The organism is Dyadobacter luticola (assembly GCF_005860805.1).
Classification (GTDB): Bacteria; Bacteroidota; Bacteroidia; order Cytophagales; family Spirosomataceae; genus Dyadobacter; species Dyadobacter luticola.
Window position 1 is genome coordinate 2,206,190 of the sequence record NZ_VCEJ01000002.1, and the last position, 57,671, is coordinate 2,263,860.

Here is a 57,671-nt window from a genome sequence, read left to right on the forward strand (position 1 = left end):
TGGAGGATTACCAGGAAAAGACTGAATATGTAAGCGATTACGATATTCTTGTAGTTACTCGGGATCGAAAATCCGCGAAGGACGGGAAAAAGTGGTGGGACTTAAACAAATTTGTAAATTTTAGTGAGGAGAATACAAGAGTCACGATCATTCAACACAGCATTGGTTTTGTAAATGATAAAATTGAAAACAATCAATACTTCTTTGTAGATATTTTAAAAGAAGGCATTATGCTTTTTGATTCTGGAAAATATAAATTATCCAAACCAAGAAACATGAGGCCGGAAGAACGACAGAAGAAAGCCCAAAATTCTTTTGACGCGTGGTTTGAATCTTCAAATCATTTTTTCGAAAGTTTCTTTTTCCAATTTGAAAAAGGCTGGTTCAAAGACTCTGCTTTTTTACTCCATCAGACAACAGAGAGATACTACGTAACAAATCTGCTTGTTTTTACTGAATACAAACCAAAAATCCATGATATCGAGGAATTAGGAAGACAGGTTGAAAAACTGCATCCTGATTTTGCAACCGCTTTTCCAAAACAAACAGAAGAAGAAAAACGGCTATTTGAACTCCTTCAAAAAGCATATATAGATTCGAGATATAATATCAATTATAAAATCGAAAAAGAAGAATTAGAATACCTTATTGAGCGCGTACAATTATTAAAAGAATTGACTCAAAGAATTTGTAAAGAACGAATCGCACAATTAACCGATTAAAACAAAAAAGAGCGACGCTAAAAAACGTCGCTCTCTCTCTCATTATCAGCGCTTTCGAATGCGCTGTACTACTATTCTTCTGCTTTAAGCTGACCTCTGATTTCTCCATCCGGATACTTTTTCGAATGGATGTTCACGTAGTACAAACCAGCTTTCAGGTCGGCTACCTGGGCTTCGGTCAAAGTGTCTTTGAATGCAAAGGGTGAGGTAAAAGTTTTGCCGAAATCGATCACGACCGCGCCGGAAGAATCGACTGGGGCTTTGTGAATGTGCCACGCCGTCGGCACAAATGCCGAATCGGTAGCAGCGGAATCTGTTGATGCAGAGTCGCTATACATAATATTGATACTCAGAACCCTGCTTTCCTGGTTCAGCGTACCATCTACCGAACCAGTAACTTTTGATGAATTAGCCGGTACCTGATTTGCGCCGGAGAGCGTCGTGCTCACTTTCAGCTCGGGCAGTACCGGTGTCGGGTCCGTCGTTTCGTCGTCATCACTACATCCTGCAACCATCGCGGCGATCACAAACACACCCACAAATGCTAATTTTCTCATAGTGCTTTGTTTTAGTAAATAATTGGTTTGACCACTTTCAGGTAAAGAACGGTTCCGCACAGGCCAAAAACCGTCAAAGCACTGGCTATGAGAAAATTGATATTTTTGCCAACAAAAGTGGGATTGGGGACTTATGTAACCCTTTGTTGAACTATGGGTCAATTTCTCACCTAAATCCTATCATTTCTGCGCCTTGCAATACTTCCAGCGGTTGTGCGACCATAACCAAAGCTCCGGTTGACGCCTGATCGTCATTTCCAGCGCATTGAAGTAGGTCTTCATTAAATGTTTTTCGTTCAAATTCAGGGATTCGGAAACCAGCGGCTCGAAGCTGAAATGATAACTATTTCTTGCCTTTTTCTGGACATCCAGATATATCACTGCACAGTTTCGGTTGGCCGCAATGCGGGCCGCGCCGGGCTGTACGAAAGTTTTCAAATTCATAAATTCCACATGATTTTTGGCGATGCTCCCGGGACGCTGATCGGCGATGGTGATGAAGATCGACGGTTTGTCAGACTGCCATTTCAAAACCGTCCGGTACCACTCGGATTTTGGGACTAATTGCACCCCATATCTCCCGCGAAATTTGCGGAGCACCCGATCGAGAAAACGATTTGACAGAGGCGAATATGCCGCCAGCACATTGCAATCGGCCATCAGGGGCAGCGAAAGCAAATATTCCCAGTTGCCATAATGCGACGCCATGAGCACAATGTCCTTCTTTTCGGCGATCAGCTGACGCAGCAGCGGCAGGTTATCGTAAGTTGTAAGTTTGCCGAGACTTGAAGTGGGCAGTTGATGGACCAAAAACGGCTCGACAATCAGATCGGCCAAATGCCGGAAGTATCTCGTAGACAGTGCTTTAATTTCACCTTCTGAAAATACCGGAAAACAATCTGCCAGGTTTTTGAGGATCAGCTGCTGCCGGTATGGCCACAGGTTTCGGAAGATCAGGTAGATGAGATCAGCCACTGACCGCCAGCCAAAAAGGGCCAGCCTGAATCGGATCGTACGCATCAGAGAATGAGCTGGATACCTGCATTGAAGCCGATATAAACACCCTGAAAATCCTTGGTACCATCATTTTTCCAGATAAATTTCTTGATGAAATTGTAATTATCCTCCCGCTCGTAGCTCACATAGTTAACGGTCGGTCCCGCGAAAACTTCGAAACGCTGACCAATTTTATAGGCTGGTAAAATGCGCAGCGAGTTTTTGAAATAGCCCCCGTCTTTGAAATCCGTCAATGTCTGGCTCACGGCTTCGAGGTTGATCCTGAACGGATCCGCCACCGGAACATGCGCGCCAAGTCCGGCTTCCAGGCCGTAGAGCGTCTTATCATTGTCTTTCAAATTGTATCCCACACCCGTAATTCCGTACAAAACGCGCCCGCCGGACCGGAAAGTGGCCATGCTGGTCAATGTTTCGTCGATCGACAAGCTGATCGATTTTTCTCCGTTTTTGATAAAATTAAAAAGCGCAATCGGATAGTCGCTGCTATCGGCAATGTTGATAAAACCGGCGAGCTGGACACCTGTTACTTTTTTGGCAATGTTGGCAAAACCGGAAATCTGGGAGTGCACATTTTTAGATTTATTCAGAAACCCGGCGAGTTGAAAACCGCGACTATCTCTGGCGGAAATGTTCGCAAATCCTGCAATTTGGGCAGCATCTGCCTTGCCTGCATAATTCATGAAACCAGCCAGTTGCGCACCTTTCGCATCATTTTTGGTAATGTTTGACAAACCCGCGATCTGCGCGCCGGAAGAATTTCCTCCAATCAAATTCACCGCCCCCGCTATCTGCGCCCCACTCGCCGACTGCCCGATCACATTGGCGACACCAGTAATTTGCGCCCCGCTCGCATTTTCCTTGATGATGCTGGCGGCGCCGGATAATGTGAAGCCAGTCTCCGCTTTCGACAACCCGGCGATGGCGTGCAACGAAAACCAGTTGGTATAGTCGGCAGCATGGGTACCATTGGAACTGATCGGGTAAAAAAGTCCGATATGGATGCGGGGAGCGCTGTTTTCCTGCGCAAAAGCAACCAGTGAAAGAATTGAAAATATAGCAGAAACAATGCTGGTGCGAAGTCTCGAAAATGGTTGATTTCTCATGATGATGTATTTGAGAGAATTAATTAAATACATACAGCTCCTCAGAAACGCAGATTGCAGGCCTTCAACCCCGCCTCGTCGCCATATGTACAGTATTGACAACGCGAAGCCGGGTTACCCTAAATTTTTTGGGGGAAAGTTTTTGGATTTGGTTTTGAGAAGTTGTTTAAATTTGAAATCACCACTTTTTCAAACCTATCATCTCACTAAAATGAGGACGAAACTGGAAATCAGACTTGATGAAGGAATTAGAAAATTGAGATTGGAGACATTTGAGAAGGGTTTTCCCTTTATGATTCATGACCAAGAAATCGCTGGCGAAGGATTTATTCTTGAATATCCAGCCGGAACAATGAAGCTCATGAAGCTTGCCGCGAACAATCAGGACATTGTTGAAATAAGATCCTTTAACTCAACCGAAATCGATCAGATACGGAAAAGGCACAATCTTTCCTTTCCCAACATACCTGAGCTTTCGTTGCATCCGGACCGAATGATGCCGATAAAAAATTTACCATTGCTAAAATCTTCCATTCCGACAATCAATATTTCATTTAGCTGATTGACAGGACACTCCTACGGAGTTTGGCATTTTTAAATGTCCATATTTGGCTATAAACAGGGAGGCCCGCTGGGCCTGTTTTCCTAACCACTTTTATCGACAAGATATCGGCTCATTTTGAGCCACCTGTTTATAGTAAGTTATATTTGGAAAGATTGCGGCTCCTTCGGAGCCTCCTAAAACCACACATGAGGCTTGTTACAAGAGCATCACAACTGCCCATACCGCCAGCTCATCCCAACCTGCCAGCCAAACCACGAACCCAACTTATCCCCAAGCCGAATGTTCGGATAATTTTCAATCGGAAACGATTTATACCCCTCCCGCTTCAAACTAGCCTGATTCTGACAAATCGAATATGACGGCCCCGCAAAAACCAAGAGCCGTTTATTCAACTTATAAGTAGCAGCGGTTTCAAGGCGGAACAGTGAGCGCATATTTTCCCAGCTTCCTTGGAAGATATTTCCGCTCGTGATTTCGGTAAAAAAGCCCCATTTTTTGAAGGGAAAAAATTCCCGGCCGATGCCTGCGCCAAACACATAGGTACTATGGCTGCCGCCTGTACTGACGCCGCCTGTGAGAATGCCGTAAAATTTGTGAGTCCCCATTTTCCAGGAAACATTGAAAGGCGCAACTTCCGAGGCAGATACCGTCAAATTAGAAGTGCTTTTCCGGATAATGTTGATCAAACCAAGGCTCACGCCCGACGAGCTGTCGGCAATATTGACGATTCCCAGCTGAATGCCATGCAGTTCTTTGGCATAATTAACGAAGCCCAGTTGCATACCCGAAAGTTTCGCCCCGACAATGTTGATCCCGCTAGAAACCTGAAAACCGTCAAAATCTTTCCGCGCCTGGTTATAACCGCCGGCAATCTGCCCGCCACCTGACGTTTCCTTCGCAAAATTGAGCGCACCGGAAACTTGCACGCCATCGAGCGGCCCGGCGCTCCGGTTCATAAAACCGCTTATCTGGACGCCCGAAGTCTTTTTTTCAACAAAACCGCTGAAACCTGACACCTGGACGCCTTTCAGCGAGTCGAGCACTTCGTTGTGCAAACCGGCAAGCTGGACGCCATTGACATGTCCGGACACAATGTTAAATATCCCCGCAACCTGCACGTACCGGACATCCTGCTTCGAAATATTAAACCCACCCGCGATTTCCAGACCATTAACCCCCGCCGTATAACCGCCTAACAGATTGAGGGAAAACCTGTTAACGACCTGCGAGCTCATCCTCCCATGCGTTCCCAAGCCTGGCGTCAGCGAAGCCTGATAGGGCAGCGAGACAAAAAATTTGCTAATGTTCCGGCTCTGCGCCCGCAATTTGGCCGAGACAAACAACCGTCCCAGCCAGGTCGATTCGCCCTCGGAGTACCTGACAATCAGCGGATCAAGATCGACGGCTTTTTGGTACAGACTGATTTTCAGGCGCGTTTCTTCCAGATTTTGAACAATTACCGTCGTATCGGCATAACCCACTTTGCTGATTGTAATGTTGACAGGAAAATTTTTATCCCTGATCCGCAGCCGGAAATGTCCATCGTCTTCCGAAAGCGTCGAGGCGAGGAGCTGGCGGGAGTAAATACTGGCAAAATCGACCGGAATATTGTTTTCCTGGTCCGTCACAAAACCGTCGATATAAAACGTCCGCTCTTTCGGCGCGGCGAGGATGATGATGTAGTCGCCTTTTTCTTTATACTGGTATTTACTCCTAAAAAGCTGGTTGAGCACCTCGGAAACCGGCTTTCCGGCGAGATTCACCTGTACAATGCTGTCGCCGGGAATGAGGTCGCTGTTATAGGAAAAGTAAAAATGGCCCTGCTCTTCCAACGTTTTCAAAACACGGGAAACCGGTTGCCCTTTCGCCGAAAGAGTAACCGGTTTGTTCAGGTGCTGCGCGAACCCGAAAAGGGGGATCACGAGGAAAATCACAGCCAGCCTTAATATTTTGAGCAGGGAAAAAGTCAAATCCATTCCGAAAGATAAGCCCTATTTCAAAATGATTTGCCCCTGTTTGTATTCAACGGTCACGGCGAGGGTTTCACTGATCACGGCCAGGATGCTTTCCAGCGAGTCCTGCTCAAATGTTGTGTTGATGGTCAGGTTTCGTTTCTGTTTATTTTCGATAACAATCTCTTTACCAAAACTTTCATTCAAAATCTCGACTAGTCGCCATAGCGGCGTATTGTCGCAGATCAGCCTGCCGGTCCGGTAATATTTGTGAAATTCCTCACTGGTTTCTTCTTTGGAAAAATCCCCCGCCGCGTGGTGAACCGTCGCTTTTTCCATCGGTTTTACTTTGATTTTCTGATGATCTTTGGCTACTTCCACCAGCCCGGTTTCCACGATCACCTCTGTTTCACGGCTGTTGTCCTTCACATTAAAAGAGGTACCTACAACCCTGACCGTCACATCGTTAACTGAAATGATAAATGGCTTTTCCTTATTTGGTGTCACTTCAAAGAAACCTTCGCCGGTTAACGTCACTTCTCTTTTGTCGCCATTAAATTGTGAAGGGTAACTTAATGTTGATTTTTTATTCAAAGTCACCACCGATCCGTCAGGTAATGTATCAACCAAAGTCTTTGTACCTGACTGAATCACAACCATTTCGCTTCCCGAATGTTTGAAATTAAATTGATAGGCAAGCCAACCGACCAGCGCAGTCAGCGCAACCATCGCGGCAATGCGTACTATTCCAAAAGATTTTTTCGGATGAAGCGGGACAACCCTGGTACCGGATTCAAAATCTTCGCGGCTTGTCTGTACCCTTTTCCGAAACCGGTCCCAGGCTGCATTCTCGTCCACATTACTTCTAATAGCCAGCTGCTTACTCTGTTTCCAGATTGTCTCAAAATCTTCAAAGTAGCGCTGGTGGTCGTCGCTGTCCGACAACCATTGATTAATCTCGATCTGTTCGGCCAAAGTGACCTCTTCGAGCAGGGATTTGACGAGCAGGTCGTCGATATGATGGTTAAATTCTGGTTTCATGGCTTTTAGCTGAGAAAAAATAACAGGAAAGAGGCGGTTAGGAAATCGACCAGTTTAAGACGTAACAGCCTGAGCGCCTTGCCCATCTGATTTTCCACGGTCTTGACGGGCAGTTGCAGCCTGTCGGCGATTTCCTGGTATTTCAGTTCTTCAAAACGGCTCATCTGAAAGATCGTCCTGCACTTTTCGGGCAGTTCTTTGAGGGCAATATCGAGCCGGTCTTCCAGTTCCGATAATTCCAGGTTGTGCGAAGTGTTGTTGCTATGTTCCATCTGGTGCACGGCGTAATTTTGATAAGCATCCCTGACTTTCAGGTGTTTAATGTAATTCAAGCTCTCATGGTAAACCGAGCGGTACAGGTATCCACTCACCGATTCCCGGATCTCAATGTGGTCTGTTTTTTCCCACAACCGGCAAAAAACGTTCTGTACCATTTCTTCCGCCATGATATCGTCCCGCAAAATGGTGCAGGCATAGGCGTGAAGCCCCTTGAAATGCGTTTTGAAAACCTTCTCAAACTCTGATTCCCTGTCCCTGCTCAAAACTGGTCCGTGATCCGCGATCGCTGCGTTCATTGTACTGGTCTGATTATGAATAAAAAAGCGCCCGACTTGGGTTGTACATTGGAATGACAACCAGTCGGGCGCTTACCCTAAGTTTTTCAGGAAAAATTCGCTGCTTATTTTTTTGGCTTTGCAGCAGTCGTGTCGGCTTTGTTTGATTTGTAACGCTTATCCGGCGTGCCGTCCTTTTTCAGGTTTTTGTTTTCCGAATACCTTTTATCCGGCGTACCATCTTTTTTCAACTTCTTGTTTTCCGAATAACGCTTGTCCGGCGTGCCGTCGGATTTCAATTTCGTAGCGGCGGTTTTGTCTTTGTCAGTCTGCGCTGGCGTGGTTTGCGCGAAAACCGGCGCGGTGAACGTCAAGAATGCCAGCAGAATCAGTGCTTTCAGGTTTTTCATTGGTTTTGAATTAAAGTGTGATCAAATTTTGAGAAATAAATTTAAACTCAATCCCGAAAAAACCCAGCCAGAAAATCGTTTTCAATAAAATTTAATGATGATTTAATGTAACTATACTTATTTCTTCACAAAGCGAAGTGTTTGCTGGCTCACTCCGTCCAGAACTTGCACCAAATACGAACCCGGTGCTAAATCCTTGATATCCAATCGGATATTTTCAGGAGTTTTATACAAATCACTCTTCAAACATTGTCCGCTGCCATTATACAGCCGCGCGACCACCTCCTTTTCTTCGCCTTCATATTTTATAGTTACAAAATCGAAAGCCGGATTGGGATACAACACATTGCCGGACTTTTCCTCTGAAAACAGGACGTACACAATCCGCGAATACGCCGAAGTTCCGTCCAGGTCCACTTGCCGGAGGCGATAATAATTCATCTTCTTTAAAGGAGCCGGATCCATGTACTGATAATGTTTGACTTCCGCCGTCGTCCCGCTGCCCCTAACCTCCCCTATTTTCTCAAAATGCAAGCCATTTTCACTTCGCTCAATCTCAAAATGACTGTTGTTCAGCATCAATGTCACCCAAATCTACCGGCGATGGGGCAAGGTAAAACAACCTTCTCTCAGACAATCCCCACAGCCCGTTTTCATATCGCGCACGGACATATAGGTTATGAAATCCGGTTGACAATGTGCCGGTAGTAAGTTCAAAATTGACATTCACTGTCTCCGCTGGACTGCTGAGCGGAATGTTCATGGCCTTACCAGTACCTGGATCTGAACCAATAAAATATTCCGCGCGATCGATGCGCGGGGCATGCACGCCAATTTCCAGTAGCACAAGTCAAATCAATAAGATTTTCTTCATCTAAACCTCTTTTCATGACTAAAATTTGAGATTGGATGGTAGAGGCCGCAAAGCTAGCCGAGGCAGTTTCTACTGGAAAAGGGAGCAAGGTGTTTGTCGACCGAATGCTTTTTTTGTCGACAAAAACCGTTAAAAAAAGACTTGTGCAGAAACCGTTACTTTTCAGAAAGCCTACGTCAAAAGATAGTATATCAAAACTATCTTTTCATGAAAGCAACTTCGATTACCGTACATGGACAAGGCGTATCTATTTTAATGTCTGAAAATGAAGAATTTATTTCACTGACTGACATTGCACGTCATAAGAATTCCTCGGCCACCGGACTGGTCATCTCACATTGGCTAAGCACAAAATTTACCGTCGACTTCATGGGACTTTGGGAGCAGATGCATAACCAAAATTTTAATCTTACTGAATTCAGCTATATTAAAAACGAAGCTGGAAGCAATGGATTCGTGCTCTCTTCAAAGCAGTGGATCGAGAAAACTAATGCGATAGGTTTGATTTCGAAGGCTGGTCGATATGGAGGTGGTACCTTTGCGCATCGAGATATTGCATTTGAATTTGCTTCCTGGATTTCAGCCTCCTTCAAACTTTACTTGATTAAGGAATTCCAAAGACTCAAAACAGAAGAAAACAACATTCAAAATCTTGACTGGAATGTACGGCGGACACTGGCGAAAGTAAATTATGCGATTCACGCAGATGCCATCAAAGATAATCTGGTCCCAAAAGAGCTAGATAAAACCATGCGCAACCGGATTTATGCCACGGAAGCCGATTTGATCAATGTTGCCTTATTTGGACTGACTGCCAAAGAGTGGCGTGATCGCAATCCTGGAAAATCCGGAAATATGCGGGATGAGGCGACGATTGAGCAACTCGTTATCTTATCTAATCTTGAAAGCATCAATGCGATGCTTATTCACCAGCAGCTGCCATCATCAGAAAGAGTGACACAACTAAATTTTATCGCAATCACTCAAATGAAATCGCTGCTCAACGGCAAGCAGGTTAAGTTTTTGTAGTATAGGTTTGAAGAGCCGAACATGCTTCGCCAGGTTTTAATGTTACCGATTTCAGTAACATTAAAACTTGTAATCTGACGCAAGCCTAATCAACGAAACTGATAGATCATTACCTTCGCATCGAAGAAATCTATCTACTCAAATGAATATCCAGCAACTGGAATATATTGTCGCCGTTGATAATTACCGGCATTTTATTCATGCGGCGGAGCATTGTAATGTCACGCAGCCTACTTTGTCGATGATGATCAGGAAGTTGGAGGAGGAATTGTCGGTGAAGATTTTTGATCGGACGAAACAGCCTATCGTACCGACAAGTATCGGTCGTGAGATTATTGACCAGGCGAAAGTGATTTTGCGAGAGGCTTCGCGGATGAATGAAATTGCCAAACATTTTAATGGTGATCTTTCCGGCGAGCTGCGGGTCGGGATTATTCCTACGATTGCGCCTTACTTACTGCCGCATTTTGTTAATCCATTCATTTCCAATTACCCGGACATTAAACTGCACGTTTCAGAAATGATCACGGAGCGCATTATTTCGGAATTGAAAATTGGAAACCTGGATGTCGGAATCATCGCATCGCTTTCAGAGGAAAACAGTTTGCAGGAAATCCCCTTGTACAAAGAGCGGTTTTATGCTTACGTTTCGGAAGATACCGGGCTCTACAACAAACAATACATTCTCCCGACCGACATTGAGCCTAACCAGCTCTGGCTCCTGGAAGAGGGACATTGTTTCCGCACGCAAATCCAGCGATTGTGCGAATTGAGCCGCAACAGCCAGTTTGGCAGCAGTTTCAGCTACCGCTCGGGCAGCATTGAAACATTGATCCGCATGGTGGAAAAAAATGGTGGTATCACCATTCTCCCCGAAATGGCCGTCATGGAATTGTCCGAAGAAAGAAAAAAACACATTCGCCACTTCAAATTCCCCGAACCCGCCCGGGAAGTCTGCCTGATCGTCAATCGGGAACAGATGAAAGCAAGGCTGATTGATGCACTGAAAGTGGGTATTACGAGTTATCTGCCGCAGGAGATTTTTGGGGCGCGGGAGGAACTTAGGATTTTGTAACTATCAAAAAGTTTTTGATGTTGGAGCGCTAACGAATGTTGCCACCCCAAATATACCCGTCAAAAATTTGAGCAGGATTTCGTCCGATTACGTAAGATCTTAGGATATCAAGATTCTTGGCGAGGGATTCGGTGTTTTTTAAATCTGCCGCGGTTGCCGTTTCTTTAACTTCAAAGCAAGCTTTTTTGTCGACGATAAAATCGATTTCCCGGCCCGTTTTTAGCTGGTAATAAGCAACTTCTCCTTTATGCATTAATTGATTAAACACCGCATTTTCAAATTTCGACCCACTGCTCAGATCGCCTGAAAGTGATGCTATACCATTGTCGAGAAAGTATACTTTTTTAGACTTTACAATCTCCCGGTCCGGGCTGTTGGAAAGGACAGGGATCGTCTTGATCAGGTAGCTTTTTTCCAGAAGATCGAGGTAATTTTCGACGGTGCCCCTGCTCAATGATGTCAAACTGGTTAATTTGGAAATATCCAGCTTTGTACCAATTCTGACAGATAGCAACCGGATGAGCTTAAACAGATTGACCGGATTACGGATATCAGAAAGGACGGCCAAATCAAAATTCATATAGGAACTCAGGATATCGCTGATTAGATCCTTTTTTTCTGAAACTGATTCAGCAAGAACCACTTCTGGAAAACCGCCGTAATTAATGTAAGAATCGTAGTAGCCTTTAAGCCGCTCGAACTCTGAGGGAACATATTTACCAATATTCTCAAAGTCAAATGATGCGGCTTTCACGCCATTAAATGACAGAAGCTCGCCAAAATGGAGGGGGAAAATTTCAAAGATTTTTTTCCTGCCCGCTAATGATTCGGAAAACTGGTTTTTCATGTAATAAGCACTAGAACCTGTTACGATAAATTTAATGTCGTACGTATCGTAGATGTATTTGAGTACGCTCGGAAGATTAGGCACTAGCTGAATTTCATCGATTGCAATCAGAACCTTCTTACTGAAATCTGTCCCCTGCTGCGTTAACGCATAAACGATCGTTTCATAGTTCTCCTCCGCGAAGAGCATTCGAATATCAATTCGCTCTAAATCAAAATAATGTTTCTGAGCAATATTGGATTGTGCAAGAAGTTGTTTGACGAGAGACGTTTTTCCCGTCCGTCTCATGCCTGTCAGCACAGTAATTTGCTTTCTGGAAAGATGGTCAAGTAAGGATGGATATATGGTCCGGGGCAAAAACATGCTTTACTATTTTATAGACAGTTGGCCATCCTTACAATACTATTTACAATCAAAAAATTGAAATTAGGAATACTATTTTATTCATACAAATATAAAATAGTAAAAAACGGAAAGAGTTGAGTTTCAAATGGAGGTTACTGCCGCACCCTTTCTAACCTCGCCTTCAAATACTTCTCCATTTCCTCCAAGCTAAACGCATTGAAAGTCATATCCCGTGTCAGCCCGCCTTTCCTGGCATTCGCAACACCATAATGCATATCCAGATACCCTTCCATCGCGTGCGCATCCGGATTGATACTCAATAAAACACCCTTTTCCATGCAGTAGGAAATCCAGCGCCAGTCGAGGTCGAGGCGCCAGGGGGAGGCGTTGATTTCGATGACGACCTGGTGTTCGGCGCAGGCGTCGATGATCACTTTGTGGTCGATTGGGTAACCTTCGCGGGAAAGAAGCAGGCGGCCGGTGGGGTGGCCCAGGATGGTGGTGTAGGGATTTTCGATGGCTTTCAGGAGGCGGGCGGTGGCTTTTTCCTGGGTCATCGTGAGGTTACTATGTACCGAGGCGACGATGTAGTCGAAGGAAGCCAAGATTTCGGTTGGGTAATCCAGCGAGCCGTCGCCGAGAATGTCGGATTCGATGCCTTTCAGGATTTTAAAGGGTTTCTCTGGATTTTCGGCAGCAAAACGTGCATTTAGTTTTGCAATTTCTTCGTGCTGTTTGAGGACTTCCTCTATCGTCAATCCCTGAGCGTAAACCGCTGTCTGCGAATGATCTGCGATGCCCAGATATTCGAAACCCAGATCCCGGCAATGCACGGCCATTTGTTCCAATGTATGCTGACCGTCGGAATAGGTGCTGTGATTGTGCAAAATTCCTTTCAGATCGTCCCAGGTAACAAGCTGGTCGGCCGTGTGCGTTTCGGCCCAGGCGAATTCTCCTGCTCCCTCGCGCATTTCAGGCACAATGTAGGGCAGGCCGGCTTTTTGATAGATTGCTTCCTCGCTTTCGGCATTTTCGTAATAAGCATTTCGCCAAATGGTGCTGCCATTTGTACCGGCATACCCCAAATGTTCGCCGTCAGCCGTTTCCAAAAACAATTCACTGACCGTACGCTCTGGACTTACGGCCACGATTTCAATCGAAACGGCCACGTCCTGCACATTGCCCCGCCACACAAATGGCGACGATTGTTTCTCATTCTGAACGAGATAGTCAATTTCACCGATCGTATTTTGCAAAAGCGCGGGCGAATCGGTGCTGACCAATATTTTAATGTTATCAACAATTTCCGCTTTCCGCCTTAGATCGCCAGCCGCATGTACCTGCTCAAAGCTCTTTTTCAGATCATTCACAATGACATTTGCCACCGCCTCGGCTTTATCCATGCGCAGCTTACCCGCTTGGTCTTTCAGAAATGCGAGGGATTCAAGAATTTTCTGTTGGGTACTTCCTCCAAAACCTTTCACTTTGGCGACGGTACCATTCAGACAGGCCAGTTCCAATTCATGCAGGTTGTCGATGCCCAGTTCTTTCCAGAGTACCCCGATCTTTTTTGGGCCTATCCCCTTGATATTGAACATTTCCATCACACCCAGCGGCGTATTGCTGATGAGTTCTTCCAGCTCCGGAAAAGTACCGGTCTGAGCAATCTGCATGATTTTGCCGGCCGTACTTTTTCCCACGCCCTGCAATTTTACCAGCTCCTGCTCGGTCATGAGCTGCAATTCGCCTTCCTTATATTTATCGAGATAAAATGCCGCGACGCCGTAACCTTTGATCTTAAAAGGATCGGCCCCGTGAAGCTCCATCAGCTTGGCGGTTAATTCAAGGATCTCGACGATTTCGGAATTGCTCATAATGGTCTCGGGTTGGAAAGAATTCTTTGCGAATTACGAGGGTTGATCCAGCATTTGCAAATCTAAATTCCGGCCGCCGCCGCTGTCCCAAGTAGTTATTTTTGCGGTTTGTCTTAACTACAATGTCCCGATCATAGTACTTTAACCATAAAAACCTGTAACCAAAACAGTCAACTCATTTCTAAACTTTGCCAGATTTTAAACATTCAATGAACATAGATCAGCTGCACGCATACCGCCAGGAAATTCAGCACCATTTAAATAACGAGCTCCTGCCATTTTGGGAAAAACGCATTGTAGACCATGAAAACGGCGGGTTACTCACCCATTTTGACAAAAACGGAAACGATTCCCGCGAGGACGAAAAATCTTTGATTGCCCAAACCAGATCGATCTACACATTCGCTTCGGCGCACCGGGCGGGCTATGGCGACGGACGTTATGCCGAAATTGCAAAACACGGCGTCGAATTTTTGCTGGGTAAAATGTGGGATGCGGAAAACGGTGGTTTTTACTGGCTGATGGACCGGAAAGGAAATGTCAAGATTGACGAAAAGATCATTTACGGCCACAGTTTCGCCATTTATTCACTTTCAGAATACACTTTGGCAACCGGCGATCCGCGGGGTCTTGAATATGCGGGAAAGGTATTTGACCTGCTTCAAAAATACGCGGCGGATACTTATTATGGCGGGTATTTCGAAATGTTCGACCGGAACTGGGAATTAAAGGGACCCGGCTCTGCGGGCGGCGACCGCAAAACATTGGACGCGCACATGCATTTGATGGAGGCATTTACCACATTATATGAAGCCAGCGGAAAACAGGTGCACCGTCGGAAACTCGTGGAGGTGATTGGGTTATTGGTCAACAAAATCATGCATCCGACCTATAAAACGGGCATTCCGCAATTCTGGGCCGACTGGTCGGTGGCGCCGCAGATCAAGTTTGACATTATCTGGGGCTGGGACCGGTTTACCGAAGATGGCGTCAAAAGCGCCGCCGAGGACAATACAAGTTATGGCCACAATGTGGAGTTCGCCTGGCTGCTCATGCACGCGCTCGACATTGCCGGCATTCCTTATTCCGAGTATGAAGAGCAGCTTCTTGCTTCCTTCAACCACGCCGTGGATTATGGCGTCGATTGGGAATTTGGGGGCGTTTTTGTGGAAGGGTCGCACGCAGGCGAGGTATATGACCGCGAAAAAGAATTCTGGCAGCAAGCCGAGGTAATTATCGGTTTTCTCGATGCTTACCGGATTTATGAAGATGAAAAATACATCAAAGCCTACGATGCCACGCACCGTTTTGTGTTCGACCACGTAATCCATAAAGAAGTGGGAGAATGGCTGCCGCTGCTCACGCGCCAGGGCGAGCCGATCTGGACGCACATGAGCCACTCATGGAAAATCAATTATCACACCGTCCGCTCCATGATCCAGGCCTTGGTCCGGCTGGACAAAATCTTGGCAAAGTAGTTGGCCTTGCAAGATTTTGGACAGTGTTTGGAATTTTTTGCACAAATCAGTTTAAAAAATGCCGCTTGCCGTACCGGGAGACGCTGGAATGGTCTTTGAGATAGCATCATTGACAAAATGTTCTTCGGAACATGATTTATCAAACTAAATAACCAAAGTCATGAGCGCGTTCTCACAACAAGTAAAAGGAAATTGGAATGAACTGAAAGGTAAGTTCAAACAACAATATGCAGATTTGACAGACGACGATCTGATGTACGAAGAAGGAAAAGAAGATGAGCTTCTTGGAAAAATTCAGAAAAGAGTAGGCAAAACCCGTGAAGAGGTAGAAGCCGAAGTAAATAGCTGGTCGAACTAAGGTTCACCAGAATATCCAAAAGAGCCCCGGAATCATTGATTTCGGGGCTTTTTTTGTAGTAGGATCGTTTCACACCGCCCTTTTCTGTTCATTATTTTTATATCAAAAATAGATTTATGAACCCAAGAGAAATACCTGTCGGAATAGTTGGTTTGGGATTAATGGGGTGCAGCATTGTGACTTGTCTGCTGATTGCGGGGCACCCGGTGGTAGCAGTGGCGCCTATCCCCGTAGATCTTGAAAAAGCCGGACCACGGATCAAGGAACATTTACTTAATGCCTGGCAAAACGGGCTGATTGATAATGAGCCGGAATTTTATCTGAAACAACTGATTATCACAGAAGATTACTCCCTGCTCGAACCGTGCAAACTGGTGAATGAGTGCACGATTGAGAATGTCGACATCAAGAATTCGGTTTATAAAAAAGTAGAGACGGTCATTTCAAAAGATGCGATTCTTTCCAGCAATACTTCGGCGATTCCCATCAGTCAGCTGCAACAATTGACATTATATCCCGAGCGGTTTATCGGCCTGCACTGGACAGAGCCGGCGCATACTACCCGTTTTTTGGAAGTGATCTGCGGAGATGCGACGGACATTTCAAAAGGGGAATATGTTTACGAGCTTTCGCATTTGTGGGGCAAGGAGCCGATTTTGGTCCGGAAAGACATTGCCGGTTTTATCACAAACAGATTAATGTATGCGATGTACCGCGAGGCGATTAGTCTGGTGAAAATGGCTATGCGACTATCGAGGATGTGGACCGCTCCTGCCGGAATAATGCGGGTTACTTCATGACTTTGGTAGGCGTATTCCGCTGGATGGATCTGACAGGCGTACCAGCGTATCATACCGTCATGAAAAATCTTTTGCCCACATTAAATAACAGTACCGAAGTCCCCGAGCTGATCGATAAAGTAGTGCGCGAAGGTGGAAAAGGCGTTTTAAACTCCCATGGATTTTATGAGTACGAGCCGGGAGAATCCGAAGTCTGGGAAGAAACATTCAAGGAATTTACTTACGACATCCGCGAATTGGCGCTAAAATATCCGCACGACATTGTGAAGCAGCGACTGCGTGAAAAACTTCTGAAAACGGAGGGGAAGTGTGAGATTTAAGTGGCCGAAAACTGGTTCTTATCATAAGACTTAGATAGTTTTGAGCCACTGCAATTTCCACGAAGCTTACCCGAAATGAACGATTTCATAGCTGCAAGATCCCAGATGGCCCTCTCGCTGGGATTTCACATTATATTTTCCTGCATCGGTATGGTGATGCCGTTTTTTATGGCGGTAGCACATTATTACTGGATCAAAACCGGGGAGCCGGTTTACAAAAACGTCACCAAAGCATGGAGCAAAGGGGTGGCGATTTTTTTTGCCACCGGCGCCGTCTCCGGTACGGTACTCTCCTTCGAGCTCGGCCTTTTATGGCCCGGATTTATGAAACATGCTGGCCCCATTTTCGGAATGCCGTTTTCTCTCGAAGGAACGGCATTTTTTATTGAAGCCATCGCCCTCGGATTTTTTCTTTACGGCTGGGATCGGTTCAACAAATGGTTTCACTGGATTACCGGCGTGGTGGTGGGTGTCAGCGGTTTAGCCTCCGGTATCCTGGTGGTGGCGGCTAATGCCTGGATGAACAGTCCGGCAGGTTTCGATTATATCAATGGTGAATATGTCAACATTGACCCGATTGCCGCCATGTTCAATGCCGCCTGGTTTTCACAGGCTTTGCACATGACGATTGCCGCGTTTGTCGCGACTGGCTTCGCAGTAGCAGGCGTGCACGCATTCATGATTTTAAAAGGCCGGAATATCCTATTTCACACCAAATCTTTCAAAATCGCGGCGACTTTCGGCTGCGTGGCGGCCCTGCTGCAACCATTAAGTGGCGACATTTCAGCCAAAGATGTGGCCGTAAGGCAGCCTGCCAAGCTGGCGGCGATGGAAGCGCATTTTAAAACTGAAAAATCCGCATCCCTGATTATAGGTGGTATCCCAGATGAAAAAAACAAGAAAGTGGATTATGCTATCAAATTGCCCGGATTTTTGAGCTTTCTGGCACACGGTGATTTTAAATCAGAAGTGACCGGTTTGGATAAAATTCCAGAAGAAAACCATCCGCCAGTGACGATCACGCACTTTGCATTTCAGATCATGGTCGGCACCGGTATGGCCATGATGCTTATTTCTGCTATTTATTTTTTTAGTCATTTCAAACAAAAAAACTGGCTGAAAAGCGACTGGCTGCTGAAACTCTTTGCCATAGCTACGCCGCTGGGCTTCATAGCCGTGGAAGCTGGCTGGACAGTCACCGAAGTGGGCCGCCAGCCGTGGATCATTTACAATGTGATGCGCACCGCCGACGCCGTAACCCCGATGCCTGGTATCACCTACTCATTTTATCTGTTCACCGCAGTTTATGTCTCCCTGGCCGTATTTGTGGTCTTTATGTTGTACCGCCAGATAAAAATGGTAGGAAAACTCTACGATAAATATTAATCCAATGCTTTACGTCGTCATTACCTTTCTCTGGGCCTCCATTCTCCTCTACCTGCTCCTCGGCGGGGCCGATTATGGAGCGGGAATCATCGAGCTTTTCACCTCGCGGAAAAATAAAGAAATTACGCGCAAAACATTGTATTCTGCCATCGGGCCGATCTGGGAAGCCAACCACATGTGGCTGATCATTGCCATCGTGATTCTCTTCGTCGGGTTTCCAGTGATTTATTCTACCATGTCGGTCAACATGCACATTCCACTGACAATCATGCTGTTAGGCATTATCGCAAGAGGTACCGCCTTCACATTCCGGCATTACGATGCGGTGGTGGACGATATGCAGAGCATTTACAATACCATTTTCGCCATATCCAGCTTCATCACGCCTCTTTTTCTGGGTATCATCGCCGGAAGCACTGTTTCCGGACATATCGATCCCGGCGCAACAGATTTTCTTTCGGCCTACATTTTCAGCTGGCTGCATTGGTTTGCCATCACGGTTGGCTTGTTTACGGTGGCGATCTGCGGGTTTCTAGCTTCGGTATACCTAATTGGCGAGTCGGACAATGACCACGACCGGCTGCGGTTTGCGCACAAAGCGCAGTTTTTCAACATTGCGGCGGTGGTTTGCGGGATGCTCGTTTTTGCAGCGTCCCTTTATGAACACATCCCGCTGATCGAGTGGGTGTTTGGGAACTGGGTAGGCAGGATCGCCATCATTTCGGCAACCTTGTCACTGATTTTGATGTGGTACCTTTTGTATCACGGAAAAATCGGCCTGTTGCGGCCGCTGGCAGGGTTTCAGGTGACGATGATTTTGCTGACCACCACCTATAAGCATTTCCCGAAAATCGTATTACTGAAAGGCGGCGGCTACTTGTCGCTGATGGAACATTCGGGCCAGGAGAAAACTTTGGAGGCGCTGGGGCTGGCGCTTTTAATCGGCAGCGTTTTTATCCTGCCAGCCTTGTTTTATCTGATTTATAGTTTTCAAAAAAGGCCACTGGAAGTACATTAAATGCTATTTTAGCTTCAAACCCCTTTTGTAAAAACCGCTTTTATCCTTCGCATCCACACGTCCATCCGAACCATCGGTCACCGCAAAAGTGCCGGAATCTGCATTTTCTAAAACCCTGGAAACCGGCGCCGATCCGCCGGGCGCATTATAGTCGATAGAAGAATAAAAGACCTGCCGGCTGTCTTTGGAGTAATGATCATTTAAAACCCGAAACGATTTCGCATCCGCCCCGGCGATTTCTACGCGATGGAAGTAAACCTTCTTGTTGTCCTTCGAAAACCCGCTTTCCAGCACCTGAAAAGTGGCCGCATCTACCCCAGCAAATAGTTTTCCCTCAAAAAATACTTGGCGTGCATCTTTGGCGTAACCCCATTTCAGCAAGCTAAAACTGGCCGCATCTGCCTCACCAAGGATCGTTACCAGATTATGTTTCACTGAAAAATATTCCTGGCCTTTGCGGTAAGTATCACAATAGTAAACGTGCTGCCCGTCCTTCGCGTAATGTTCGTTCAAAGCCGCAAAACTTGCGCTATCGCTGTCTGTGATGGCGGTATTTTTGTAAAAAGCGCCGATTTCATCTTTGGCAAATACATTATTGAGCGTCTTGACTCGGCTAACCGGCTGACGGTCAAGCACGTTGCCTTTGTAAACCCAGTTGTCGTCCTTTTTCTGGTAGGGCGAAGAAGTGTCGGGACGGCCGAAAAGAAAGGAAAAAATGCCCATGGTGTTCATCTTAAATGGTATAGTGTAATGCTGGTAAATGTTCCAAACTTACCTGGAAGGGCCTCCGAATGCGTTCAACAATTTAGCGAACGGTCATTCTTTTTATCCAGCGACACATAAAAAAATCTTGATTCCTTTGCATTGTTTTGTTTTACTTTACATCCTGACCTCGACCATTTAATTCCTGACCTCTATGACCGATCGTAAAACGCGGCTGGCTGTTGTTCTGATCACATCTTTGTTTTTTCTCTGGGGCTTTGCCCTCAATTTAAACCCGATTTTAATCCCGCATTTAAAAAAGGCCTGTCAACTCACTGACTTCCAATCCGCACTGATCGATTCCGCTTCTTATATTGCCTATTTTCTGATCGCGCTGCCGGCCGGATTGTTCATGAAAAAGTATGGTTACAAGGCTGGAATTACGCTCGGTTTGCTCCTTTTCGCCCTCGGAACTTTTCTGTTTTACCCCGCTGCTGAGATGCGGCATTTCGGGTTTTTCCTTTTTGCCTTATTCATCATTGCCAGCGGCTTGACGATGCTCGAAACTGCTGCGAATCCCTACATTACCGTGCTGGGCGACGCCGATTCTGCCACGCAGCGGCTCAATTTTGCGCAATCATTCAATGGTCTGGCTGCATTTCTGGCGCCTCTGATGGGCGGTACCTTTATTCTTTCCGGCAAAACACTATCGGAAACCGAGCAGCTCGCCATGTCAGAATCCGAGCTCAATACCTATCTCAATGCCGAGGCTTCTTCCGTACAAATGCCATTTGTTCTGATAGGCTTGGTGGTGCTTTTTGTCGCATTAATGTTCTGGCGGACGCCGCTGCCCGAAATCAGGGATGAAGAAGAAACTCCCGGGAAAGTGCAGGGCTCGATTTGGGGCGAGAAAAACCTCATTTTAGGTACGACAGCACAGTTTTTCTATGTCGGCGCGCAGGTTTGTATCAGCAGCTTTTTTATCCGCTTTTCTGACAAAGTGGCGGGTATTGATGAAAAAACAGCCGCCTATCTCCTCTCCGGGGCATTTCTAAGCTTTATGATCGGTCGATTTATCGGCACTTACCTCATGCGTTTCATCGCGCCGCCAAGGCTCCTGGCCATTTACAGTGTAGTTAATGTAGTTCTCCTGATCATCGCCGTTTTCACCACCGGCATGTTCTCGGTTTACGCATTGGTCGGCGTCGAATTTTTCATGTCCATCATGTTCCCGACCATCTTCGCGCTCAGTATCCGCGGTTTGGGCGAAAAAACAAAAATCGGTTCATCACTCGTCATTATGTCCATCGTCGGTGGCGCCGTTTTCCCCGTCATCATGGGCCAGGTTTCAGATATTTCATCAATTCAAAAGGCTTATATAGTACCTGCGGTATGTTTTCTGGTAGTATTATATTTCGCTTTGAAGAATAATTCGATCAAGACTGTGACGCTGGGCGCAGCGCATTAATTTCCATTGTCATGCTGAGCGCAGTCGAAGCACGCTTCTGACTTGGCACAACGCTTTTTTGCAGCCTGCTCAACCAGAGACGTGCTTCGACCGCCCGGCGGCCCGGTCCGCTCAGCATGACAACATTAAAACGATATTTCTAAAAGAACTTCAAAAACATAAAATGGATTTAAAACTTAAAAATAAAATCATCATCGTGACCGGTGGCGCCAAAGGCATTGGCGAGGGGATTGTTAAGGTTTTGGCTGGTGAAGGCGCTATACCGGTGATTGTGGGGCGAAATGCGGCGGATAACCAGAAAATGGTGGACGAACTTGCTGCTGCCGGATACGAATCTTTTCAGGTCGTGGCAGAGCTGACCCGCCCGGAGGAATGTGAAAAAGCAGTAGCTGCGGTGTTGGACAAATATGGCCGGATTGAAGGCTTGATCAACAATGCGGGTGTAAATGATGGCGTAGGTCTGGAAAATGGGAATTACGAGGCGTTCATAGCTTCGCTGCATAAAAATGTGGTGCATTATTATCTGATGGCGCAACATGCGCTGCCTGCATTGAAAGAATCCAAGGGTGCGATCGTCAACATTAGCTCGAAAACGGCCGATACAGGCCAGGGAGGCACTTCTGCGTATGCTGCTGCAAATGGTGGCCGTAATGCATTGACCCGCGAGTGGGCCGTGGAATTGCTGAAATATGGTATCCGCGTCAACTCAGTGATTGTAGCAGAATGCTGGACGCCGCTTTATGAAAAATGGATCGAGACGTTGCCTAATCCGAAAGAAAAGTTGGAAGAAATTGTATCCAAAATTCCACTGGAAAACCGCATGACGACTTCGGAAGAAATCGCGAATATGACCGTTTTCCTGCTTTCGGAGCGTTCGAGCCATACTACCGGGCAGCTTATTTACGTCGATGGCGGCTATGTTCACTTAGACCGCGCGCTTGCTAATTCTTAATTTATGGACATTTTAGTTTGCAACACACCCGGCACCTTGTCTTACCACGAGGCCGAAATGCCAGTTTCTGAGGAAGGACACAGCATTATCAAAATCAAAAGGATCGGAATTTGCGGAACCGATTTGCATGCTTTTGAAGGCACGCAGCCATTTTTCAATTACCCAAGAATCTTAGGTCACGAACTGGCAGGGGAAATTGTCGAAACCGATCGCATCGATTTTCAGGTCGGCGAGGCGGTAACATTTATCCCTTATTTCAATTGCGGCAAATGTGTGGCCTGCCGAAATGGTAAGCCCAATTGCTGCACCAGCCTGAAAGTTTCCGGCGTGCATATCGATGGCGGCATGGTGGAATATCTGTCTGTCCCCTCCTACTCGCTCGTGCACGGCGACGGCCTGACATTCGACGAACTCGCACTGGTGGAGCCGCTTGCAATCGGCGCGCATGGTGTGCGCCGCGCGAATGTACAACCGGACGAATTTGTGTTGGTGGTAGGCGCAGGCCCGATCGGACTTGGCACGATGGAATTTGCCCGGATTGCCGGCGGCAAAGTCATCGCACTCGACATCAATGATGCGCGACTGGCTTTTTGCAAAGACAAACTCGGCGTAGAACACACGATTAATGGTCTCACACAGAATGTGATAGAACAATTGCAGGAAATCACCGGCGGCGATATGCCGACTGCCATCATTGACGCGACGGGAAATCTTCGCGCCATCAATACAGCATTCAGTTACCTCGCGCACGGCGGCACTTATGTTTTGGTAGGTTTGCAAAAAGGCGAGATCAGTTTCAGCCATCCCGAATTTCACAAGCGCGAGGCAACATTAATGAGCAGCCGCAATGCCACCCGTGAGGATTTCGAGCACGTGATACGCAGTATGAAAAGCGGCCAGGTTGACCCAAAAACTTACATTACGCATCGCGTTACTTTCAGTCAGGTGAAAGACGAATTTGAAAGCTGGCTCGACCCGGCGACGGGCGTGATCAAGGCAATGGTTTCGCTGGATTAATGTTAGTTAGTCTTTTTGTAATTCAAAATCGCCCAGCCATTTAATACCACGGCCATCGCAGAAACTGCGGCCAGATGCGGCAAAACGTCTTTTAGGCCGCTGCCTTTGAGAATAATCATTCGCATGACCTCGATCATATAGCGTACCGGATTGAAGCGGGTGATGAACTTCGCCCAATCCGGCATGCTGTCGATGGAGGTAAAAAGTCCGCCGAGCAGGATAAAAACCATCATAAAAAAGAACATGATGAACATCGCCTGCTGCTGGGTATCGCACAATGTGGAGACCAAAAGGCCGAAACCAAGGACTGTGAGCAAATAAACCGCGATGAAAAGATAGAGCGTCAGCAAGCTCCCCACCGGCGCAATCCCGTAAATGACTCTTGCCAGAATAAGCCCGATGGTGAAGATGATGATTGCCAAAACCCAGAAAGGAATCAGCTTGCCGAGGATAAAAATGTGCTTTTTGATGGGCGTCACATTGATCTGCTCGATGGTACCGATCTCTTTTTCCTTCACAATATTTAAGGCCGACAAAAACCCGCCGACCATCGTCACCAGGATCGCGAGAATGCCCGGCACGATGAAGACTTTGTAATTCAAAACCGGATTGAACCAGTTGGACGCCACAATGTCAATCACCGGAAACTGGCTGTAACGCGGCTGCTGGACGAGCTGCATCCGCATATCGGCATTGAAAGCGCCGATAATGCTGCTCAGGTAACTACCGCCCAGGTTAGCCTTGGTACCGTTGATCGCATTCACCGCCACAAACAATCTCTGCTTGTCTTCCCGGATCAGGTTGCGCTCAAAACCCTGCGGGATTTCCAGGATCAGATCTGTTTTATCGGACTCGATCAGCTTGAATGCTTCATGAAAAGAACTATTATACCCCTGCAACCGGAAATAACCGGAGGCGATCACTTTGGAAATCAGCTTCTGCGAGTAGGGCGATTTATCATGGTCCACCACCGCCAAATTCACATTTCGTACTTCATAATCCGCAGCCAAAGGCATGACTATCAGCTGGATACAGGGCATGAAAAAGATTAGCGCCACGATCGCTTTGTCGCGGAATATCTGCCTGAATTCTTTTTTGAGTAAAAATCTGAGCGTTCTCATTGCAGGCGTATTTTAAAGTTTTTCAAACTGATGGCTAACAAAAACAGCGTCATCCCGAGCAGGATCAATGTCTCTTTCCAAAGCGAACTAAAACCTAACCCTTTGATCATGATCGACTTGACAATAATGTAATACCATTTAGAAGGCACCATGTTGGAGATGATTTGCAGTGGCAGCGGCATGTTTTCGATCGGAAAAAGAAACCCGCTGAACATCATCGTCGGCAGCAGCATACCCATCAAAGAAATTAACATAGCAAATTGCTGGGAATCAGTTTTGATTGAAATAAAAATCCCCAGCGCTAGACAAGTAATGATAAATAATGTGCTTTCGGCGAAGAGCAGCGGCACACTGCCTTTGACGGGCAAGTCAAGCACAAAAACGCTCAGTAATAAAATGGCCGTCACATTGATCAGTGACAAGATCAGGTAGGGAAATGCTTTGGCAAAAATCACCAAAACCGGCTTAAATGGCGAAACGAGCAGGATTTCCATGGTTCCGGTCTCCTTTTCACGGACGATCGAAATCGCCGTCATCATGACCGAAACCAACATTAAAACCAGTGCCATCACACCCGGCACAAACCCCGGCGCGCCTTTGAGCTGCGGGTTGTACAAAAACCGCGTTTCAGGAATGATCTGATACGGGATTTCCAGGTTTTCGTTGATCTGGTTCTGGTATTCGAGAATGATCGCCGAGAGGTAATTGATGATCATATTGGCCGTGTTAATGTCCGTCGCGTCGGCAATGAGCTGGATTTGCGCCTTGTTACTGTGCAGCAGATCTTCATTGAAATTCACCGGAATCACCACCACCGCCTTGATTTTCCCGGCCTGAAAAGTGGACATTATCTCTTTCTGCGTCAATGCGGCTTTGCTGATTTTGAAATAGCGGCTCGCGCCAATGTGCGTCAGGATCTGCTGCGAAGCATTGTCTTTGGCATAATCCACCACCAGAATCTCCGAATCCTTGACCTCGTTGGTCAATGCAAACCCGAAAAGCAGGATCTGTGCAATCGGCATTCCGAAGAGGATCAGCAGCGTCCGGCGGTCGCGGAGGACGTGGTAAAATTCCTTTCTGACAAATGATATGAACTGTTTCATGGCTAATCTCCTCGTTTTGCGCTCCGGGCGAGCTGGTAAAACACTTCATCCATCGAACTCACGCCGAAGCTCCTTTTCAGATTCGTAGGCGAGTCCAAAACCTCGATCCGACCGTCCACCATGATGGATATCCGGTTGCAATATTCGGCCTCATCCATATAATGTGTCGTCACGAAAATGGTAATGCCGCGCTCGGCCGCTTCGTAGATCAGGTCCCAGAATTGCCGCCGGGTTACCGGGTCCACGCCGCCGGTTGGCTCGTCGAGGAACACGATTTTGGGCTCGTGTAAAATCGCGACAGAGAAGGATAACTTCTGCTTCCAGCCCAGGGGTAGCGACCCGACGAGTTTTTTTGCTTCGGATTTCAAGCCCAACCGGTTCAGCAGTTCCTCTGTTTTTGTCTCAATTTGCTGGTCAGTCAAGCCATAGATCCCGCCAAAAAATTCAATGTTCTCTTTGACCGTCAGGTTTTCGTAAAGTGAAAACTTCTGGCTCATATAGCCAATGTTCCGCTTGATCTGCTCGGTTTGGGTGTAGACATCGAAGCCCGCAATGCTGGCTTTGCCGGAACTCGGTGTCGACAGCCCGCATAACATGCGCATCGCCGTCGTTTTTCCCGCACCATTCGCGCCTAGGAACCCGAAAATCTCGCCTTTATTCACTTCAAATGTGATTTCATTAGTCGCAATAAAATCACCGAAACGTTTGGTCAGCTTGTCGCAAACGATCACTTTTTCGCCCTGCGCCATCAGTGTAACAGTTTGATAAATGAATCCTCGATCGTCGCTTCAATGCTTTTGATCTCGACGCCGGTCAGCTGCTTTTCCGCCAAAAACCGCTCAAATTCCTCCATATTTTTCATCTGGTCTTTAAAAGTGGCGTGCGCATATTCGCCGAAAGCATAGCTGTTCAAGGTGCCCGGATAATTTTCCAGGACTTTCAGCAGCGGGTACATTTCGTTGGCTTTGATCGCGTACAATTTTTCCCGATAGGCTTTCACGATGTCGTCGGGGGTGTCGATGGAGAGGATTTTGCCGCCCTGCATCAGCGCAATGCGGTCACAGAGAGAAGCTTCGTCCATATAAGGTGTGGAAACGATGATGGTAATGTTCTGTTCTTTCAGTCTTCTCAGCATTTCCCAGAACTCTTTGCGGGAAACCGGATCGACGCCCGTAGTAGGTTCGTCCAGAAATAAAGTGGTCGGCTTGTGGATCAATGCGCAGCATAAAGCCAGTTTTTGCTTCATTCCGCCAGACAATTTACCCGCCCGCCGCTTTTTGAAAGGCTCGATCTGCACGTAAATGTCTTTGATCAAATCGTAGTTTGCCTCGATCGTCGTCCCGAAAACCGTCGCGAAAAAACTCAGGTTTTCTTCGATGGTCAGATCCTGGTAAAGCGAGAACTTGACGGGCATATAACCCACTGTATTTCTGATACTTTTAAAATCTTTGACCACATCAAAACCATCCACGGAAGCAGTTCCGCTGTCGGCCAGAAGCAATGTGGTCAGTATCCTGAAAATGCTCGTCTTACCCGCCCCGTCCGGCCCGATGAGGCCAAAAAGCTCGCCTTTTGCAACCGAAAACGAGATATTATCCACGGCAAGCGTCTTTTCCTTGCCGTACGTTTTCGTCATATTTTGTACTACGACCGCTTCCATTATTTCAGGACGACTTCACCGTACATACCTATTTTCAAAAGGCCGTCATTCTTCACGCTGATCTTCACCGCGTACACGAGGTTCGCTCGCTCGTCTTTGGTCTGGATAGTTTTGGGCGTAAATTCTGCTTTGTTACTGATCCAGTCGATGACACCTGCCAGCTCGCGGTATTTTCCATCTTTGTCGTCTACCAAAATCTTTACCTGCTGGCCTATCTTAATGCCAGGGAGCTGATCGCCAGTGACATAGGCGCGGAGAATGATAGTGGAAAGGTCCGCGACTTTGTAAAGTGGTTTTCCTGCGGCGGCTATTTCGTTGGCCTCCGCATATTTGGTCAGTACAGTGCCGACTGTTTCATTCACGATTTTTGATTTGGCTAACTGGTCATTGATCTGCTCTATCTGTACCACAAGCGGCTGTACGTCAGCTCTTAATCCCGAAGTCTGCGTTTTCAAAACCGAAGTCTGCGCCGCGTCCTGTTTGCTGATCACTTCCAGCTGTTTTTGCAGCTCATCGATCTGCGCAATGATGTCGTCGAGCTGCTTCGGTGTCGCGGCATCGGCTTTCAGGAGGTTTTGAATGCGGTTTTTTTCGTGTAAAAGATTGTCGAGACGCACTTTGGAAACTGCGATTTGCTGCTTGTAAACATTGGTTTGAGCGGTAATGTCAGGAAGCTTGCTGCCGGTGGCGCGGATCTGTGCTTCGAGCTGTTTCTTTTTCAGGAAAAGTTGTGTGCTGTCGATGTAACCCACGATTTGTCCGGCTTTCAGCTCGTCGCCTTCTTCCAGGTTCAACTGCATGATCCGGCCGGTGGCTTCGGCGGAAACGATGGTTTCCACGGCTTCAAATGTGCCTGAGGCGTCGTAAGGTTCCTCTTTTCCCTTGCAGCAGGCAAGTCCGGCGATGATGATAAAAAGGTATGCTGTTGTTTTCATGAATTCCGATATTAATGTCTTGTGTTTGAATGTTATTCGATGTTTTTGCCCAATGTTGTCTGCAAATTGTAGCCCGACATCAGGAGCTGGATTTCGTGTAAAATCTTGTTAAGCCTCGCCTGATCTTCCGCATTCACTTCCCGCAGGTAATCACTGGTATTGATGACGCCATTTTCCAGCTGCGCTGCAGAGGTGGTTTTAATGCTTTCACGCAAACCAATGATCTCATCGTCAGTGGCTAGTAACTGCTGCAACCTGCCCAGCTCAGCATTTTGCTGTTTTACATTCAGGTTGGTATTATAGAGAAATGTTTCCTTTTGCAGCTGAATGCTTTCCCGGTTGTTGCGGATCAGGTTCCTGTCATTTTTGACGGTATATAATCCTGATAATGACCAGTTAAGGCGAACTCCCGTGATGTAGTAAGGATCAAAACTGTTGCTGAGAATGTTCAGCGCCGGCCTGCCGTAGCCGCCCTGAACGAAGAGGTTGAACTTCGGCCGGTTTTTCACATCAATCAACTGAGACTGAATGTCCAGGCTGCGGTTTTGAAATTCATATAACCTCAATTCCGGCCGGTTTACCTCGTCGGATAATGTCAGCATTTGCGGCTTCACCAATATCGTGGAATCATTGAGCGGCTGGTTCACCAAAATGCCCAGCATATCCAGGTAGGCTTTCCGGTTTGCTTGAAGATCGATGGTCCGCTGGTCCGTTTTCAGCAACTCGGCTTTCAAGGTATTTCCGCTGCTTTTGAATGCGGTACCATTGTTGATCTGCGCCTGTATTTTGTTGACGCCCAGCTGAATGTCCTTTTTTAATAATATATTCTGTTTCAGCTGCTCATCAATCATCAGCACGCCGAAAAATAGCTGATTGACGCGCTCATTCAATTTGTACAGCTCCACTTCCACTTTCTGTTCTTCTACCAATGCATTGGCTTCATAGGATTTGACTTGAGTTTTTACCAGTCCGCCGTCGTAAATCGTCTGGTTTACATCCGCATACACTTTGTACTGGTCCTTATTAAGTGTCGGAAACTCGACGCCGGGGATCGCAACCGGCAGGTTAAACTGCGTCACCGCCGACTGGTAAGTTGCCTGCCCGAGAATGCTCACCTGCGGCAAAAAGCCTTTTGCAGCGTTCTCAATGGAATAATCCTTCGTTTTCGCGATCAGCTCTAACTGCCGGATCATCGGATAATTTTTCCGCGCCAGCTGGTACGATTCCTCGATCGTCAGCGGCTTCGTTTGTGCCTGCACCCGCCCGGCCAATAACCAGCAACATACTGAAATGTAGAATAGCTTAATCATTTTATTTATTCGTTTTTTTAAATCATTTGATTAATATAAGTGCAAAAAAATTTTAGGATTCGTTGAGCATTAATTTTACCCACCTCGGGATCAGCTTCTTACGTTCCTCCATCATGGCCATGTAAGCTTCGTCGCCGCCGCCCAGCAATGTTTCCAGCACAGGTTTGCCAATAAAAGGGAAAAGCGTCATACCCAGAATGTTCATCAGAAAATGCACCGGATTAATGTCTTTTCGTTTGTCAGCCAGTTGTTTTATAAAAATAGAATCTGTCAGTAACTTCCTCGCCTGCAACCGATTAGCCATGTCTCCCGGGTTGCTTCGCATTTCACTCAAAACAAAAATCGGCAGCTCCGGATGCTCGATCAGCATCGTAATGTAATTTTCCACGATCCGGTCCAGTTTCTCTTCCAGCGAAGTTGTTGCATCAAAAAGAACCGGGGCAAGTACGCCAAAAAGCTTCTCAATACGCTCGGCCATCACAATATCAAAAAGCTTTTCCTTGCTGCGGAAATAATAATTCAGCAGCGCCAAATTGATCCCCGCTTCCTCAGCAATATCCCTGGTACGGGCATTTCCGTAGCCTTTTTTCGTAAAAACCCTGATCGCGGCTTCCTTGATTTTCTGCTCAGTCGTAAGATCCAGCTCCTCTTTTCCTTTCTTGGTCATTCCTCAAATATCAATTGATGGTTCAAATGTAAAGGCATTTTCTGATTATACAAACATTTTAATCAATTGATTAATAAAACTGTATTAAATTTTGAGGGATGATGGTTTTTTGTACAGCAGATAATACAGCGTCACTTTTGCCCGGACGTCGGCTTTTAGTTTTGAACTTCCGGCGAAAAGCTGTTGAAAATTTAATTACCCTCGTAATTTTGTGATTGCTTTGGCCTGAACTTATCCTTCAAAGCATTTGATTAGTTACTACTTCATGAAGAAAATCCGTAATTTTTGCATTATCGCCCATATCGACCACGGTAAAAGCACATTGGCCGACCGCCTGCTGGAATTCACCAAAACTGTGACCCAGCGCGAAATGCAAGCCCAGCTCCTCGACAATATGGACCTGGAACGCGAGCGCGGCATCACCATTAAGAGCCACGCGATCCAGATGAATTATCTGTACAAAGGCGAGGAGTACATATTAAACCTGATCGATACGCCAGGGCACGTGGATTTTTCCTACGAAGTTTCCCGCTCCATCGCTGCCTGCGAAGGCGCACTGCTCCTGGTAGATGCATCCCAAGGCACTGAGGCACAGACCATTTCCAACTTATACCTGGCGATCAACCACGACCTCGTCATTATCCCGGTTTTGAATAAAATTGACCTTCCCGGCGCGATGCCTGAGGAGATCAAGGACGAAATGGTGGACCTGCTCGACTGTAACCGCGAGGACATTATCCCGGCAAGCGGCAAGGAAGGCATTGGTATTGAAGAAATCCTGAATGCCATCATCGAACGCATTCCCGCACCGGTGGGCGACCCCGACGGACCTCTGCAGGCGTTGATTTTCGACTCGGTTTTTAACTCTTACCGCGGTATCGAGGTTATTTTCCGGGTTAAAAACGGCAGCATCAGAAAAGGTGACCGCGTGAAATTTATGGCTACCGGCAAGGAATATATTGCGGATGAGATCGGTACATTAGGTCTGGCGCAAATCCCGAAACAAGTGGTGGAATGCGGCGATGTAGGTTACCTGATTTCAGGTATCAAAGTGGCGAAGGAAGTGAAGGTAGGCGATACATTCACGCACATTGACCGCCCTGCTAAGGAGGCGATCAGGGGATTTTCGGAAGTAAAACCAATGGTTTTTGCAGGGATATATCCGGTGGATACCAGTGAGTTTGAGGAATTGCGTGAGGCGATGGAAAAGTTGCAGCTCAATGATGCTGCGCTGGTGTGGGAACCGGAAACCTCTGCGGCACTTGGATTCGGGTTCCGCTGCGGATTCCTTGGGATGCTGCACATGGAAATCGTGCAGGAAAGACTGGAACGCGAGTTTGATATGACGGTGATCACCACGGTGCCTTCGGTGCAGTTCAGGGTGCTCAATACCAAGGATAAGCTCATGAATATCAGCGCGCCTTCGGAAATGCCCGAGCCGAATTTTATCAAGTATATTGAAGAACCTTACATTAATGCGCAGATCATCACCAAGTCGGACTACATTGGCCCGATCCTGAATTTGTGTATGGATAAAAGAGGTATCCTGAAAAACCAGGTGTACCTGACTGCGGAGCGTGTAGAACTGCAATTCCTGATCCCGCTGGCAGAAGTTGTTTTTGACTTTTTTGACAGGCTTAAAACCATTTCAAGAGGCTATGCCTCACTGGATTACGAGCTATCGGGCTACCAGGAGTCGGATATGGTGAAGCTGGATGTCATGTTGAATGGCGAGGCGGTGGATGCGCTTTCGGCGATCGTGCACCGGTCCAAATCTTACGAGTGGGGTAAAAAGCTTTGTGAAAAACTTCGCGAATTGATCCCGCGGCAAATGTTCGAAATCGCGATCCAGGCGGCTATCGGACAAAAAATCATTGCCCGTGAAACGGTGAAGGCGATGCGGAAAGACGTATTGGCCAAATGTTACGGGGGTGATATTTCGCGTAAACGCAAGCTGCTCGAAAAACAGAAAAAAGGAAAGAAAAGAATGCGCCAGGTAGGCAATGTGGAGATCCCGCAGGAGGCTTTTATGGCGGTTTTGAAAATCAATTAGCGCGTGAATTATTCGCCTTTTGTTGTAATTTTGGCGTAATTCTAATTTCGTACCAAGAAACTAAAATACCTTAACAAGCGATATGGCAGAAGTAATTCGTATGCCCAAAATGAGCGACACCATGGAAGAGGGTGTTATCGCGGAATGGCACAAAAAAGTAGGTGATAAAATAAAATCCGGCGATATCCTGGCTGATGTTGAAACCGACAAGGCTACGATGGAGATGGAATCTTACTATGACGGTACGCTTCTGTACATCGGTGTAAATAAAGGCGACGCTGTGCCCATTGATGGGGTGATGGCGATTGTTGGAAATGAAGGAGAAGATTACAAATCGCTTCTGGAAGGCGCCAGCAATGGTTCTGCCAACGGAAGCGCTCCAAAAGAAGAACCAAAATCGGAAGCGCCTGCGGTTGAAACTGTAACCCCGGAAGCACCGAAGCCAGGTGAGGCGCCGAAAGAACCTGACCCTGCTCCTGCAAAACCAGCCGCTTCTACTGAAAAAATCAATGCTGCAGTAGTGCGTATGCCCAAAATGAGCGATACCATGGAAGAAGGTACGCTGGTTTCGTGGCAGAAAAAGGTAGGTGATAAAGTAAAATCAGGCGATATACTGGCGGAAGTCGAAACCGATAAGGCCACGATGGAACTGGAAGCTTACGAAGACGGCACATTGCTTTTTGTAGGGATTAAAGAGGGTGAATCTGTACCGGTAGATGCGATTATCGCGGTAATTGGTGAGGAAGGCGCGAATATTGACGCGCTGATCGCCCGTGAAAATGGAGAGCAAACTGCGGATGTGGAAGCTGCACCTGCACCAAAAGAAGGAACACCTGATGCATCTTCAAATGGTACAGAAAAATCTGTTTCCGTAGCCGATTCCGGCGACCGCATCAAAGCGTCCCCGCTCGCGAAGAAAATAGCAGACGAAAAAGGTATCAGCCTGAACCAGATTGCTGGAACCGGCGATAATGGCCGTATTGTAAAACGCGACATTGACGAGTTTAAACCAGCTGCCAAAGCTGAATCTGCACCAGCTCCGGCTGCTGCTCCTGCACCAAAAGCAGAATCTGCACCAGCCGCAGCTCCTGCCGCACCAGCAACGGGCGTAGCGACGCCCGGAGATTTTACCGATACGCCAATCTCGCAAATGCGTAAAACCATTGCCCGCAGATTGAGCGAAAGCTTATTCACCGCGCCGCATTTCTATGTAACGATGGAAATCGTGATGGATAAAGCGATGGCATTGCGTCCGCAGCTGAATGAGGTGAGCCCTGCCAAGATCTCTTTTAATGATATGGTGATCAAAGCTTGTGCACTGGCGCTGAGACAACATCCTGCCGTGAATTCTGCGTGGTTAGGTGATAAGATCAGAAAATACAATTATGTCAACATTGGCGTGGCGGTTGCGGTAGACGAAGGTCTGCTGGTGCCGGTTGTTCGCGATGCGGATAAGAAAACCATGTCTGTCATTTCGGGGGAAGTAAAAGACCTGGCTGGCAAGGCAAAAGATAAAAAATTGCAGCCGAAAGACTGGGAAGGCAACACCTTCTCGATCTCGAACCTGGGTATGTTTGGCGTAGATGAGTTTACAGCTATCATCAACCCGCCGGATTCCTGCATCCTGGCTGTGGGTGGTATCAAAAAAGTAGCTGCTTTCAAAGAAGACGGTACGGTTTACCCGACCAACATTATGAAAGTAACCCTGTCCGCTGACCACCGTGTGGTAGACGGCGCCACCGCTGCCCAGTTCCTCTTGACAGTGAAAAAACTGTTGGAAGAGCCGATGAGCATGCTGGTTTAAGGTTTCAGTTTTAAAAAAACATACAAAGTGTCAGGTTTTACAGCCTGGCACTTTTGTTTTGGGGCAGTTTCAGAATTCTAATCACGAAAATCACTTCATGGAAAAAATACATGCAACAACCGTCCTGGGCGTGCTTCATAATGGGAATGTTTCCCTGGGTGCCGACGGCCAGGCGACGATGGGCAATACTGTGGCAAAAGGCAATGTGCGGAAAATCAGGGTTTTGATGGGTGGAAAGATTCTTGCAGGCTTTGCCGGATCCACAGCCGATGCATTTACCCTGCTCGAAAAATTTGAAGAAAAACTCAATTCTTACGGTGGCAATATGAAACGCGCCGCGATTGAACTTGCAAAAGACTGGCGTACAGATCGCTATCTCCGGAAACTGGAAGCGATGATGATCGTGGCAAGCAAGGAAGAAATCCTGGTTATTTCGGGAACTGGTGATGTTTTAGAGCCTGAAAATGGTATTGCGGCGATTGGCTCGGGTGGAAATTATGCCTTATCGGCCGCGCAGGCTTTGAAGAAACACGCGGGACATTTATCCGCCGAGGAAATGGTCCGGGAAGGTCTGACCGTCGCAGCGGACCTTTGCATTTATACCAATCACAATTTTATTATTGAGAAGATTGCAAGCTAACATTGCCTGATTTTTAACAAAAAACGCCGGAATCCTGATCGATCCCGGCGTTTTTCAATTTTATACTAACTGAATAATAATTTATGCCCCTTTTCCTAAAAGCATCCGGAATGCCTTTCTGACTTTGTGCTCGTACAAATCCACTTTCTTCCCGATTTTACCTTTCAAAATCCTGTTTTTTGCCAGCTTTTGATAATGTGCATCCAGTGAAGCGTCGGTGTTGAAATTCTCTTTCAGATAAGCCAAAGCATTCGCCTCGCTCAAATTATAGTTATCTTCTTTGGAATAAGCATGTATCCCCTGCCCGATAGGATTGAATTGAGAATGTGAGGCATAATCTTCCAGAACAAAATGCTGGAACTTGAAGCCCTGGTTTACCATTTGGTAGAACCAGCCGGTGCCTAAATCGGCCGTAAAACCCCAGTTTCCGCCAAAACAAACATTATCACCTTTCGGCAATGTTACGCGACGGTACGTATCAAGCTTGATCATGCAGGCATATTCATTGAGGCGACATTCCGGCATCGGGTAAAACCGGCCGGTATTGATCACTTCAATGTCCTTTTCTTTCCGCGGCGTGTTGTAGGTTTCATGCAATGCCAGCGCCTCAGCCTGTGTGGGGACGAAGTACTGGAATTTTGAACCGTGACAAACTTTCGCTGAAAATCCCGGGCAAGACCAGCATTGTCCGATGGAGCCGGTGCCCGCCATCTGCTCGTCGGCAGTGATCACGGGCAGCATATCGCCGATCATATCCTTGTGGAAAACCATATCATTATGCATGATGAAAAGGTAATCGGACGTAGCATTTTCCAGCGCGTACTGGTAAGGAATTTGGTAGCGGTAAACAGCGTCAACTTTGGTGCGGTTGTAGTCCAGACCGCCCAGCTGGTAAAAATATTTGGGATAGTATAAATCGATTTCAATCAGCGGACTGATCTCTTTGATCACGTGGTACACATCGCCGAACTTGTCGTAAGGCTGCCGTTTTTCGACGGTAATGTATATTTTATTAATGTGCTGGCGGCTGAATTTCAGGAGTGTGAGTATCGAAATAATGGTCTGATAAGGCTTGCCATAGTAAATTACACAGACGTCTGTTTTGATCATGGTGAAAATTAAATAGTAAACACCGCAAAGCTATTCAATGAAGACTACAATTGTGCAATCAAAGTCATCAATCTCACCAATTCATCGGATACCAGCCGCTGGCTTCCGGGCATATATTTGTTAGCGATAATCGTAAAACTGAGCAGCGCGCCCGATTTGGCAGTCACATATCCTGCAAAAGCCCGTGTACCTTCGATCGAACCGCTTTTTGCGTGCATGTTTCCGGCAGCGCGGCTTCCCTTTCCAAGATTTCGCACTGTACCATTCTGGCCTAAAATGCCAATGCTTTTATAAAAATCATTGAAGCTGACATCACTATTGACAATGTTGAGAATGTCCGTCATACTATTGGCCGTCACCGATCCCGAGGGTGATAAGCCGCTGCCGTCTTTAATGTAAAATCCGCGGAGGTCAGCGCCCTTGCCGGACCAGAAAGCCGTGATGGCAGTCGCCGCATTATCGTATTCTGATTTCCCTGACAGTCTTTTTCCGGCTTGTTTGAAAAAAGTGTCTGCATAAAGGTTAATGCTCCAAAAGTTCGTTTGCTGGCACAGGTCCCGCAGCGGCGGTGATTTGTATTCGTCCAGAATTTGCTTTGAAACGGGTGTTGGCGCACCTGCGATTTTCAATGGCAAAAGTTCGTCGGTGACATTGACTGAGGCATTCACCAAACTTCTCTTTAATGCAAAAGCTACATACTCGGCAGGGTTCGGTATGGAACCCTTAACACTAAACGTCGCGACACCTGCTGGTATGGTCCCGGTCAGTACTACATTGTTTCCCAGCGGGCTGCTGTACACAATGGTTTTGTCGCCGGAGCCTTTTTCGCCGGTTGTGACCTGATTGGTGAATGTCAGATAAGGGATATCGGGCTCTGTGCCCAGGACGCTGGTCGGGTCGCCGAACTCGACGCCGGGCTTGAATTTGATCCTGTATAAATTTTCGTTGAAGTTAAGTCCCTGCACGCCAGCACCGTAGTAATTGCCAATGTCACCCCAGATCCAGGTGCTCGCAACCGTATTGCTGTCGAAAAACGAGGCGTCGGCCAGCACTTTTCCTTTGATATATTTAATCCCGGCTTTTTTTACTGCGGCGGTCCAGCGGTTCAATAATTCATTTGATTTGAGATAACCTGTAAAACGGTCACTCCCCAGGGAAGGATCGCCGGTTCCATGAATGTACAGGTTGCCTTTCAATGTGTCCCCGCTGATCACGCCATCGTGTTCCAGGAATGTTTGAAACTTAAAATCTCCCCCAAAAACCGACAGCACCGTGGCCGTTGAAACCAATTTCAAAATAGAAGCGGAAGGCAGCGAGCGTTCCTGGTTGATACCAAAAACAAAGCCTTTTTCTTTGACAGATTTCACGCTGACCGCCAGTGATCCGCTCCGCATGATTTCGCTGTTTTGTAATTCGAGTACCGCGTCGCGCAAAGCATTCAGCGCGAGGCTGTCTATCGTCTGGGAGAAACTGTTTTGAGAAAAAAATATCAGAAAGAGTAAAGCGTAAAGTCTCATGAACTGCCGGAAGTGAGGGAAAATTTCGGGATACCCAAACCTAAACTAATAAGGATTGTCCAAATCTCACTCTCTTTTTTGGTACTTTTGTCAGATATCAGGCAATCGATCGGCTTCTTCCGGGCCTGGGATACAAAAATGATATTGATTTTTCTGACTGAGAGAAAAATCTTAATATGGCTTTCACACCCCGATAATATATGAAATTGACATTTTGGGGAGCTGCGCAGCAAGTTACAGGTAGTATGTTTCTCCTGGAATCCGACGACTACCGAATACTGATCGACTGCGGCTCGGACTTTGATCTAGATGAAATTGGCAAACGCACCAGATATGAAGAACAAAAAAGCGTATTTCCGTTTGAACCGAGCTTAATCAACACGGTACTCCTTACCCACGCACACATTGACCACTCGGGCAATATTCCTAATTTATTTAAAGAAGGATTTGAAGGCCGCGTGGTATGTACCGAACCTACCCTTGCGCTTACATCCCTGCTGCTGAAAGATGCGGCAAACCTGCATCAAAAGCGTCTCAATGCGCGAAATAATGCTTCCGGCTCCAAAAAACGCGGCAAGAAATCCAAGGGTGTGCCCATGGATTATTTTGTAGAAAAGAATGTGCTGGAAGCGATGGAGAATTTTGTGCCGGTGGCTTTTGGCCAGCGCTACCGCATTGCGGATAATGTGGCGGTGACCTTCTACGCCGCCGGACATTTGCTCGGCGCGGCGCACATTGTGGTGGAAGTCTTTGAAAATGGCGAGAGAAAAAGACTCTGCTTTTCAGGCGATATTGGGAGAAAAAACTACCCCTTACTCATTGATCCACAAGAAATTCCGCAGGTAGACTACCTCATTTGCGAATCGACTTATGGAAACCGGCTGCACGAAAACCAGAATGCCCCGGTAGAGGCGCTGGCCGATGTGATTAAAAGGACCTGCATCGACATTCCGGGCAGGCTGATTATTCCTTCATTCAGCGTCGGGCGGACGCAGGCTTTGCTCTATACGCTCAACAAGCTGTACCTCGACAAGTCGTTTCCTTTTATTAAAGTCTTCTCCGACAGTCCTTTGGCGTACAGCAGTACCAAAGTTTACCAAAAGCATTCGCGGATGCTGAACAAGGAGGCACGGAGTTTTCAGGAGAATAATGATATGCTTTTTGATTTCGAAAATCTGATCTATCTTGAAAGTTCTGACGCAAGCCGGGCGGTTTCCAATTATAATGAACCCTGCATTATTATATCTTCTTCGGGGATGGTGCAGGGTGGTCGCGTGGAGCAGCACGTGGAGGCTAATATCGGCAATCCGTATGCGACGATCCTGATGATCGGCTACGCTTCGGAGGGAACATTGGGGTGGCGGCTGCTAAATGGACAGGATACGATTTCGATCCGCGGAAAGCAATTGCCCGTCTTGGCTAATATTGAAAAAATTGACGTATTTAGCGGCCACGGAGATCAGAATGACCTTTTGAAATTTGTAAAAATGCAGGACCCGGAAAAGCTCAAAGGCATTTTTCTCGTCCATGGAGAACAGACAAGCATGGCTGATTTCCAGCACATTATTCAAGAACACGGCTATAAATCGGTAGAGATACCACTCAGAGGTCGCACTTACGAACTTTAAGACCTTTCAGCCCACTACAAGAACCTAAATATGAGGACATACCTGGATTTTGAAAAACCTATGGCCGAGCTCGAACGCAAGCTCGAAGAAATGAAAACATTAGCGAAGGAAAACAATGTTGACTTTTCCGCCGCGATTTCCTTACTGGAAAATAATATTACAAATCTTCGAAAAGAAATCTTTGAAAACCTTACGCGCTGGCAGCGTGTGCAACTCTCGCGTCACCCCGACCGTCCGTACACCCTGGACTACGTGGAGCTGATCTGCGATGAATTCATTGAATTGCACGGCGACCGGCAGGTACGGGACGATCCGGCCATTATCGGCGGTCTGGCCAATGTGGGCGGGCAGTCGTTTATGCTGATCGGCCAGCAAAAAGGCCGGAATACCAAGCAGCGCCAGCACCGGAACTTCGGGATGCCCAATCCTGAGGGTTACCGGAAAGCCTTGCGCCTGATGAAGCTGGCTGAGAAATTCAACAAACCTATCGTGACATTGATCGATACGCCGGGTGCATTTCCGGGTATGGAAGCCGAGGAGCGCGGACAAGGCGAGGCGATTGCGAGAAACCTGAAAGAAATGTTCATGCTGAAAGTGCCCGTGATCTGTATTGTGATCGGCGAAGGCGCTTCCGGCGGTGCATTGGGCATCGCGATCGGTGACCGTGTTTTAATGTTGGAAAACACCTGGTACTCTGTGATTTCTCCCGAAAACTGTTCGGCGATCCTTTGGAGAAGCTGGGATTTCAAAGAGCAAGCGGCAGAAGCGATGAAGATCACCGCCAAGGATATGAAGAAGAACAACCTCATCGACGGTATTATTTCCGAACCGCTGGGCGGCGCACATCTGGACCACAACTGGATGGCGGACGAGCTGAAAAGGGTGATCCTCGAAAATATTACAGAACTCTCGGCCATCAGCGACGCGGACCGGATCGATCAGCGGATCGAGAAATTCTGCGCCATGGGTGTAGTCGTCGAATAAAATTCCATGAAAAACCCACAGATCAAAAATATCATTTTCGACCTTGGCGACGTCATTCTCAACATTGATGTGCCGGTTGCTTCCAAATCTTTCGCCGAGCTGAGCGGCCGGGAGCAAAGCGAAATCCTGACCATTTTCAAGGAAAACGACCTTTTCCGTCAGTTCGAAACTGGTACCCTCGATGAAGCCGGTTTCCGGAATTTTATCAGGCATATTCTTGATTTTTCAGACTTGTCCGACGAAGCCATTGATACAGCCTGGAATAGCTTGCTGCTGGATCTGCCGCCTGAAAGAGTGGAGCTTTTGAAAAAACTGAAAGAAACCTACCGCATTTTCCTGCTCAGCAACACCAGCTCGATCCACATTACGCAGGTGAATAAAATTTTGGAAGCATCTACCGGCATCGAAAAACTGGAAGATTTGTTTGAGATCGTATTCCTTTCCTACGAAATGGGGCTGATGAAACCAGATACCCGCATTTATGAAAAAGTGCTGGAACAAGCCGGGATCAAAGCCGAAGAAACACTTTTCCTGGACGATAATTTCGACAACATTCAAGGCGCTAACCAGGTCGGCATCAACACCATTCACGTTCAGAAGCCGACCACCATTTTGGAATATCTGAAAGACTATGCAGTCTAACTCACGCACTTACGTAATCCAGGCGCTTCTTTTTATTGCAACCATCATTACCACCACCATGGCCGGCGCCGAGTGGATGTTTGGTAATATCTTTTCCTTCATTTACGATTTTGCCGTTTTTCTTGGTGCTGGAAAAACGGATGCAGAGCTACCAGAAAATACCAAATTTATGGGCTGGTACCAGTTCATGCAGGGTTTTCACTTTTCAATTCCATTCTTAGCCATTCTGACGGTCCACGAATTCGGACATTATTTTGTGGCCAAATATCATAAGGTCAAGGTCACGTTACCTTTTTACATCCCGCTCTGGTTTGGTTTCTCGCAAAGTATCGGCACGATGGGCGCATTTATCCGGATCAAATCGGTCGTAAGGTCGAGGCTTAAATTTTTTGATATTGGCATTGCCGGCCCGCTAGCCGGTTTTATTGCTGCATTGGTTGTGCTTTGGTACGGTTTCACGCATTTGCCGCCGCCGGAGTATATTTTCAAAGTGCACCCGGAATTTGCACAATACGGATTGGATTATCCCAAATATGCCTACCAGAATGCCCACGAAATTCTGGCACTGGGTGACAACATTCTTTTTTCTTTCTTCAAAAACAACGTCGCTGACCCGGCCAGGCTGCCCCATCCATACGAAATGGTGCATTATCCCTACATTTTCGCAGGATATCTTGCCCTGTTTTTCACTTCCCTTAATCTGATCCCAATTGGTCAGCTGGACGGCGGACATATTCTCTACGGTCTGATCGGCAAAAAGAAGTTCGACGTAATCGCGCCTGTTTTGTTCGGGATATTTGCTTTTTACGCTGGTTTAGGGCTTTTCACGACCAAGTCATTTGCCACCGGCAGTGACGGGCAGTTTTACGAGCAACTGATTTACCTCGCATTTTATATTTATTTCCTCTTCATCTGCTTCCGGCGCGTCAGCGACCTTCCGTCTACCGCCCTGATGATCAGTCTCATCATTGTTGTACTCCAATTCGGCATCACCTATCTCCGCCCAGAATGGAAAGGTTCGTCCGGCTTTTTACCCTTCGTTTTCATCCTCGGCCGCTTCCTCGGCATCCGCCACCCCGAAACCGAAGAAGACAAGCCACTGGACCTCCCGCGTGTCATTTTGGGGATCCTCGCGCTAGTGATTTTCGTGATTTCGTTTAGTCCTACGCCGTTTGTGATTATTGAGTAGCGACGGCGGATGCATTTAACATCGATCTTTGATTGCCGGGTAAAAGCATAAATATGGGGCTTAATTGAACATTTCAACACTAAAAACCGTCCACCCATCCTCTCCCGTCCGTAGCGAAAATCCAAACCCGTGATTTACCAAAATCTCCCGGGTTAACGTCAGTCCAATCCCCTGCCCGTCTCGCTTGGTACTGAAAAACGGATTAAAAAGCTTTGTTACAGCTTCCGCGGCGATAGGCTTTCCGTTGTTTCTGATTTCAAGTTTATCATCCGACACCTCTATCTGAATTTCGTTACCTGCGGAACATGCCTCTATCGCGTTTTTGATCACATTCACCAGTACGTGCTCCATTTGTCCGCGGTCCAGGTTTTCTATTACAAGGGTTTCAGGTAGTGTTAATTTTAATCTAACATCACGCTGCCTCGCCGCAGGTTCCATGAAAACAGTTACGTCTTTCGCCAGCTTCCCAAGGTCGGTTTCAACACTCGTTGGCATTGGAAGACGTACCACGTCGGCGAAGTTGCGCATGAAGACGGTCAGGCGCTGGTTGCGCTCGGAGGCGATTTGCAGGGCGTCCCTGACGTCGTCGAAATCCGTTGTAGAAAGCACCTGGCTGGTAGTTTGTAAAATAGAGTCCGTGGCGCCCAGCGTGTTATTAACTTCGTGCGCCATCATTCTGATCACTTTTCCGTAAGCGTTTTTTTCCGATTCCAGGATTTCATTCGTCAGTTCCTCGATCATTAAAAATGACCGGCTGAAACCCTGGTCCATGAAATGCGAGCGCTGGACTTTGAATGTCAACACACCATTGGTTTTGACGATCCGAGATTCTCCGTCGACCATTCCGGCTAGTTCTGTAAGTAACGGCAGGCCGGTTTCGCTCAATTTGTGTCCGTATAAATTTTCAGCTGTGCCTTTGAACTGCTCTTTCGCCTTCAAATTCAGCGACTGGATATGTCCGTCGAAATCAAGGATAATGATCGCGATCGGCGAGGCTTCGATGAGCTTTTCCAGGAAAAAATGCTGCTCCTGCAATTTCGTCCGCTCCTCGCGCAGCTGGTCGATCATCAGGTTGTAAACTTCGATCAGCGAGTCCACCTCCCCTTTTCCGGTCGGGACAAACTTGATCGAAAAATCCTTGTCTTTAATGGCTTCAATTCCGGATCTCACAAATTCGATAGGTTGCATAAAATTTCGGTACAAAAGAATGGACGCGATAGCCGACAGGAACAGAAAAATCTCCGAGCCGATAAATAGTAACTTACTCTCAAACAGGATTTTATAAACCAGCAACACCAGCACCAGGTGCAGCGCCGAAATGTAAAGAATGTATCTTGTCTTGGTGGAAAGTTTCATGCGTCCTCGGATTCATAGGAAATCCCAAACTTTTCGAGGCGGCGGTACAATGCAAACCGCGTGATTCCCAGCGACCTGGCCACTTTACTCACCTTATTCTGGTGAAACTGCATCGCCCGTGTAATCATCTGGAATTCCATTTCTTCCAACGTAATTGTACCTACTTCCGGCAGGTTTTTAGTGGATGCCGCCACAGGATTTGCATTCAAATTCTTCTGAAAGTCAGCAATATCCAATGTATCCGAGGAAGAAAGTAATACGGTCCGCTCTACCAGATTTTTGAGCTGCCGAATGTTACCCTGCAAAGGCAATGTTTTCAGCCACTTCCGCGCGGCGGGATTTAATGTTAAATGCGGACGTTGGTAAATGATTTTCAGATTGTTAATAAAAAACTCAGAAAGCAGCGGAATGTCATCCGGCCGCTCCCGCAATGCCGGCAGCTTCACAGTGATCAGGTTGATCCGGTAATACAAATCCTCCCGGAATGTTCCGTTGGCGACCATTTCTTCCAGATTACGGTTAGTAGCGCAAATCACGCGTACATCCACCGTCCGGCTTTTACTGCTTCCAAGCGGCTCGAATGTTCTTTCCTGCAATACCCGCAGCAATTTCACCTGGCTCGCCAGATCCAGCTCACCAATTTCGTCAAGAAAAATCGACCCTTTATGCGCCATCTCAAAACGCCCGATCCGATCGGATTTGGCATCGGTAAAGGCGCCGCGGACGTGGCCGAAAAGCTCACTTTCAAACAATGTAGACGAAATACCGCCCAGGTTTACCTTCACAAAAGGCCGCGATTTACGTTTGGAATTGGAATGTATCGCCTCCGCAATCAGCTCCTTTCCAGTTCCGCTTTCACCGGTGATAAGCACCGGCGCGTCCGTCGAAGATACCCGGCCGACAGTTTCCAGAATGTCCAGCAACTTGGCATCCTGACCGACAATGTTTTCGAAATGATATTGTTGTTCCAGCCTGCGCCGGTTGGCCGATTGCGGCGTCTGCGCAGCCAGGTTCAATATCGTCCGCACCGACTGCACCAGGTAGCTATTCTGCCACGGTTTGGTAATAAAATCATTGGCGCCCTCTTTCATCCCCATCACCGCGAGGTCAATCGTGCCCCAGCCGGTGATCAGAATAACCGGAATAGCCGGATTGAACTTCTTGATCCGCTTCAAAAGCTGCATTCCTTCCTCTCCCGAAGTCTCAATCGAGAAATTCAGGTCGAGCAAAATCAGCTCAGGCGTCGTGTTTTTCAGTATTTCAAAAGTATCCTCCGGCGTCCCCGCCCCCTTCACCGTAAAACCCTCACTTTTCAAAAGCAAAGCGAGGGAGGTACGGATGGCAAGATCATCATCAACGATTAAGATCATATTCTTTATTCTTCATGCAAAGCCACCGCCGGATGTATCCGCGCTGCTTGCTTACTAGGAAACCAGGCGCATAATGTGACGATCAGATAGATAATCACAATCGCCAGGATAATTGCCATGACATACACACTGCTCGCCAGGTCGAACACATTCATGAGTGGAAACTGCACGGCGAAGATCAGGCCTAATATCATACTAAAAGTCGCCAGTACCCATATTTCTCCTAAGAATTGGTTTGTAACCTTTCCTTCCGTGGCGCCCATCGCGCGGCGCAAACCGATTTCGCCTTTTCTTCTGGCAATGTTCAGGTTTAATATTCCAAATAATCCCAGTGCTACATTGGTCAGCAAAAAGCCACTGACAATTAAGAAAATCATAACAGGTACAAGTGTGATATTGTGGCGGGTCAGGCGGGAATCTTTGAGGTAACTCACTTCAATGCCCCAGCCTGGCAGCATGGTTGCGATATCTTTCACCATTTTTGCCTCGAATTCCGCATCGGTGCCGGGCCTGGTTTTAATCAGAATGTTGCTGTTCCACTTGTTATCCTTCCCGATCATTTCAAAAACCAGGGGTTCATCTGACATAAATTCGCCCTTCGCTTTGAACCTGTCCACTACCCCGACTACTTTAAAATAGCGGTTATCGTCCATTTTAATCACCTTATTCAGAGCAGTTTCGTTTAGAAAAAGCTTCTCCTGCATTTTACTGTTAATCACAATAGGGACGAATTTGGCAATCATATCTTCATCCCGGTACCACCTTCCCGAAATCAGCGGCAGGTCGAGCACTTTGGACAGTTCGGCATCGCTTGCATAAAAATCACCGTGCACTTCCACCTTATTATAGGTGATCCCCCCGGATGACTGGTTGGCTGAAAATGGTGTGTTACCACTCATCCGCGACGCCGATTCCACTTCCTTGTAAGACCTTACCCGCTGTAAAACGCGCTGGATTTTCTCCGCCTCCTGGATCGTATCCTGGTTGTGGGCCAGATCCAGGTTCCAGACTTGTTCATACTGAAAGCCAATCGGTTGCACGTAGTTACTCACATTGTAAACAATCAGCGAAAGCACGCCGAAGAGTACCATAAACGACGCCCAGATCTCTACGATCAGCAGCGAGTGGGTACCTTTTTTATTCCAGATTAATTTGAAGAGATGTCGTAACATGGGGATTTTTAATGAGTGAATGTGTCAATGAGTGAATCATTAAACTTTTAACGCTTCCGCGATTTTGAGCCGGGACATTCTGAATGCCGGCAACACGCCGGAAAGCAACCCGAAAAGCAGGCACACACCAATGCTGATGAGAAAAACGCTGAAATTGATCGTCAAATCGGCATAAGCGATCCATCCGCTGGCATTGATCATGCTGATTACCAGCAGCGACAAGGCCAGTGCAAACATGCCGCCGATGAATGTGATAAAGACATTTTCAATAATAAATTGCCAGAGCAATGCTTTGGAAGGCGCGCCAAATGCTTTTCTAACCCCAATTTCAGAGGCCCTTTCCAGTATGCGGCTCACATTCACATTCACCAGGTTAATAGCTGGTAAACCCATGACCATCAACAGTACCAGTCCGATGATTGAGTAAAACAATGCTTTTTGCGTATCGTCGCGGGCAAAGGTGTTGAGAAAGTGATCGAAGTAGCGGTCAGCACGGACGATCAGGACCGTAAATTGCTGACCGTCACGGATCTCCTCTTTGGAAATGCTGCCAATGTGGTTGTCAAACTCGGCCTGGATTTCGGGAATGTCACTCGCCTTTTTTGCCAGAACAATCGCAATGTACCTTCCGCGCATGCCTTTGTCCTGGTAATTGCTTTTCGGTGCTGTATAAGGAAAATACACATCCGAATAGGTGTAAACCCGCGTCGGCGGACTACCTTTTACAACCCCGATCACCCGGTAAATCACATTTTCAATTTCAATGTTCTTGCCCACCACCGAAGCACCTTTTTCAAAATACTGGTCGCGCAGCGCATCCGTGATCACCGCCACTTGGTCGCCGTTTTTAATGTTGGCCTCATTGTACGGCTTACCCTCTAAGAATTGAAAACCAGTCACATACCAAAAATCTGCGTCAGTAAATTTCGTATTCAGCTTGATCTTTTTTCCATGAATGTATGTGTTGGAAAAACTGAAATTGGACAAGATCGTCACGCGCTCGGCCGATTTAAGCGACTTGGCGTGTTTAACGAGAAACCCGAACGCCGCCGGGCCGGAAGACATCGAAGTATGTGCCGAATCCTGCTGCAACACCGTGCCAATGTACAGGCTGCGGTCACGGTTCACTTCGGGGTAATGTGTACCAAACAAATGGTCCAGAAACGAGGTGATCACCATCAGCACCGTCAGCGTGAGACTGATCCCGAAGAGCGTAATAAATGTATAGAAAGGATGCCGCAGCAGCACTTTCCAGGCGATTTTGATATAGTTTGAGAGCATGATTTCTTATTTCGAATGAGTGAATGATTACATGACCTGCGTCCCGTCGAACAGCCTCACCAACCTGTGCGTTTTTTTCGCCATCGCATCGTCGTGGGTAACCATTACAATGGTAGCGCCGTCCTCATTGAGTTTTTGTAAAATCCCCAAAATCTCGTTTCCCATCACGCTGTCCAGGTTTCCGGTCGGTTCGTCGGCGAGAATAATTTCTGGTTTGCCCACAATGGCCCGCGCGATGGCGACCCGCTGTTTCTGACCTCCCGAGAGCTGTTTTGGGAAATGTTTCATGCGGTTGCTCAAACCTACTTTTTCCAGCGCCTCCTGCGCCAGATCGCGGCGCTGTTTGGCGGTACTGCTCCGGTAAAGCAGTGGAATTTCCACATTATCGATCACCGAAAGATCATTGATCAGGTGAAAGCTCTGGAAAATGAAGCCCAGTTTCTGGTTTCGCAGATGCGCCAGGTCTTTGTCATTGTAGTTTTCGACCTTGCTACCATCGATTTCAATCTGACCCTTCGAAGGTGCATCGAGCAGCCCCATAATGTTCAGCAGCGTACTTTTCCCGCATCCCGACGGCCCCATAATGGAAATAAATTCCTTCTTTTTGACGTCCAGGTTAATGTTGTTCAAAGCGAGGGTCTCGATAGAACTGGTGCGGTACACTTTTTCAACGTTTTGTAATTTGATCATGGCAGGTTAAATAATGAATGATTGAATTTGATCTAGTAGCTAATCTTCTGATTTTTTTCAAAGTCATAAAGTGTGAGCAGTCGCAGGCTGTAAAATGACTGCCAGTAGTCCCTTAAGGCGACAATGTAGTCCCGCCTGGCGATGTCTTTTTCCTGTGTGGCGATGCCCAGGTCGGTGACGCTCAGGTCGCTGAGAATGAAGCGGTCTTTGGCGATCTGGTAGCGTTCGGCGGCAATGTTGTCGGTCAGTTTGGTCAGTTTTACCTGTTTTTGCAGCATTTGCAAAAGCGTTACCTGGGTAAATATCTCCTGCTCAAAAGTCAGCTTGTCCTGCTCTACCGATTGTTGCGCAAACTCCTGATTGGCGCGCGCCACTTCCGTCCGCGCCTTGTTCCGGCCCCAGGTCAAAATTGGCAAAGTCAGCTGTAACTCCACAAACTCGCGGTCTTGCGGGCTGACATATACATCCCGCGGCATATTGCCCTGGTTGGACAAACCAAAAGTGGCGTTCAGGGAAGCATTCAGCCCATTTTCCTTTTTGGCAAACTGGACATCCCGCTCCGCTTCAAGCAACCTTCGCTGAAAGCCGATGGCCGCAGATCGGTTTGCAAAAGCCTCATTCAAAGCGATTTGCGTATCCACAATAAACTCACTGGCTTGTGCAGGGATTTCGAGATCCAGCTCCCGCTCATCCCGCGAGCCCATATATAATTTCAGTTTCAATGTTGCCACGGCGGCCGCTTGCTGGGCCGATGCCAAGTCTTTCTGGGCAGTTAAAAGGCCCATTTGAAGCTGTAAAAGGTCATTTTGAGAAATTTTACCCAGTTCCAGCTTATGCTGCGCAATCTTATAAAGCGTATCATTGTTGCTCCGGTTTTTCTCCGCAATTTGAAGATTTACCTGCGCCACCAGCAGATCAAAATAGTAACCCGTCGCATCCAGCGCCACCTGTTCCAGCGACTGTACATATTGCTGGTTGCCTTCCTGGTACATCAAAGGCTGAATTTTGCGGTTCCATTTCAAGGCATTAAACCGAAAGAGCGGCTGCTGAATGCCCACTTCGAAAGGGATACCATTGTATCGGGTATTATTTCTGGCAAAATCATCGAAACGCTGTAACTGCTGCTGCACGTAAATCGTCCCACCCGTCCACGCAATTCCTTGACTAAGAGACAGATTCAAAACGGAATTGTTATTCGAAACCTGCTGAAAGGAGATCGTCCCGTCGGGCTGCACCACCTGAATGTAAGATCTTGTAAATCCAGGAAGCGTACCCGTCAGGCTTAGTTGCGGCTTATAATCTGCGAGATATGAGCGGTACTGCCAGAAATTCGTTTTTTTCTTTGTGACAGCCTGTTTGGACGAAATAGAATTTTCACGCGAAAGCTGCACTACATCCTGCAAACTCAGTTTTTGGGCCTGCGGTAAGGCTGGTTTTGCCAAAAATAAAATGACGACGAGTAAGAAGAGATTTTTCATAGCTATCGGATTGAAATCTCTTCCAGGTGCTCGTAGGCATTCATATTCGTCAAAATCACCTTTTCGCCAGGTTTCAATCCGCTTTTGATTTCAACAAAATCAAAATTCGAAAGACCTGTCTCGATCTCGCGTCGGCGGGCAACATTGCCCTCCATCACATACACAAACTGTTTGCGTTTTCCAGTGAATGTCGGCCCGTTTTGGACGCGCAAGGTTTTGGCGCTTTTGCTCGTCACCACGTATACTTCTACCTTCATATTCGGCCGCAGCGATTCATTTTTCGCCTGGTCGAGCTGGATCGCGAAGCCGATAATCCCATCTTTCACAGCCGGTTTCACCTGCGTTATCACGCCCCTCAGCATCGTTTCATTCATTTTGATGATCACCGGCAGCCCCGTTTTCACCTGATCGGCATATACGTCCGAGCAATTTCCCTCCACCCGGAAACTCCCCAGATCCGCCACCTTCGCCAGCATTTCACCCTCATTCACCGACGACCCGATATTTTCATTGACCCAGGTCAAAACCCCTTTGCGATCGGCCACAATATCAGCCATTTTGAGCTTGTGCTGCAATTCCTGCAAATTTTTGCCTTCGATCTGCGCCCCTAGTTCGGTTTCTTTCAAACTCGCACCCATCGATTCGCGGTTGTATTTCAGGTTGTTTTCCAGTTGCTGCTTTTCCAGCTCGGCGATTTTCAAAGCATTTTCCGCGCGGGTAATGTTCTCGGCAGTTCCCCCACCGATTTTCATCAACCTTTTCGCATCCTCAAAATCGGCCTTTAACTTGTTAATGTTAAGCGATTTGATCCGATCATTAATTTCTGAATCGTACAAATCCTTGTTCAATTTCATCCGCAGCTGGTCAATGCTGTTGCGCTTCAATTCCAGCTGGTCCTGGTACCGCTCGAACTCGATCTGTGTCAACGATTTATCCAGTTCCAGGATCGGTTCACCAGGCTGGACGCGGGTGCCGGGCGTAAGTAAGATCCGCTTGATGCTGGCGCGGATGGGGCTGGTAAAAATCTGCTCGTAAGCCGGGATAATTTCTCCGGTGGCCGTGAGTGTGTTCTCGACATCGCCGGTTTCGACGGTACCGGTGCGGATTCGAGCGTTTTCAATCGAGCTGGAAAGCGATCTGCGGAAGAAAAAGATTACACCCGCCAGCGTAATTATCCCGACGATGATCCATGCCGATCGTCGCATTTTGGTGTTTTTTACATAGTCCGGTGCAATTTCCCGATCCATTGAATAATTAGAGGTTAAATGATTTCATGGCTAATGTTGCTTTATTGATCACATTTTCATGCCAACCATTAACTTCCTCTTAATCAAAGATTTAAACAATTTTACTAATAAAAAAGCCGTGCGATTACGCACGGCTTGTATGATTTTGGCACTCCGCCTTTTGAATGTTATCCCTGTAAAATCAGGTTTTCAACTTCTTCTTCTTCGCCGCAGGAAATAGAATGTTATTTAAAATTAACCGGTATCCCGCCGAATTTGGATGCAGGTTTAAATCCGTCGGCTCTTCACCTACCCGATGCTGATAATCTTCCGGATCGTGCCCGCCATAGAACGTAAAAAAGCCTTTTCCATGCGTACTATGAATATAGCGCGCTTCTTTCGCCGACTTGTTTTCCGCCAGAATAATTACTTCCGGTTTGATGAGGCGGTTTTTAAAAGCAGTAGTTTGTCCCAAAAACCCTTTGATCAATGTCTGATGATTTTGGGTCAGCATACTCGGCACCGGGTCCCACTTGGCAGAAAATTGAAATAGCGAAAAGAAATCGTTCGATTCAATTAACCCGCGCTCATCAGGCTGGTTATCGATGTCCGAAAATTCGATTTCGTAAGGATAAGGAATGGTTTTGAAATCTTTGAATGCGAAGGTATTGGCATAATTCAGCTTGCCATTTGCAGTCGGATCAGCTGGCGTTCCGTCGTACATTGCCTCCACAATATCGATTCCGTCGGCTGCCAGCGCAATGTCGAAGGTATCCGTCGCATTACACATTGCAAACATATAGCCGCCGCCGCTCACAAACTCCGAGATTTTTTTAGCCACCGCCAACTTCATTTGCGGCACGGTACTGAACTGGTATTTCACCGCAGTCTCCTCAGCCTCACGCTTTTGCTCGCGGTACCAGGGGTAATCCTTGTATTGAAAAAACTTGCCAAACTGACCGGTAAAATCTTCATGGTGCAAATGCAGCCAATCGTATTCCGGCAATTTTGTATTTAAAACCTCATCGTCATAAATCACATCATACGGAATTTCAGCATAGGTCAAAACCAATGTTACCGCATCATCCCACGGCAATTTTGATTTAGGCGAATACACCGCGATCTTCGGCGCTTTCTGCAATTTCACCGCGTCCATATTCACATCCGGCGCACTGATCTGGCTGAGAATCTGTCCTGCCTGCCCCTCGGAGATCACTTCAAAACTCACGCCACGCACCGTCATTTCCGATGCAAACTGCTGGGTATAAGCCACCATGAAACTGCCGCCGCGGTAATTGAGCAGCCAATCCATCTCCATTTCAAAGTTTTTGAGGATCCAGTACGAGATGCCGTAAGCCTTCAAATGGTTCTTCTGGCTATCGTCCATCGGGATCAAAAGCCGGTTTGCGGAGCCCTTAAATGATATTGCTAAAAAAATGATAAGCGGGATAAACAAGCGTATCACTGGTTTGATTCTTTCGGGTTTCATGCGCAGTTTTACATGTTGTAAATACTAAATATAGGAAGAAATTGAAAAGATTCTTTGCCCTTTCCGGTATTTCAACGACAGAATCCGCATAATGGTGCACCTGCTGTAATCTCTTATGAACATCCGCGAAAATATAGACGAGGGCCTTCGTTCCATCCAAAGCAACCTGCTGAGAACCGTCCTCACCGCACTCATTATTGCCATCGGAATTACTTCGCTGGTAGGCATCCTTACTGCGATCGAAGGCATCCAAAATTCCGTCAATAGCAGCTTTGCCGACCTCGGAGCCAATACATTTACCGTCCGCAACCGTTACGACGACGACTTTTTCGAGCGCGGCCGCCGACGTAAAAAATATCCTCCCATCACTTACCGGCAGGCAAATCTTTTTGCAGAGAAATTCAAAACCTCTTACGCCGCTGTCTCCTCCCTTTCTGCCGGCATCGCCGATGCAGTTCAGGTCAATTACCTTTCTACCAAAACAAATCCAAATAGCAGCGTCGTCGGATCTGACGAGAACTATCTGGCTATCAACGGCTATAAAATTGATCAAGGACGTAACATTGATAAAAATGACCTTGAAAATTCGCTGAATGTTGCCGTGCTCGGTCAGGAGATTGCTAGGAAACTTTTTGTGCGGGTCGATCCGCTGAACAAAGAAGTGACATTCAAAGGCGCGCGGTACCGGGTGATCGGGGTTTTGCAAAAGAAAGGCTCGCTGGGCGGCGACAATGATGCCGACCGGATCATTCTCATCCCGCTCGAAAACGGCCGCGGACTTGCAGCTAACCAGGTACTTACTTACAGCATTACCGCCTCCCCCACCAATGCCACCGACGGCGATATGATCGTGGAAGAAGCCCGCGGCATCATGCGCCGTATCCGCAGCGACGATCTGGGAAAAGAAGATTCCTTCGAAATCGACCGCGCCGACGCCATGGCCAAAGATTTCGAAAATGTGACCGGGTACCTCCGCATCGGCGGTTTCGGGATCGGCATTATCACTTTACTGGGTGCATCCATCGCTTTGATGAACATTATGCTCGTCTCCGTCACCGAGCGCACCCGCGAAATTGGTATTCGAAAATCCCTTGGCGCCACGCCGCGTGTGATCCGTTTTCAGTTTCTGGTAGAAGCAATCGTGGTCTGTATCATCGGTGGGATCGGCGGATTATTTCTCGGCATCATCATCGGAAATGTGCTTTCAAATTCCATCAGCACAGGCAGCTCGTTCGTAGTACCGTGGCTCTGGATGGCGATGGGGATCGCAGTTTGTATTTTCGTAGGCGTTTTATCCGGCATTTACCCGGCCATCAAAGCCTCCCGCCTCGACCCGATAGAGGCATTACGCTATGAATAAGCGAGTTGCGAAAAACATTCAAAATAGCCGAGAATTTCCCTGCAATTTTTTAGAGAAGAAACTTGCGTAATCTGTTTTTCTCCCTACTTTTGCACTCCCAACAAGTAAGAGAATGCCCAGATGGCGGAATCGGTAGACGCGTTGGTCTCAAACACCAATGAGGTTACACTCGTGCCGGTTCGACTCCGGCTCTGGGTACAAGAGCCCTTCAACGCAAGTTGAGGGGCTTTTTTGCTTTTAAGCGCTTTGGAGGAAACGACGTTTTAAGCACATGATGGCATATTGCTGGTTCAACTTCGGTTTAGTCAACTGAGCAAAATAGTAGCTTAACTGCTGGCAGCCACAGTGAGGTATGGTGCATAATCATGCAATTACAAAAATTCACAGCTGTAGAGTCAATGAATATGGTAGTCGACACTAATCCAATGACATTTTAAACAAAGCAAACTTGGCATTATAAACAAAATCGCTCCTTTTGAACCTACCTAATTTTGCTTCATAAACAATATGATTATGAAAGCAATTATTTTCAAAGAAGTCGGAGAACCTGAAAATTTGGTTCTGGCGGAAGTGCCCGTTCCATCCATCGAAGGGCACGAGGTTTTAGTGCAGGTGAAAGCGATTAGCATCAATCCGGTTGATGCATATGTTCGTAAAAACAAACCTTATCTGGATGCCGTGTATCAAGTTACCGGTGCGGAGCAGCATATTATCCTGGGCTGGGACGTTGCGGGCATTGTCACCGGGACTGGCAAGAATGTGACAAAGTTTAAAGCAGGCGATGAGGTATTCGGGAATTTCAAATTCATCGGCCAGGCAAATGCGTATGCCGAGTATGTAGCCGCACCGGAAAACCAGCTTGTCCTGAAACCGGCAAACGTCAGTTTTGAAGCCGCTGCCGGCGCGACCATGGCTGCAATGACTGCCTGGCAGTCGATCGTAAATTCTGGAAAAGTAAAAAAAGGAGATAAGGTAGTCGTTCATGGCGCTTCCGGAGGAGTCGGACATTATGCCGTGCAATTTGCCAAACATTTTGGTGCTTATGTGATCGGTGTTTCTTCGGGAGAAAACCGTGATTTTGTCCTGGGACTTGGCGCCGATGAATTCATTGATTATAAAACGCAGGTTTTTGAAGAGCTTGTTACCGATGCTGATATCGTTCACGACACGGTCTGGAGTGAAGACGACAAACACATTGAACGTTCGCTGAAAGCATTGAAACCCGGCGGAACATTGCTCAGCCTGATCGTATATCCCGAACCGGAATTGATCGAAAGGGCATTGCGGGAAAAGAATGTGAAGGTACTCCGCGTCAACGTAACACCGAATGAAACCTACGAGCAGAATATGGAATACGTGGCCGGGCTGTTGTCCTCCGGCGAAGTGAAGACACACATTTCGCACGTATTTCCATTGGAAGAAATGTACAAGGCCCACGCGCTCATTCAGTCAAAAAATACGGTTGGTAAAATCATTGTCATGCCTTAATTCAACTGTCATGTCCAAACAATCAATCGTCAGGCTCAACGCAAAAGTCTCAGTCAATCCAAAGGACTGGGACACCTTCCGGCAGATGGTATCTGAGACAAAAAGCATTGTAGAAAGTGAGGGGCCAGACTCGGTGCTCCTACATGAATGTTATTTTGAGCCAGCCACCTTCCAGTGCCTGATCATCGAGGCCTATACCAATGAGGCAGCCTTTCTCAACCATCTGGAACTGATCAAACCTCTCTCAGCCAGCTATAAAGCAGATTGGAAAATTGACCGGTTAGAATTACTAGGCCCATTCTCGGAAAATGTGGTAGCGGCCATGCGGCAGGGACGCAGCGAGAATGCATTTTTCTATTATCCGGCGTCATTACCCGCTTAGGTTAAACTGGTTGGCGCGTACCCGAACTGCTTTTTAAAGGCAAATGAAAAGTGTGACATATTTTCAAAGCCCGCTTCCAGGTACACGTCAACCGGTTTTCTTTTTTTCTCTGATAACTGATAATAGGCAAGTTCCAGGCGTTTTTTGGTCAGCCATTTTTGGGGTGAAGTATAAAATACTTTTTTAAAATCCCTGTGGAAAGTCGACAGACTGCGGCCGGTCAGATAACCGAACTTTTCCATGGGCATATTGAACATATAGTGCTTCTCCATGAAATCAGCCAGGTTAATTTTACCTGGCTGTGAAAAATCGGTCAATAAGCCGTCTACACTTTTGTCGAGGGCGCGGAGAATGGAAATGGCTTCCTGTATTTTCAAAGAGGCTATATCTTCGGGCAATTCATCTTCAAGATCAAAAAATGAGTTCAGGGAAGCAAAAAACCCGTCCAACAAGGGATGCCGGTCAAATTTCTTTGTGCTGTACTCGACCCGGTGCGTGCTTTCAATTTTGTTCGCAGTGTAAAACTCCTTCAACCGGTCCGTGGTTAAACCGAGTACGATTGCCTTATACGGCTGGCCATCTTTGGGGCGCTTGATCACGGCAGACAATTGGTTGCGCGGGAAAAGCAGCGTATCACCAGCTCCGAATGTGTAGGACCGTTCCGCCTGCACTACCCTCATTTCGCCGGAAATAATCCGGACGAACGAGTGAAATTCAAGGATGATTTCGTCTTTAAAGAAATTTTCTTCCGTGACGGTCCAGACCATTCTGGCAAATTTGTTCTGCTGCTTTTCTGCCATATCTACAAATATATCAACAAATCGCCTTGGGCTCTAAAAAAGCTTCCAGTCCGTATTTGCCATATTCCCGCCCGATACCTGATTGTTTATATCCACCGAAAGGCGCGACCAGATCGAAGGAAAATTGGTTGACCGCAACACGTCCCGCCTGTATTTTTGAGGCAACCCGTTTCGCCCGGGCGTCGTCGGCTGAGCTTACGTAGGCAAACAAACCGTAGTTGGTATCATTGGCGATCTCAATGGCGTCCTCTTCATCTTTATAGCTGATGATGGAAAGCACCGGCCCGAAAATTTCTTCCCGCGCGATCCGCATATCGTTTGTAACATGACTGAAAACGGTTGGACGTACAAAGTTGCCATTTTCCAGTCCCTGCGGATGTCCCTGGCCGCCGACCAGCAGCTTGGCGCCTTCGTCTTGCCCGATTTTGATGTAATCCTGAACACGCTGGTATTGCTTTTTACTCACCATAGGGCCCACTGCCGTGTCCTCGTCTGCGGGATTGCCCACTTTCAAATTTTCGACCGTAGCTTTCATGATTGTCTCCGCTTCTTCAAGACGGCTTTCGGGCACAAGGAGCCTGGTTCCGGCAACACATGCCTGGCCACTGTTCATAAAGGCCAGCATGGCTGCCATAGGGATAGCAGTTTGGAAATCAGCATCTTCCAGTAATATGTTGGGTGATTTACCACCGAGTTCCAATGTCACCCGCTTCATGGTGTCCACTGCCCCTTTTGCAATCATTTTGCCCACTGCCGTAGAACCTGTAAATGTAATCTTGGCAATGTCGGGGCTAAGCGTAATCTCATTTCCCACAATTTCACCACGGCCGGTAACAATATTGAACACGCCGGCTGGAAGATTTGCTTCATGCAGACATTCGGTAATCACCTGGGTCTGGATCGCGCTCATTTCACTGGGTTTGATCACGGCGGTACATCCGGCCGCCAGCGCAGTCGATAATTTGCTGCAGATAAAACCGCTGCTGGCATTCCACGGCGTAATGATCCCAACCACGCCCAGCGGTTCCAGTAACACGTCCGAATCGCCTAATCTTTGCTGAAATTTGAAACTTTTGAGCAGATCAATATTGGAGCCAATAAATGCCAGACAAGACTTAGCAGCTTCGCGGGTAAACTGCAATGTGCCGCCATATTCCAGCAGCATTGCCTGTATAATATCGTCCTGACGACGCTCAACGGCATCGTACATACGTTGCAAATAAACAATGCGCTCGGCCGGCGTTGTCTGCGAATACGTTTTTAATGCGGCCTTTGCGGCGGCAATCGCTTCCCTGGTATCCACTTCATCGGCCAGTCGCACGGTGCCGATTTGCGTGTTGTCCGTCGGGCTGATCAGCTCGAATGTTTCAGTGCCATGCGGCGTCACAAACTCTCCATTGATGTAGATGCGCTCAATCGTTTTCATTGTAGTTGATTATTTAAAGGTTGAAGATTATAAATGGGCAGATCCGAAAAGACATGAGGGTATTGTTCAGCCGCTATTAGCGCCTGTCAAGGAAAAAATTGGCAACGTTTATTTAGTTAAATGACCTCCGATAAGCCAACGGAGAAAGGTCTGTTTTGGCTTTAAAGAACCGGTTGAATGATTGCGGATGGCTGAAACCCAGCTGGTAGGCAATTTCCCCGACGGAAAGGGTAGTCGCCGCAAGGCTTTCCTTCGCTTTTTCAATCAGTTTGTTCTGAATGTGCTGCTGGGTATTCATTCCGGTGAGCGAGCGGAGCATATCGCTC

The 57,671-nt window shown here is 47.2% G+C and carries 55 protein-coding genes and 1 tRNA gene (2 of these 56 running past the window's edge); 24 read left to right on the forward strand and 32 right to left on the reverse strand.

Translation table 11 applies throughout. The features are described from left to right. Nucleotides 1-722: the 3' portion of a HEPN domain-containing protein gene (locus tag FEN17_RS09275; RefSeq protein WP_138364974.1), read on the forward strand. 130 nt of this gene lie to the left of the window's left edge; only the last 722 of its 852 coding nucleotides appear in the window; the start codon falls outside the window, past its left edge; its stop codon occupies nt 720-722. Between the two features lie 71 nt (nt 723-793). On the opposite strand, the gene FEN17_RS09280 is transcribed toward FEN17_RS09275, so the two are convergent. From FEN17_RS09280 to FEN17_RS09290, 3 genes are all read right to left on the reverse strand, one after another. Next, nucleotides 794-1,279: a CHRD domain-containing protein gene (locus FEN17_RS09280; protein ID WP_138364975.1), complete on the reverse strand. Its 486-nt coding sequence runs from the start codon at nt 1,277-1,279 to the stop codon at nt 794-796. Nucleotides 1,280-1,459: 180 nt separating this feature from the next. Continuing rightward, nucleotides 1,460-2,299, reverse strand: coding sequence for a lysophospholipid acyltransferase family protein (locus tag FEN17_RS09285; RefSeq protein WP_138364976.1), 840 nt, complete (start codon nt 2,297-2,299; stop codon nt 1,460-1,462). Continuing rightward, entirely contained in the window at nt 2,299-3,399 is a 1,101-nt protein-coding gene (locus tag FEN17_RS09290) for a hypothetical protein (protein WP_229208749.1), read from the reverse strand. Before FEN17_RS09290 ends, FEN17_RS09285 begins: the two co-directional genes overlap by 1 nt. A 211-nt stretch (nt 3,400-3,610) precedes the next feature. On the opposite strand from FEN17_RS09290, the gene FEN17_RS09295 reads away from it, so the two are divergent. Then, nucleotides 3,611-3,961: a hypothetical protein gene (locus FEN17_RS09295; protein ID WP_138364978.1), complete on the forward strand. Its 351-nt coding sequence runs from the start codon at nt 3,611-3,613 to the stop codon at nt 3,959-3,961. Between the two features lie 209 nt (nt 3,962-4,170). Here the strand turns inward: FEN17_RS09295 and FEN17_RS09300 are convergent, their stop codons facing one another. The 6 genes from FEN17_RS09300 to FEN17_RS09325 all read right to left on the reverse strand — a co-directional run bounded on the left by FEN17_RS09300 (nt 4,171) and on the right by FEN17_RS09325 (nt 8,768). Beyond that, on the reverse strand, nt 4,171-5,940 hold the full coding sequence (locus FEN17_RS09300; protein ID WP_229208750.1) for an STN and carboxypeptidase regulatory-like domain-containing protein: 1,770 nt from the start codon (nt 5,938-5,940) through the stop codon (nt 4,171-4,173). Between the two features lie 15 nt (nt 5,941-5,955). Then, nucleotides 5,956-6,957, reverse strand: coding sequence for a FecR family protein (locus FEN17_RS09305; protein ID WP_138364979.1), 1,002 nt, complete (start codon nt 6,955-6,957; stop codon nt 5,956-5,958). 5 nt (nt 6,958-6,962) lie between these two features. Then, nucleotides 6,963-7,532, reverse strand: coding sequence for an RNA polymerase sigma-70 factor (locus FEN17_RS09310; protein WP_138364980.1), 570 nt, complete (start codon nt 7,530-7,532; stop codon nt 6,963-6,965). A gap of 104 nt (nt 7,533-7,636) precedes the next feature. After that, nucleotides 7,637-7,921 carry a hypothetical protein gene (locus tag FEN17_RS09315; protein WP_138364981.1) on the reverse strand — a complete coding sequence of 95 codons (285 nt, stop codon included), beginning with the start codon at nt 7,919-7,921 and terminating at the stop codon, nt 7,637-7,639. A 117-nt stretch (nt 7,922-8,038) separates the two neighbouring features. Beyond that, nucleotides 8,039-8,500 (reverse strand): T9SS type A sorting domain-containing protein, encoded by a 462-nt coding sequence (locus FEN17_RS09320; protein ID WP_138364982.1) that lies wholly within the window; start codon nt 8,498-8,500, stop codon nt 8,039-8,041. Continuing rightward, entirely contained in the window at nt 8,478-8,768 is a 291-nt protein-coding gene (locus FEN17_RS09325) for a hypothetical protein (protein WP_138364983.1), read from the reverse strand. The genes FEN17_RS09320 and FEN17_RS09325 overlap by 23 nt, the downstream gene beginning before the upstream one ends. Nucleotides 8,769-9,002: 234 nt before the next feature. Here FEN17_RS09325 and FEN17_RS09330 point away from each other — a divergent pair, with 234 nt between their 5' ends. Then, complete coding sequence (locus FEN17_RS09330) at nt 9,003-9,824, forward strand: KilA-N domain-containing protein (RefSeq protein ID WP_138364984.1); 822 nt, start codon at nt 9,003-9,005, stop codon at nt 9,822-9,824. A 142-nt stretch (nt 9,825-9,966) separates the two neighbouring features. Then, nucleotides 9,967-10,899 carry a hydrogen peroxide-inducible genes activator gene (locus FEN17_RS09335; RefSeq protein ID WP_138364985.1) on the forward strand — a complete coding sequence of 311 codons (933 nt, stop codon included), beginning with the start codon at nt 9,967-9,969 and terminating at the stop codon, nt 10,897-10,899. Nucleotides 10,900-10,927: 28 nt separating this feature from the next. Here FEN17_RS09335 and FEN17_RS09340 read toward each other — a convergent pair whose 3' ends face one another. After that, nucleotides 10,928-12,109, reverse strand: coding sequence for an ATP-binding protein (locus tag FEN17_RS09340; RefSeq protein WP_138364986.1), 1,182 nt, complete (start codon nt 12,107-12,109; stop codon nt 10,928-10,930). 134 nt (nt 12,110-12,243) lie between these two features. Beyond that, nucleotides 12,244-13,965: a PHP domain-containing protein gene (locus FEN17_RS09345; protein WP_138364987.1), complete on the reverse strand. Its 1,722-nt coding sequence runs from the start codon at nt 13,963-13,965 to the stop codon at nt 12,244-12,246. Nucleotides 13,966-14,174: 209 nt separating this feature from the next. On the opposite strand from FEN17_RS09345, the gene FEN17_RS09350 reads away from it, so the two are divergent. The 6 genes from FEN17_RS09350 (at nt 14,175) to FEN17_RS09370 (ending at nt 19,325) form a co-directional block, all read left to right on the forward strand. After that, a complete protein-coding gene (locus FEN17_RS09350) occupies nt 14,175-15,443 on the forward strand; it encodes a beta-1,2-mannosidase (RefSeq protein WP_138364988.1) in 1,269 nt (422 codons plus the stop codon). 160 nt (nt 15,444-15,603) lie between these two features. Next, nucleotides 15,604-15,801: a CsbD family protein gene (locus FEN17_RS09355; RefSeq protein ID WP_138364989.1), complete on the forward strand. Its 198-nt coding sequence runs from the start codon at nt 15,604-15,606 to the stop codon at nt 15,799-15,801. A gap of 116 nt (nt 15,802-15,917) precedes the next feature. After that, nucleotides 15,918-16,601 carry a 3-hydroxyacyl-CoA dehydrogenase family protein gene (locus FEN17_RS09360; RefSeq protein ID WP_310589751.1) on the forward strand — a complete coding sequence of 228 codons (684 nt, stop codon included), beginning with the start codon at nt 15,918-15,920 and terminating at the stop codon, nt 16,599-16,601. Then, nucleotides 16,562-16,921: a 3-hydroxyacyl-CoA dehydrogenase family protein gene (locus tag FEN17_RS27835; protein ID WP_310589752.1), complete on the forward strand. Its 360-nt coding sequence runs from the start codon at nt 16,562-16,564 to the stop codon at nt 16,919-16,921. The genes FEN17_RS09360 and FEN17_RS27835 overlap by 40 nt, the downstream gene beginning before the upstream one ends. A 75-nt stretch (nt 16,922-16,996) precedes the next feature. Then, nucleotides 16,997-18,307: a cytochrome ubiquinol oxidase subunit I gene (locus FEN17_RS09365; protein ID WP_138364990.1), complete on the forward strand. Its 1,311-nt coding sequence runs from the start codon at nt 16,997-16,999 to the stop codon at nt 18,305-18,307. Nucleotides 18,308-18,311: 4 nt separating this feature from the next. Further along, on the forward strand, nt 18,312-19,325 hold the full coding sequence (locus tag FEN17_RS09370; protein ID WP_138364991.1) for a cytochrome d ubiquinol oxidase subunit II: 1,014 nt from the start codon (nt 18,312-18,314) through the stop codon (nt 19,323-19,325). Nucleotides 19,326-19,328: 3 nt separating this feature from the next. Here FEN17_RS09370 and FEN17_RS09375 read toward each other — a convergent pair whose 3' ends face one another. After that, a complete protein-coding gene (locus FEN17_RS09375; protein ID WP_171037880.1) occupies nt 19,329-20,048 on the reverse strand; it encodes a DKNYY domain-containing protein in 720 nt (239 codons plus the stop codon). Nucleotides 20,049-20,241: 193 nt separating this feature from the next. Here FEN17_RS09375 and fucP point away from each other — a divergent pair, with 193 nt between their 5' ends. The 3 genes from fucP to FEN17_RS09390 all read left to right on the forward strand — a co-directional run bounded on the left by fucP (nt 20,242) and on the right by FEN17_RS09390 (nt 23,464). After that, a complete protein-coding gene (fucP, locus tag FEN17_RS09380) occupies nt 20,242-21,495 on the forward strand; it encodes an L-fucose:H+ symporter permease (RefSeq protein WP_138364993.1) in 1,254 nt (417 codons plus the stop codon). Between the two features lie 163 nt (nt 21,496-21,658). Next, nucleotides 21,659-22,447, forward strand: coding sequence for an SDR family oxidoreductase (locus FEN17_RS09385; RefSeq protein WP_138364994.1), 789 nt, complete (start codon nt 21,659-21,661; stop codon nt 22,445-22,447). A 3-nt stretch (nt 22,448-22,450) separates the two neighbouring features. Beyond that, a complete protein-coding gene (locus FEN17_RS09390; RefSeq protein ID WP_138364995.1) occupies nt 22,451-23,464 on the forward strand; it encodes a zinc-binding alcohol dehydrogenase family protein in 1,014 nt (337 codons plus the stop codon). A gap of 2 nt (nt 23,465-23,466) precedes the next feature. On the opposite strand, the gene FEN17_RS09395 is transcribed toward FEN17_RS09390, so the two are convergent. The 7 genes from FEN17_RS09395 to FEN17_RS09425 are packed head-to-tail and all read right to left on the reverse strand — an operon-like array spanning nt 23,467 to nt 30,260. Further along, nucleotides 23,467-24,585 carry an ABC transporter permease gene (locus FEN17_RS09395; protein ID WP_138364996.1) on the reverse strand — a complete coding sequence of 373 codons (1,119 nt, stop codon included), beginning with the start codon at nt 24,583-24,585 and terminating at the stop codon, nt 23,467-23,469. Further along, on the reverse strand, nt 24,582-25,688 hold the full coding sequence (locus FEN17_RS09400) for an ABC transporter permease (protein ID WP_138364997.1): 1,107 nt from the start codon (nt 25,686-25,688) through the stop codon (nt 24,582-24,584). The genes FEN17_RS09395 and FEN17_RS09400 overlap by 4 nt, the downstream gene beginning before the upstream one ends. Nucleotides 25,689-25,690: 2 nt before the next feature. Next, nucleotides 25,691-26,437, reverse strand: a complete 747-nt coding sequence (locus FEN17_RS09405; RefSeq protein WP_138364998.1) for an ABC transporter ATP-binding protein — start codon at nt 26,435-26,437, stop codon at nt 25,691-25,693. Continuing rightward, on the reverse strand, nt 26,437-27,324 hold the full coding sequence (locus tag FEN17_RS09410; protein ID WP_445438704.1) for an ABC transporter ATP-binding protein: 888 nt from the start codon (nt 27,322-27,324) through the stop codon (nt 26,437-26,439). The genes FEN17_RS09405 and FEN17_RS09410 overlap by 1 nt, the downstream gene beginning before the upstream one ends. Nucleotides 27,325-27,347: 23 nt before the next feature. Beyond that, nucleotides 27,348-28,283, reverse strand: coding sequence for an HlyD family secretion protein (locus tag FEN17_RS09415; protein WP_138365000.1), 936 nt, complete (start codon nt 28,281-28,283; stop codon nt 27,348-27,350). Nucleotides 28,284-28,315: 32 nt separating this feature from the next. Then, entirely contained in the window at nt 28,316-29,593 is a 1,278-nt protein-coding gene (locus FEN17_RS09420; RefSeq protein WP_138365001.1) for a TolC family protein, read from the reverse strand. Between the two features lie 52 nt (nt 29,594-29,645). Further along, nucleotides 29,646-30,260, reverse strand: coding sequence for a TetR/AcrR family transcriptional regulator (locus tag FEN17_RS09425; RefSeq protein WP_138365002.1), 615 nt, complete (start codon nt 30,258-30,260; stop codon nt 29,646-29,648). Between the two features lie 265 nt (nt 30,261-30,525). Between FEN17_RS09425 and lepA the strand changes: the two genes are divergently transcribed. The 3 genes from lepA (at nt 30,526) to hslV (ending at nt 34,757) form a co-directional block, all read left to right on the forward strand. Further along, nucleotides 30,526-32,313, forward strand: coding sequence for a translation elongation factor 4 (gene lepA / locus FEN17_RS09430; RefSeq protein ID WP_138365003.1), 1,788 nt, complete (start codon nt 30,526-30,528; stop codon nt 32,311-32,313). A gap of 82 nt (nt 32,314-32,395) precedes the next feature. Continuing rightward, entirely contained in the window at nt 32,396-34,117 is a 1,722-nt protein-coding gene (locus tag FEN17_RS09435; protein WP_138365004.1) for a pyruvate dehydrogenase complex dihydrolipoamide acetyltransferase, read from the forward strand. A 97-nt stretch (nt 34,118-34,214) separates the two neighbouring features. Further along, on the forward strand, nt 34,215-34,757 hold the full coding sequence (gene hslV / locus FEN17_RS09440) for an ATP-dependent protease subunit HslV (protein ID WP_138365005.1): 543 nt from the start codon (nt 34,215-34,217) through the stop codon (nt 34,755-34,757). A gap of 81 nt (nt 34,758-34,838) precedes the next feature. Here hslV and FEN17_RS09445 read toward each other — a convergent pair whose 3' ends face one another. Both FEN17_RS09445 and dacB read right to left on the reverse strand, forming a co-directional pair. Next, a complete protein-coding gene (locus FEN17_RS09445; RefSeq protein ID WP_138365006.1) occupies nt 34,839-35,867 on the reverse strand; it encodes a hypothetical protein in 1,029 nt (342 codons plus the stop codon). A gap of 44 nt (nt 35,868-35,911) precedes the next feature. Beyond that, on the reverse strand, nt 35,912-37,384 hold the full coding sequence (gene dacB, locus FEN17_RS09450) for a D-alanyl-D-alanine carboxypeptidase/D-alanyl-D-alanine endopeptidase (RefSeq protein WP_138365007.1): 1,473 nt from the start codon (nt 37,382-37,384) through the stop codon (nt 35,912-35,914). Between the two features lie 200 nt (nt 37,385-37,584). Here dacB and FEN17_RS09455 point away from each other — a divergent pair, with 200 nt between their 5' ends. Genes FEN17_RS09455 through FEN17_RS09470 form a run of 4 tightly spaced genes read left to right on the forward strand, consistent with a single transcriptional unit; the run spans nt 37,585 to nt 41,827 of the window. Next, complete coding sequence (locus FEN17_RS09455) at nt 37,585-39,012, forward strand: MBL fold metallo-hydrolase RNA specificity domain-containing protein (RefSeq protein WP_138365008.1); 1,428 nt, start codon at nt 37,585-37,587, stop codon at nt 39,010-39,012. A gap of 30 nt (nt 39,013-39,042) precedes the next feature. Beyond that, nucleotides 39,043-39,996 (forward strand): acetyl-CoA carboxylase carboxyltransferase subunit alpha, encoded by a 954-nt coding sequence (locus FEN17_RS09460; protein ID WP_138365009.1) that lies wholly within the window; start codon nt 39,043-39,045, stop codon nt 39,994-39,996. 6 nt (nt 39,997-40,002) lie between these two features. Continuing rightward, entirely contained in the window at nt 40,003-40,638 is a 636-nt protein-coding gene (locus FEN17_RS09465) for an HAD family hydrolase (RefSeq protein WP_138365010.1), read from the forward strand. Next, nucleotides 40,628-41,827 (forward strand): site-2 protease family protein, encoded by a 1,200-nt coding sequence (locus FEN17_RS09470; protein ID WP_138365011.1) that lies wholly within the window; start codon nt 40,628-40,630, stop codon nt 41,825-41,827. The genes FEN17_RS09465 and FEN17_RS09470 overlap by 11 nt, the downstream gene beginning before the upstream one ends. A 60-nt stretch (nt 41,828-41,887) precedes the next feature. On the opposite strand, the gene FEN17_RS09475 is transcribed toward FEN17_RS09470, so the two are convergent. The 8 genes from FEN17_RS09475 to FEN17_RS09510 all read right to left on the reverse strand — a co-directional run bounded on the left by FEN17_RS09475 (nt 41,888) and on the right by FEN17_RS09510 (nt 51,889). Next, complete coding sequence (locus tag FEN17_RS09475; RefSeq protein WP_138365012.1) at nt 41,888-43,183, reverse strand: sensor histidine kinase; 1,296 nt, start codon at nt 43,181-43,183, stop codon at nt 41,888-41,890. After that, nucleotides 43,180-44,553, reverse strand: a complete 1,374-nt coding sequence (locus tag FEN17_RS09480; protein WP_138365013.1) for a sigma-54-dependent transcriptional regulator — start codon at nt 44,551-44,553, stop codon at nt 43,180-43,182. The genes FEN17_RS09475 and FEN17_RS09480 overlap by 4 nt, the downstream gene beginning before the upstream one ends. A gap of 5 nt (nt 44,554-44,558) precedes the next feature. Beyond that, nucleotides 44,559-45,725 carry an ABC transporter permease gene (locus tag FEN17_RS09485; RefSeq protein WP_138365014.1) on the reverse strand — a complete coding sequence of 389 codons (1,167 nt, stop codon included), beginning with the start codon at nt 45,723-45,725 and terminating at the stop codon, nt 44,559-44,561. Between the two features lie 39 nt (nt 45,726-45,764). Then, complete coding sequence (locus FEN17_RS09490; protein WP_138365015.1) at nt 45,765-47,006, reverse strand: ABC transporter permease; 1,242 nt, start codon at nt 47,004-47,006, stop codon at nt 45,765-45,767. A 27-nt stretch (nt 47,007-47,033) separates the two neighbouring features. Further along, nucleotides 47,034-47,696, reverse strand: a complete 663-nt coding sequence (locus FEN17_RS09495) for an ABC transporter ATP-binding protein (protein WP_138365016.1) — start codon at nt 47,694-47,696, stop codon at nt 47,034-47,036. 32 nt (nt 47,697-47,728) lie between these two features. Then, nucleotides 47,729-49,174, reverse strand: coding sequence for a TolC family protein (locus FEN17_RS09500; protein WP_138365017.1), 1,446 nt, complete (start codon nt 49,172-49,174; stop codon nt 47,729-47,731). A 2-nt stretch (nt 49,175-49,176) separates the two neighbouring features. After that, a complete protein-coding gene (locus tag FEN17_RS09505) occupies nt 49,177-50,421 on the reverse strand; it encodes an efflux RND transporter periplasmic adaptor subunit (RefSeq protein WP_138365018.1) in 1,245 nt (414 codons plus the stop codon). A 181-nt stretch (nt 50,422-50,602) separates the two neighbouring features. Beyond that, nucleotides 50,603-51,889 carry an asparagine synthetase B gene (locus tag FEN17_RS09510; RefSeq protein ID WP_229208751.1) on the reverse strand — a complete coding sequence of 429 codons (1,287 nt, stop codon included), beginning with the start codon at nt 51,887-51,889 and terminating at the stop codon, nt 50,603-50,605. Between the two features lie 115 nt (nt 51,890-52,004). On the opposite strand from FEN17_RS09510, the gene FEN17_RS09515 reads away from it, so the two are divergent. The 4 genes from FEN17_RS09515 (at nt 52,005) to FEN17_RS09530 (ending at nt 55,119) form a co-directional block, all read left to right on the forward strand. Next, nucleotides 52,005-53,249, forward strand: a complete 1,245-nt coding sequence (locus FEN17_RS09515; protein WP_138365019.1) for an ABC transporter permease — start codon at nt 52,005-52,007, stop codon at nt 53,247-53,249. A gap of 114 nt (nt 53,250-53,363) precedes the next feature. Then, nucleotides 53,364-53,447: transfer RNA gene (locus tag FEN17_RS09520), tRNA-Leu, on the forward strand. Nucleotides 53,448-53,762: 315 nt separating this feature from the next. After that, entirely contained in the window at nt 53,763-54,737 is a 975-nt protein-coding gene (locus tag FEN17_RS09525; protein WP_171037881.1) for an NADP-dependent oxidoreductase, read from the forward strand. A gap of 10 nt (nt 54,738-54,747) precedes the next feature. After that, a complete protein-coding gene (locus FEN17_RS09530) occupies nt 54,748-55,119 on the forward strand; it encodes a hypothetical protein (protein WP_138365021.1) in 372 nt (123 codons plus the stop codon). On the opposite strand, the gene FEN17_RS09535 is transcribed toward FEN17_RS09530, so the two are convergent. The 3 genes from FEN17_RS09535 to FEN17_RS09545 form a co-directional block, all read right to left on the reverse strand. Continuing rightward, on the reverse strand, nt 55,116-55,919 hold the full coding sequence (locus FEN17_RS09535; protein ID WP_138365022.1) for an AraC family transcriptional regulator: 804 nt from the start codon (nt 55,917-55,919) through the stop codon (nt 55,116-55,118). The genes FEN17_RS09530 and FEN17_RS09535 overlap by 4 nt on opposite strands. Nucleotides 55,920-55,932: 13 nt before the next feature. Then, nucleotides 55,933-57,345, reverse strand: a complete 1,413-nt coding sequence (locus FEN17_RS09540; protein WP_138365023.1) for an aldehyde dehydrogenase family protein — start codon at nt 57,343-57,345, stop codon at nt 55,933-55,935. A gap of 112 nt (nt 57,346-57,457) precedes the next feature. Next, a protein-coding gene (locus FEN17_RS09545; protein ID WP_138365024.1) for a helix-turn-helix domain-containing protein crosses the window boundary here: on the reverse strand, nt 57,458-57,671 show its final stretch. Its footprint extends 698 nt past the window's final position; 214 of the gene's 912 nt are visible here — the last part of the coding sequence; the start codon falls outside the window, past its right edge; its stop codon occupies nt 57,458-57,460.

Bases quoted from the DNA above. Each gene is read 5' to 3' on its own strand.
- FEN17_RS09280 (WP_138364975.1), bottom strand. From the start codon at position 1,279: ATGAGAAAATTAGCATTTGTGGGTGTGTTTGTGATCGCCGCGATGGTT.
- FEN17_RS09340 (WP_138364986.1), bottom strand. From the start codon at position 12,109: ATGTTTTTGCCCCGGACCATATATCCATCCTTACTTGACCATCTTTCC.
- FEN17_RS09490 (WP_138365015.1), bottom strand. From the start codon at position 47,006: ATGCTCTCAAACTATATCAAAATCGCCTGGAAAGTGCTGCTGCGGCAT.
- FEN17_RS09345 (WP_138364987.1), bottom strand. From the start codon at position 13,965: ATGAGCAATTCCGAAATCGTCGAGATCCTTGAATTAACCGCCAAGCTG.
- FEN17_RS09290 (WP_229208749.1), bottom strand. From the start codon at position 3,399: ATGAGAAATCAACCATTTTCGAGACTTCGCACCAGCATTGTTTCTGCT.
- FEN17_RS09540 (WP_138365023.1), bottom strand. From the start codon at position 57,345: ATGAAAACGATTGAGCGCATCTACATCAATGGAGAGTTTGTGACGCCG.
- FEN17_RS09320 (WP_138364982.1), bottom strand. From the start codon at position 8,500: ATGCTGAACAACAGTCATTTTGAGATTGAGCGAAGTGAAAATGGCTTG.
- FEN17_RS09355 (WP_138364989.1), top strand. From the start codon at position 15,604: ATGAGCGCGTTCTCACAACAAGTAAAAGGAAATTGGAATGAACTGAAA.
- FEN17_RS09300 (WP_229208750.1), bottom strand. From the start codon at position 5,940: ATGGATTTGACTTTTTCCCTGCTCAAAATATTAAGGCTGGCTGTGATT.
- FEN17_RS09420 (WP_138365001.1), bottom strand. From the start codon at position 29,593: ATGATTAAGCTATTCTACATTTCAGTATGTTGCTGGTTATTGGCCGGG.
- FEN17_RS09470 (WP_138365011.1), top strand. From the start codon at position 40,628: ATGCAGTCTAACTCACGCACTTACGTAATCCAGGCGCTTCTTTTTATT.
- FEN17_RS09460 (WP_138365009.1), top strand. From the start codon at position 39,043: ATGAGGACATACCTGGATTTTGAAAAACCTATGGCCGAGCTCGAACGC.
- FEN17_RS09330 (WP_138364984.1), top strand. From the start codon at position 9,003: ATGAAAGCAACTTCGATTACCGTACATGGACAAGGCGTATCTATTTTA.
- FEN17_RS09295 (WP_138364978.1), top strand. From the start codon at position 3,611: ATGAGGACGAAACTGGAAATCAGACTTGATGAAGGAATTAGAAAATTG.
- FEN17_RS09405 (WP_138364998.1), bottom strand. From the start codon at position 26,437: ATGGCGCAGGGCGAAAAAGTGATCGTTTGCGACAAGCTGACCAAACGT.
- hslV (WP_138365005.1), top strand. From the start codon at position 34,215: ATGGAAAAAATACATGCAACAACCGTCCTGGGCGTGCTTCATAATGGG.
- FEN17_RS09445 (WP_138365006.1), bottom strand. From the start codon at position 35,867: ATGATCAAAACAGACGTCTGTGTAATTTACTATGGCAAGCCTTATCAG.
- lepA (WP_138365003.1), top strand. From the start codon at position 30,526: ATGAAGAAAATCCGTAATTTTTGCATTATCGCCCATATCGACCACGGT.
- FEN17_RS09370 (WP_138364991.1), top strand. From the start codon at position 18,312: ATGCTTTACGTCGTCATTACCTTTCTCTGGGCCTCCATTCTCCTCTAC.
- FEN17_RS09285 (WP_138364976.1), bottom strand. From the start codon at position 2,299: ATGCGTACGATCCGATTCAGGCTGGCCCTTTTTGGCTGGCGGTCAGTG.
- FEN17_RS09515 (WP_138365019.1), top strand. From the start codon at position 52,005: ATGAACATCCGCGAAAATATAGACGAGGGCCTTCGTTCCATCCAAAGC.
- FEN17_RS09480 (WP_138365013.1), bottom strand. From the start codon at position 44,553: ATGATCTTAATCGTTGATGATGATCTTGCCATCCGTACCTCCCTCGCT.
- FEN17_RS09425 (WP_138365002.1), bottom strand. From the start codon at position 30,260: ATGACCAAGAAAGGAAAAGAGGAGCTGGATCTTACGACTGAGCAGAAA.
- FEN17_RS09465 (WP_138365010.1), top strand. From the start codon at position 40,003: ATGAAAAACCCACAGATCAAAAATATCATTTTCGACCTTGGCGACGTC.
- FEN17_RS09455 (WP_138365008.1), top strand. From the start codon at position 37,585: ATGAAATTGACATTTTGGGGAGCTGCGCAGCAAGTTACAGGTAGTATG.
- FEN17_RS09410 (WP_445438704.1), bottom strand. From the start codon at position 27,324: ATGACGAAAACGTACGGCAAGGAAAAGACGCTTGCCGTGGATAATATC.
- FEN17_RS09385 (WP_138364994.1), top strand. From the start codon at position 21,659: ATGGATTTAAAACTTAAAAATAAAATCATCATCGTGACCGGTGGCGCC.
- FEN17_RS09395 (WP_138364996.1), bottom strand. From the start codon at position 24,585: ATGAGAACGCTCAGATTTTTACTCAAAAAAGAATTCAGGCAGATATTC.
- FEN17_RS09525 (WP_171037881.1), top strand. From the start codon at position 53,763: ATGAAAGCAATTATTTTCAAAGAAGTCGGAGAACCTGAAAATTTGGTT.
- FEN17_RS09375 (WP_171037880.1), bottom strand. From the start codon at position 20,048: ATGGGCATTTTTTCCTTTCTTTTCGGCCGTCCCGACACTTCTTCGCCC.
- FEN17_RS09335 (WP_138364985.1), top strand. From the start codon at position 9,967: ATGAATATCCAGCAACTGGAATATATTGTCGCCGTTGATAATTACCGG.
- FEN17_RS09435 (WP_138365004.1), top strand. From the start codon at position 32,396: ATGGCAGAAGTAATTCGTATGCCCAAAATGAGCGACACCATGGAAGAG.
- FEN17_RS09365 (WP_138364990.1), top strand. From the start codon at position 16,997: ATGAACGATTTCATAGCTGCAAGATCCCAGATGGCCCTCTCGCTGGGA.
- FEN17_RS09535 (WP_138365022.1), bottom strand. From the start codon at position 55,919: ATGGCAGAAAAGCAGCAGAACAAATTTGCCAGAATGGTCTGGACCGTC.
- fucP (WP_138364993.1), top strand. From the start codon at position 20,242: ATGACCGATCGTAAAACGCGGCTGGCTGTTGTTCTGATCACATCTTTG.
- FEN17_RS09400 (WP_138364997.1), bottom strand. From the start codon at position 25,688: ATGAAACAGTTCATATCATTTGTCAGAAAGGAATTTTACCACGTCCTC.
- FEN17_RS09495 (WP_138365016.1), bottom strand. From the start codon at position 47,696: ATGATCAAATTACAAAACGTTGAAAAAGTGTACCGCACCAGTTCTATC.
- FEN17_RS09315 (WP_138364981.1), bottom strand. From the start codon at position 7,921: ATGAAAAACCTGAAAGCACTGATTCTGCTGGCATTCTTGACGTTCACC.
- FEN17_RS09350 (WP_138364988.1), top strand. From the start codon at position 14,175: ATGAACATAGATCAGCTGCACGCATACCGCCAGGAAATTCAGCACCAT.
- FEN17_RS09360 (WP_310589751.1), top strand. From the start codon at position 15,918: ATGAACCCAAGAGAAATACCTGTCGGAATAGTTGGTTTGGGATTAATG.
- FEN17_RS09475 (WP_138365012.1), bottom strand. From the start codon at position 43,183: ATGAAACTTTCCACCAAGACAAGATACATTCTTTACATTTCGGCGCTG.
- FEN17_RS09485 (WP_138365014.1), bottom strand. From the start codon at position 45,725: ATGTTACGACATCTCTTCAAATTAATCTGGAATAAAAAAGGTACCCAC.
- FEN17_RS09500 (WP_138365017.1), bottom strand. From the start codon at position 49,174: ATGAAAAATCTCTTCTTACTCGTCGTCATTTTATTTTTGGCAAAACCA.
- FEN17_RS09390 (WP_138364995.1), top strand. From the start codon at position 22,451: ATGGACATTTTAGTTTGCAACACACCCGGCACCTTGTCTTACCACGAG.
- FEN17_RS09415 (WP_138365000.1), bottom strand. From the start codon at position 28,283: ATGAAAACAACAGCATACCTTTTTATCATCATCGCCGGACTTGCCTGC.
- FEN17_RS09305 (WP_138364979.1), bottom strand. From the start codon at position 6,957: ATGAAACCAGAATTTAACCATCATATCGACGACCTGCTCGTCAAATCC.
- FEN17_RS09530 (WP_138365021.1), top strand. From the start codon at position 54,748: ATGTCCAAACAATCAATCGTCAGGCTCAACGCAAAAGTCTCAGTCAAT.
- FEN17_RS09510 (WP_229208751.1), bottom strand. From the start codon at position 51,889: ATGAAACCCGAAAGAATCAAACCAGTGATACGCTTGTTTATCCCGCTT.
- FEN17_RS09310 (WP_138364980.1), bottom strand. From the start codon at position 7,532: ATGAACGCAGCGATCGCGGATCACGGACCAGTTTTGAGCAGGGACAGG.
- dacB (WP_138365007.1), bottom strand. From the start codon at position 37,384: ATGAGACTTTACGCTTTACTCTTTCTGATATTTTTTTCTCAAAACAGT.
- FEN17_RS09505 (WP_138365018.1), bottom strand. From the start codon at position 50,421: ATGGATCGGGAAATTGCACCGGACTATGTAAAAAACACCAAAATGCGA.